Source organism: Danxiaibacter flavus (assembly GCF_041060425.1).
In the GTDB taxonomy this organism is placed as follows: Bacteria; Bacteroidota; Bacteroidia; order Chitinophagales; family Chitinophagaceae; genus Danxiaibacter; species Danxiaibacter flavus.
Genome location: NZ_JAULBC010000011.1, coordinates 141,780 through 199,450, shown reverse-complemented (window position 1 = coordinate 199,450; position 57,671 = coordinate 141,780). Strand labels below are relative to the sequence as shown.

The 57,671-nt window shown below is 40.4% G+C and carries 36 protein-coding genes (2 of these 36 cut by a window edge); 14 read left to right on the top strand and 22 right to left on the bottom strand.

What is annotated here, in order from left to right; translation table 11 throughout:
* Nucleotides 1–37, bottom strand: part of the annotated coding region (locus QTN47_RS26005) for a non-ribosomal peptide synthase/polyketide synthase (protein WP_369332381.1) (this coding region is incomplete at its 3' end). 20,958 nt of the annotated region lie to the left of the window's left edge; 37 of its 20,995 annotated nt are in view.
* 202 nt (nt 38–239) lie between these two features.
* Nucleotides 240–2,753 carry a penicillin acylase family protein gene (locus QTN47_RS26000; protein WP_369332380.1) on the bottom strand — a complete coding sequence of 838 codons (2,514 nt, stop codon included), beginning with the start codon at nt 2,751–2,753 and terminating at the stop codon, nt 240–242.
* 648 nt (nt 2,754–3,401) lie between these two features.
* On the opposite strand from QTN47_RS26000, the gene QTN47_RS25995 reads away from it, so the two are divergent.
* The gene (locus tag QTN47_RS25995; protein WP_369332379.1) at nt 3,402–5,213 is read left to right on the top strand and encodes an ABC transporter ATP-binding protein; all 1,812 of its coding nucleotides are present in this window, start codon (nt 3,402–3,404) and stop codon (nt 5,211–5,213) included.
* A gap of 122 nt (nt 5,214–5,335) precedes the next feature.
* Here the strand turns inward: QTN47_RS25995 and QTN47_RS25990 are convergent, their stop codons facing one another.
* From QTN47_RS25990 to QTN47_RS25975, 4 genes are all read right to left on the bottom strand, one after another.
* Nucleotides 5,336–6,445: a pyridoxal phosphate-dependent aminotransferase gene (locus tag QTN47_RS25990; protein ID WP_369332378.1), complete on the bottom strand. Its 1,110-nt coding sequence runs from the start codon at nt 6,443–6,445 to the stop codon at nt 5,336–5,338.
* A gap of 301 nt (nt 6,446–6,746) precedes the next feature.
* Entirely contained in the window at nt 6,747–9,443 is a 2,697-nt protein-coding gene (locus QTN47_RS25985) for a glycoside hydrolase family 38 N-terminal domain-containing protein (protein ID WP_369332377.1), read from the bottom strand.
* A 421-nt stretch (nt 9,444–9,864) separates the two neighbouring features.
* On the bottom strand, nt 9,865–11,025 hold the full coding sequence (locus QTN47_RS25980; RefSeq protein ID WP_369332376.1) for an AraC family transcriptional regulator: 1,161 nt from the start codon (nt 11,023–11,025) through the stop codon (nt 9,865–9,867).
* A gap of 196 nt (nt 11,026–11,221) precedes the next feature.
* Nucleotides 11,222–12,190, bottom strand: a complete 969-nt coding sequence (locus QTN47_RS25975; protein WP_369332375.1) for a phytanoyl-CoA dioxygenase family protein — start codon at nt 12,188–12,190, stop codon at nt 11,222–11,224.
* Nucleotides 12,191–12,853: 663 nt separating this feature from the next.
* Between QTN47_RS25975 and QTN47_RS25970 the strand changes: the two genes are divergently transcribed.
* The 5 genes from QTN47_RS25970 (at nt 12,854) to QTN47_RS25950 (ending at nt 20,989) form a co-directional block, all read left to right on the top strand.
* Nucleotides 12,854–14,710, top strand: a complete 1,857-nt coding sequence (locus QTN47_RS25970; RefSeq protein WP_369332374.1) for an O-antigen ligase family protein — start codon at nt 12,854–12,856, stop codon at nt 14,708–14,710.
* Nucleotides 14,711–15,371: 661 nt separating this feature from the next.
* The gene (locus QTN47_RS25965) at nt 15,372–16,433 is read left to right on the top strand and encodes a BF3164 family lipoprotein (protein ID WP_369332373.1); all 1,062 of its coding nucleotides are present in this window, start codon (nt 15,372–15,374) and stop codon (nt 16,431–16,433) included.
* Nucleotides 16,434–16,596: 163 nt separating this feature from the next.
* Entirely contained in the window at nt 16,597–17,151 is a 555-nt protein-coding gene (locus tag QTN47_RS25960; protein WP_369332372.1) for a hypothetical protein, read from the top strand.
* Nucleotides 17,152–17,385: 234 nt separating this feature from the next.
* Nucleotides 17,386–18,279: a GLPGLI family protein gene (locus QTN47_RS25955; protein ID WP_369332371.1), complete on the top strand. Its 894-nt coding sequence runs from the start codon at nt 17,386–17,388 to the stop codon at nt 18,277–18,279.
* Nucleotides 18,263–20,989 carry a hypothetical protein gene (locus tag QTN47_RS25950; protein WP_369332370.1) on the top strand — a complete coding sequence of 909 codons (2,727 nt, stop codon included), beginning with the start codon at nt 18,263–18,265 and terminating at the stop codon, nt 20,987–20,989. Before QTN47_RS25955 ends, QTN47_RS25950 begins: the two co-directional genes overlap by 17 nt.
* A gap of 354 nt (nt 20,990–21,343) precedes the next feature.
* On the opposite strand, the gene QTN47_RS25945 is transcribed toward QTN47_RS25950, so the two are convergent.
* Nucleotides 21,344–23,374 (bottom strand): discoidin domain-containing protein, encoded by a 2,031-nt coding sequence (locus QTN47_RS25945; protein ID WP_369332369.1) that lies wholly within the window; start codon nt 23,372–23,374, stop codon nt 21,344–21,346.
* Nucleotides 23,375–24,408: 1,034 nt separating this feature from the next.
* On the bottom strand, nt 24,409–26,607 hold the full coding sequence (locus tag QTN47_RS25940; RefSeq protein ID WP_369332368.1) for a hypothetical protein: 2,199 nt from the start codon (nt 26,605–26,607) through the stop codon (nt 24,409–24,411).
* 442 nt (nt 26,608–27,049) lie between these two features.
* On the opposite strand from QTN47_RS25940, the gene QTN47_RS25935 reads away from it, so the two are divergent.
* Nucleotides 27,050–27,670 carry a putative outer membrane beta-barrel protein gene (locus QTN47_RS25935; RefSeq protein ID WP_369332367.1) on the top strand — a complete coding sequence of 207 codons (621 nt, stop codon included), beginning with the start codon at nt 27,050–27,052 and terminating at the stop codon, nt 27,668–27,670.
* Nucleotides 27,671–28,582: 912 nt separating this feature from the next.
* Here QTN47_RS25935 and QTN47_RS25930 read toward each other — a convergent pair.
* A complete protein-coding gene (locus QTN47_RS25930) occupies nt 28,583–28,765 on the bottom strand; it encodes a hypothetical protein (RefSeq protein ID WP_369332366.1) in 183 nt (60 codons plus the stop codon).
* A 266-nt stretch (nt 28,766–29,031) separates the two neighbouring features.
* Between QTN47_RS25930 and QTN47_RS25925 the strand changes: the two genes are divergently transcribed.
* Nucleotides 29,032–29,865 carry an HpcH/HpaI aldolase family protein gene (locus QTN47_RS25925; RefSeq protein ID WP_369332365.1) on the top strand — a complete coding sequence of 278 codons (834 nt, stop codon included), beginning with the start codon at nt 29,032–29,034 and terminating at the stop codon, nt 29,863–29,865.
* 308 nt (nt 29,866–30,173) lie between these two features.
* On the top strand, nt 30,174–32,612 hold the full coding sequence (locus QTN47_RS25920) for a hypothetical protein (RefSeq protein ID WP_369332364.1): 2,439 nt from the start codon (nt 30,174–30,176) through the stop codon (nt 32,610–32,612).
* A 163-nt stretch (nt 32,613–32,775) separates the two neighbouring features.
* Here the strand turns inward: QTN47_RS25920 and QTN47_RS27995 are convergent, their stop codons facing one another.
* From QTN47_RS27995 to QTN47_RS25895, 5 genes are all read right to left on the bottom strand, one after another.
* Entirely contained in the window at nt 32,776–32,982 is a 207-nt protein-coding gene (locus tag QTN47_RS27995; RefSeq protein WP_439100199.1) for a hypothetical protein, read from the bottom strand.
* Between the two features lie 160 nt (nt 32,983–33,142).
* Nucleotides 33,143–34,975, bottom strand: coding sequence for an ABC transporter ATP-binding protein (locus tag QTN47_RS25910; RefSeq protein ID WP_369332363.1), 1,833 nt, complete (start codon nt 34,973–34,975; stop codon nt 33,143–33,145).
* Between the two features lie 216 nt (nt 34,976–35,191).
* Nucleotides 35,192–36,145 carry a TolB family protein gene (locus tag QTN47_RS25905; RefSeq protein ID WP_369332362.1) on the bottom strand — a complete coding sequence of 318 codons (954 nt, stop codon included), beginning with the start codon at nt 36,143–36,145 and terminating at the stop codon, nt 35,192–35,194.
* A gap of 393 nt (nt 36,146–36,538) precedes the next feature.
* Nucleotides 36,539–36,883 carry a hypothetical protein gene (locus QTN47_RS25900; RefSeq protein ID WP_369332361.1) on the bottom strand — a complete coding sequence of 115 codons (345 nt, stop codon included), beginning with the start codon at nt 36,881–36,883 and terminating at the stop codon, nt 36,539–36,541.
* A 588-nt stretch (nt 36,884–37,471) separates the two neighbouring features.
* On the bottom strand, nt 37,472–38,755 hold the full coding sequence (locus tag QTN47_RS25895) for a hypothetical protein (protein WP_369332360.1): 1,284 nt from the start codon (nt 38,753–38,755) through the stop codon (nt 37,472–37,474).
* 817 nt (nt 38,756–39,572) lie between these two features.
* Between QTN47_RS25895 and QTN47_RS25890 the strand changes: the two genes are divergently transcribed.
* Nucleotides 39,573–40,208: an endonuclease III domain-containing protein gene (locus QTN47_RS25890; RefSeq protein WP_369332359.1), complete on the top strand. Its 636-nt coding sequence runs from the start codon at nt 39,573–39,575 to the stop codon at nt 40,206–40,208.
* Nucleotides 40,209–40,555: 347 nt separating this feature from the next.
* Here QTN47_RS25890 and QTN47_RS25885 read toward each other — a convergent pair whose 3' ends face one another.
* Nucleotides 40,556–41,242: a hypothetical protein gene (locus tag QTN47_RS25885; protein WP_369332358.1), complete on the bottom strand. Its 687-nt coding sequence runs from the start codon at nt 41,240–41,242 to the stop codon at nt 40,556–40,558.
* Between the two features lie 241 nt (nt 41,243–41,483).
* Nucleotides 41,484–41,693 (bottom strand): hypothetical protein, encoded by a 210-nt coding sequence (locus tag QTN47_RS25880; protein ID WP_369332357.1) that lies wholly within the window; start codon nt 41,691–41,693, stop codon nt 41,484–41,486.
* Between the two features lie 636 nt (nt 41,694–42,329).
* Between QTN47_RS25880 and QTN47_RS25875 the strand changes: the two genes are divergently transcribed.
* Together QTN47_RS25875 and QTN47_RS25870 are read left to right on the top strand one after the other, a co-directional pair.
* Complete coding sequence (locus QTN47_RS25875; protein ID WP_369332356.1) at nt 42,330–43,103, top strand: hypothetical protein; 774 nt, start codon at nt 42,330–42,332, stop codon at nt 43,101–43,103.
* A gap of 2,367 nt (nt 43,104–45,470) precedes the next feature.
* Nucleotides 45,471–45,701: a hypothetical protein gene (locus tag QTN47_RS25870; protein ID WP_369332355.1), complete on the top strand. Its 231-nt coding sequence runs from the start codon at nt 45,471–45,473 to the stop codon at nt 45,699–45,701.
* Between the two features lie 130 nt (nt 45,702–45,831).
* On the opposite strand, the gene QTN47_RS25865 is transcribed toward QTN47_RS25870, so the two are convergent.
* The 4 genes from QTN47_RS25865 to QTN47_RS25850 all read right to left on the bottom strand — a co-directional run bounded on the left by QTN47_RS25865 (nt 45,832) and on the right by QTN47_RS25850 (nt 53,571).
* Entirely contained in the window at nt 45,832–47,988 is a 2,157-nt protein-coding gene (locus QTN47_RS25865; RefSeq protein WP_369332354.1) for an FN3 associated domain-containing protein, read from the bottom strand.
* 277 nt (nt 47,989–48,265) lie between these two features.
* Entirely contained in the window at nt 48,266–49,720 is a 1,455-nt protein-coding gene (locus tag QTN47_RS25860; protein ID WP_369332353.1) for a DUF1501 domain-containing protein, read from the bottom strand.
* 339 nt (nt 49,721–50,059) lie between these two features.
* Nucleotides 50,060–52,384 (bottom strand): PSD1 and planctomycete cytochrome C domain-containing protein, encoded by a 2,325-nt coding sequence (locus QTN47_RS25855; protein WP_369332352.1) that lies wholly within the window; start codon nt 52,382–52,384, stop codon nt 50,060–50,062.
* Between the two features lie 290 nt (nt 52,385–52,674).
* The gene (locus tag QTN47_RS25850) at nt 52,675–53,571 is read right to left on the bottom strand and encodes an AraC family transcriptional regulator (RefSeq protein ID WP_369332351.1); all 897 of its coding nucleotides are present in this window, start codon (nt 53,569–53,571) and stop codon (nt 52,675–52,677) included.
* A 447-nt stretch (nt 53,572–54,018) separates the two neighbouring features.
* On the opposite strand from QTN47_RS25850, the gene QTN47_RS25845 reads away from it, so the two are divergent.
* Complete coding sequence (locus tag QTN47_RS25845) at nt 54,019–54,450, top strand: transposase (RefSeq protein ID WP_369332350.1); 432 nt, start codon at nt 54,019–54,021, stop codon at nt 54,448–54,450.
* Nucleotides 54,451–54,812: 362 nt separating this feature from the next.
* Nucleotides 54,813–55,535 (top strand): hypothetical protein, encoded by a 723-nt coding sequence (locus QTN47_RS25840; protein ID WP_369332349.1) that lies wholly within the window; start codon nt 54,813–54,815, stop codon nt 55,533–55,535.
* 1,119 nt (nt 55,536–56,654) lie between these two features.
* On the opposite strand, the gene QTN47_RS25835 is transcribed toward QTN47_RS25840, so the two are convergent.
* Both QTN47_RS25835 and QTN47_RS25830 read right to left on the bottom strand, forming a co-directional pair.
* The gene (locus tag QTN47_RS25835; protein ID WP_369332348.1) at nt 56,655–57,290 is read right to left on the bottom strand and encodes a gluconate 2-dehydrogenase subunit 3 family protein; all 636 of its coding nucleotides are present in this window, start codon (nt 57,288–57,290) and stop codon (nt 56,655–56,657) included.
* 19 nt (nt 57,291–57,309) lie between these two features.
* On the bottom strand, nt 57,310–57,671 hold the 3' end of the coding sequence (locus QTN47_RS25830; RefSeq protein ID WP_369332347.1) for a GMC oxidoreductase. 1,378 nt of this gene lie beyond the right edge of the window; the window shows 362 of its 1,740 coding nt (coding positions 1,379–1,740); its start codon lies beyond the right edge, outside the window; the stop codon is at nt 57,310–57,312.

Genomic DNA, 57,671 nt, shown 5'->3' with positions numbered 1-57,671 from the left:
GCTGGGAAGGATGCAAAGGAAAATTCGCGTTTGTCATATCCCACTGGTTTTAAACAAAGAGTAGAAAATCTGGTTAATGGCCGGTAACTGATACTTTTTATTAACGGCAAATTCAATATCAGTTTCAGCCTTCATCTGAAATTTTAGCGCTTGTTTGTCAGAATCAACTTAGCGTTGTTATTCCTGTTCGGGTACTTTCCTTTCTATAATTGCTCAGTTTTAAACATCTGCGTCGTTCGTCAATTATCAAAATTCATTTTCCATTTTACGTGCTCATCATTTTGATCATTTTTCTGCATCAACCATAATTTGTAATATTTGCCAGCTATCCAGGTATCAATGAAATCGTCATAGAATTTACTGCCCGGGTTACCACTTTGCCCTCCCGGATATATTCCATATGCTTCAGTTTTTTTGGTAAGACTCACGATCATTTTCCAGCTTTGTCCAAAATTGGCCTGGCTAACGTTAATGCTGTTGCTATTCCCACCAACAGGAACAAATTTTCTTCCGAAGGATGGTAGCCCCATAAGATGCACTATCTGCGTGTTTTTAAATCTTCCCCATTCTATTTTTTTAGACTCGTTTAATTTCTTTATATCCGCAGCAGCTTTTTGAAAAGCAACGGTAACTTCTTCCGAAAGCGTTTCTTTTTTGTCTGTTGTAATATTATCAATGAATTTGTATGACGTATCTTTCAATACACCCTCAAGTAGAGAAATATCTTGCGGATGCATTATGCCTTTTGGCGCCCCCGCGTATTCATCGTCATAAATTGTAGTATAAAAATTATTCCAGAACACCTCAAAGACAGTTGCACCTTGTGACCTCACATCGTCCCGCAAATCCCAGTCCTCTAATGTCTTCAGGCATTTCTTTTCATCTTCATTCAATTTTCTACGCTGTATATTTTTTAAAAACAGTGGTCTTGCCATTGCAGCAAACAGATTGTAGGTGTCGGACTGCATATTCATCATATCCTCTGGTGTTATGTTATGTAGGGCCGCCAACTTCTGATTGATAATTTTTCCACGGCATAATGCAAAGTCTCTTCCCAAATAATAGGGATAAGAGATTTCATTCACCGGCTTTTGATTTGCGCTGCTAACATATCCTCTTTCCGGGTTGTATTGAAAAGGTGTTTCATCCTGTGGAATCATGTCTTCCCATTGATAGCTATTATCAAACCCCGGCATTATAAAATCACCCTGATATTTCCATTTAGCAGGCCATGCCCCCTGCGCATAAATCGCGATATCTCCATTTTTGCAAGCAAACACGCAGTTCTGACCCGGAGTGTGAAGATTAGCAATAGCCAGATTATAATCGCTATAATTTGCTGCATGATTCAGTCCGTTAAATGCTTTAAGTTCGTTACTGGGGTCATGCGCTGTCCAACGGACAGCATAACATTTTCCGCTGGTGCTTTTTCCTCCACCGAACGTTTCATCATACATTATCGGGCACCACGCATTTCCAAGTTGTACATAAGAAACAGAATCAATAATGTCATGCCGGCCTCTTATCTTTATTGTTTCCAGTCGTAACCTTGTTTTTTTCCAACTGTCATTAAACCAATATTCACTGTGGTTTTTATCTTTGCACCGTATCTCATAATAGTCTCTTACATCTCTTTCTCCATTTGTAAATCCAAAAGCACAGCTATCGTTAAAACCAATTATAATTCCAGGCAAACCAGGAAAGCTAACGCCATAAACATTCATTACCGGTGTAGTTATTTGCATCTCAAACCAGATTGATGGAAGACTTAATTGCAAATGCGGATCATTACAAAGAATAGGCGCGCCCGAACGAGTTCTTTTCCCGCTCACCGCCCAGTTATTGCTACCATTGTCTTTTGCTGGTTTTTGCAGCTCTTTTATTTCAACAGGGTCTTTCGAAGCCAGGTAAACAGACGCGTAATCTTTTGGTATAACCGGAAATACCTTTTGCGCTTTAAACTTTGTACCCGCTGGAATTACCGGATCCAAAGAGTCTTGCACAACAGGAAATAATCTATCTAAATCATCTTCCTGAAAAAAGTTCTTGGCTATAGTCATCTCAAAATCATTATCAGCGCCGGCAAGATCATAGCACATATATTTAAGAAACAATACGGTTTTAAGATTTGTCCATTTTTCCGGTTTATACCCGAGGATTTTATATTCAAGTGGAAAGTCTTTTTCTTTTAAAGTAGTTATATACGCATTTACCCCGGCAGTATATGCGTCAAGCTGAGCTTTGGAAGCTGGGTCACTATTCATTAAAGCCAACGAATTCTCGGCTGCATAAACCATTCCGAGCCTACGGAACTCTCTGTCATGCGCCAATGCTTTTTTACCTAATATCTCGCTTGCTCTTCCTGAAGCTATGTAAGTAATAAACTCCATTTGCCACAGCCGGAACATGGCGTGCAAATAGCCTTGCACCATATATGCATCATCTTCACGTTCAGAAAAAATATGAGGAACGAGCCGATCATCCAGATACACCTTTACCTTATTGGCAAGGCCATAAAGTTTTACATCTGTATTAAAACTGTAGTTTTCCGGTTCAGCATTTTGCCAAAAGCCGTATGAAGGACTAATAAGTTTACCAATTGAAGGAATGTAGTGCCCTCTGATTTCCCGATTACTATTTAAAATGAAAATACCAAGAACTGTAAAGAAAGTGGCCAGGACAAAACGCAGCCAATTTATCTTTTGTGATAAATAAAAGGCGATAGTTTTGTTTTTATTTTCGTCGTGCGACATTGATAATCGTTGTCTCTGAAACATACTAACTGAACCTTGCCAATTATTACTTTAGACAAAAGCTTTTCACGGGAAGCTTAAATCTATCGGCTTTATTCAAAGCTTGTTGCCTCTGCGGTTTAAAAGCTGCAGCGGAATTTAAGTGATTTCAAAAATGGCATTACATAAGAGATTGGGAACAAAGAACAGCAACGGCTGCAAGCAACCGATTACTTCATTTTGAGAATAAAATAACTTCAAATCTATATCCAGGAGGCTTTAAGAAAGATAGTAAGAAACATTATGAATTCAAAACAAACTGATGTGATTTTGCACAAAAATCCGGGTTAATCCGGCTTTTATTGCCATTGTAAAAACAATCATCAAACACAGATAATGTTGGTCTTTGTTCAGGTTCACCAGAAGCACATCGTTAGTTAGTATAATCCGTGATGTCTTCATTGAGAAAAACAGACTCAAATTGATGTTTTACAAGCAAAACTCCTGCATCCGGGAAGCCGTCTTTTCTATTGGCTTGTGAAGGATACAATGTTTATTTCCGGCCGTAGTTTTTAATATTAACCGCAAAATTGTATTTTTCGCTAAATCCTTTCTAAGATTGACCGAAATCAGGGTTATAAATGAGCGAATTATTAAAAAGGATATTTGATGAAACCGTTCCTTTTTTACCTCAAGCCTTATAAAGTTTACATTCTGACATCTCTGTTGTTGGGTGCCATATATCAGATTTTAGTTTTGCTCGACCCACATTTTATTGGGATCATTATAGACAAGTTTGCAGTACATCCGCATAGCTATGGTCATTACGATGACAAAAAAGAATTTGTAGCGCAAGGGTTAAGATCCAGGGAATATTTTATCAAAGGAATTTTATTGTATTTGGGCATTATAGCAGGAATAACTGTTGTTTCGCGAATCTCCAAAGCCTTTCAGGAATACATGATCAGTATTGTGGTACAAAAGGCAGGAGCTTCATTATTCGCCGATGGAATAAAAAATATTCTCAACCTTCCATACCAGGAATTTGAATATATAAGAAGTGGCGAAATTATCTCCCTCTTACAAAATGCAAAGGATAATTTTGAGACACTGCTTGGCGCTTGCCTGAATACATTGTATGGTACAATTATCTCCTTGTGCTTTGTCACTTTTTACTCCATTAATATTCACTGGTCCATTCTGCCTGTATTTTTTGGCGGTGTAGCCACTATAAGCTTCATTTCAAAAAAAGTGACAAGAGTAACAAGAAAACTATCTCAGCGAACGCTGGATCAACTCACCTCTTTAGCAGGCTCAACAACAGAGTCTTTAAGAAATATAGAATTCATAAAAAGCACAGGAATAAGCCAACAACAGGTAAAACAATTTCATGAAAATACAGATGCCATTCTAAAACTGAAAATACAAAAGATTAAACAGGTTAGAATGCTCAACTTTCTACAGGGAGCATCCATTAATCTGTTTCAGCAATCGCTTATGTTTATGTTGCTTGTTTTAATTTATGAAGGCGAATTAACTGTTGGTAAATTATTAACCATCTCACTATATTCAATTTATATTTTTGCCCCACTATATGATGTAGGAAAAATAGGCGTGTTTTACAGAGATGCTCAGACATCGAAAAGCAAACTGAGCCAAATGCTTGAACCCAAAAGCAAACCTGGCACCAACGATCTTTTACCTATGTCCGCCATCGAAGAATTAAGATTTTCCAGCGTATTTTTCAGACACGAAGGCGATTTATCTGACGCCTTAAGCGAAGTGAGTTTTGAAGTTAAAACCGGTGAAACTATTGCATTTGTAGGCCCTTCCGGATCAGGAAAAAGCACTTTAGCAAAGCTTTTAACAGGATTATACCGGCCAAGCAGCGGAAGTATTTTCTATAACAATGTTGATAGTAGAAACATAAACCTTGATTCAGTACAAAAACTTATCGGAGTTGTAAACCAACAATCGCAACTTTTCTCAGGCACGATCAAGGAAAATTTATTGCTGTTCTGCCCTACGGCAACTGATCAAATGATTCTGGATGTATTACATCTTGCAGCTTGCGACGAACTTTTGAAAAGAAGCGATAAAGGTATCGAAACTGTATTGGGAGAAGCAGGCGTCCGGATATCCGGGGGAGAGCGACAACGGATCTGTATTGCCCGGGCCCTGATTCGCGATCCGGATCTACTTCTGTTCGACGAAGCTACATCTTCGCTGGACTACTTAACAGAGGCAGAAATAAATTCAACTTTAAAATCTCTTTCAAAAGAACGCAGTATCATAACGATTATTATTGCTCACCGTCTTTCTACCATTACGCATGCAGACAGAGTTTATGTGCTCGAAAATGGCGCTATAGTTGAGAAAGGTGATCATTCCACATTAGTTAATCAAAAAGGGCTTTATTATGCTATGTGGCGCCAACAGGTTGGAGAATCAAAGGCAATGCATAATGGCTCAGGTATTTAAGTACAGTCAAGGGTCCGAATGCACGACCAATATCGGGGAGATTGCGACTGAAGACTCTAATGATCCAAAACCGGTTTTTATATTTGAAGATTGCAAATGGCAATAAAAAAGATCATACTTTATTAACGCAGCCTTGATTCCTCAATTGCGCTTAAAATATTCTGCAGTCCTTTTTGAAGCTTTTCAGTTTTGTCCCAGCTATAGCCAATTCGCATATATCGCGGGTCTTCCTCGAACCAATGTCCTTTGCCGATATAAGTTGAATATTTTTGCAGCAGAATATCATGAAATTTATTAGTGTCGATTGTTATTTCGCTTTTGATCCTTGGAAAGCAAACGCAACCACCGTCAGGTTGTACCCATTCCAACACATCCTGGTTGTTCATAAATGCTTTCAGAACGTTGAAGTTTTTTGATATGGTAGCCATTACAGGCGCAAACAATTCTTCTTTTCTTTGAAGATATTGAAAAGCTACTTCTTCGTCCAGTACTGAGTTTGTAATACATATTTGTTCTTTCGCAGCTAAAAATGTTTCCATCAATTGTTTGTTCTTCGATAATATCCAGCCAATACGTATGCCTGGAAGTCCATATGATTTTGACATAGATGAAATACTGATAACCCTGTCTGACAAAGTAGCCGCCACAGGCAATTTTTCTACAAAAGACATCTCCCTGTAGGTTTCATCAAGCAGCAAATAAGTATTTTTCTTTTCGATCAGTTGTACAATCCTCCTAAGTTTATTTTCGCTGATTGAAACACCTGTGGGATTGTGTGGATATGTCAGACTTACCAGCTTTGTATCGGTGGTGATCAGTTTTTCCAATGCATCTGGATCAAGATCGTAATTGTCTTCAAACTTTAAATGAATGTAAGAGATATTCGCGCCTATGGCCCGCGGCGTTTCTATATTGGTTGCATAATTTGATTTGGCGACAACCATATGATCATTTTTGTTCAGAAAAGAAGTTGCAATGATAAATAAGGCTGTAGCCGCCCCGGAGGTTATCAGTACATCATCAGCGGCAAGATTCAGATCACCGGCGATCAATTCGCGCAGTTCTCTTTTGCCTTTGTGATCACCATAAAAAAGCGTCAGGTCATCCAAATGAATACCAAGGTGGCTTAACTTCTGATCAGTAAAAGAACTTTCGGACAAATTGCAGTCGATATGTTCATATCCGAAACCTTCCGGCGCTTCTATTTCAATCGGCATTCTTTTGTAAATCATATCTTGTAAGTTTATTTAAGATAAATAAATCTGAATCTAACTTCTATTAACATGCTTCCACCGGCGCGTGTTCAGCTTCGCCGGCCTCTTGTGTCTATTCAGTTTACCCCCGATTGCATTGGAGTAGGTGACGTATAAAGTTGTTTAAAGTTATCATCTTTTATTGCTTTAAACTTTGGCTTTGATGATGCACTGGCGTGGATTAAGTCCCGGTGACCAGCAAACTTCCTTTCGGGGCATACACGAAAACGCCTGTAATCAAAATGATCACAGGCGTTTTCGTTTGAAAAGTATTTTGTTTTTATTCAAGAATAAAACTTGCCGGCCCGAAGCCTTTCATCTTACAGCTAAATTTTCCGTTTATGATAGATATTTCCTGGCCGGTTGTTTCATTGCGAAGATTTACAGGTCTTGCCTTGGTGAATTTATTGTGCACTGGAAGCATAATTGATACATCTCCTGATTCACCCGCTATTTCCCATAAGCGGAGCAATGTTCCTTTATTGCCGTCAGGATTTTCGCCGTATGCGGTTACTTCAATCCCCTTTCTGGAAAGCTCGATTCCGCGCTGTGTTGCAGGCAACTTGTTGTTGCTTTTTTCAGACGTTATTGCCAGAAGTGGATTACGCGCTTCGAGTACAGGTACGGACATCACTTCATCTGTCGGCGTGTTTTTATCGAATGTCCAGATACGCACACGGGAGCTCCAGCTTCCGGGATACCAATAGCGGTAATTCGTATTCCATTGATTGTTGTACAAATTGATATACACTACAGGTTTTTGAGGAACAAAATCAAGCGAAAACTTCCAGCACCCCATTGTATCAAGGCTGATGAGGGGATGATCGAGCGGTGCTACGGCTATACCGCGGCCGGTTGCATCGGACATTGTAACACCTTGTCCAACCGAATACAGGTTCTTATTAGCTCCTTTCATGATATCCGTAGCAGGATTCATTATTCCCAAAGGCCGGTACACTTTAAAAGCCGGGTTCTTAATATTGAATGGCAGAGCCAGCCAATCGGCTTCTGGCCAGTTGTCCTTTGCTTTGTCAAGAATGGTTATCTCCAGATCGATGAAAGGCTGGTCCTGGTACAGGGTTGCGGTCAGGCGCGAAGCAGGTAAGTGGTTCGCTTCATCACCAGGCATTTCAAGGATTGCAGTTTGTGCCAGGTTATTGGATCTAATACTTAATTTCCCCGACCCGGGAGATGCTTTACGATAGGGAACTATCTTTTCAGAGATCATTCCTGGTTTGTTAATACCCGGGTGCAGCCATTCACCGCTTGCGCCAAAAAGTTTCCATGCGCGATGCTGCTGGTATGCTTCCGTATAAGATGCTGCCTGTTCGTAGGTAAATCGTTCGTTTAAATATTGCCCTGTCTGATTACCTGAAATATTAGCTGCCCAATCATAGCCTGTACGCTTATCAATCAAGGACATAATTACACCCTTGCTGGCATCAAACTTTATTTTGTAAAACTGATTTTCAATGAAATCAATTGCCGGAGATTGCCATTCTGATTTGCCGGGAACTGGCACTGTAGTATAACCACCAGCAGGGATGTTCTTCACAAAAACGGGCTTTCCATTCACATCAATCGTGGCGCTTCGTTTCCAGGGTAGCGGGTTGTACACGATCAAATTGCCGGAATCACATTTAACGGATTTTGCAAGCCATTGCAGGTTTTCATTTTTCAGGCGATTTGAAATCGTCCATGCACGACGGATGTAATCCGTCTTATCTTCCCATGATGCTTCCAGATCCGCATATTTCGACGGCGGCAACTTTTTAAATGCATCACCATACACTTCAATAGATGCTGATCCGCCCCAGGTATGCTCTGCATACAATGCCATCGACTCATATGCCCTTGCCATTGAATCTGCGATGGAAGAAACCGGCAAGCCCCATTCTTTCAATTGAGTATTTAACAGTTCGTCAGCTGCCAATAACGGCGCAGATTCGCGTGACATTTTTGAACCGCCGGGATCGCTCATAAATCCATGAACCCAGGTATCAGGCATCTCTTGTTTAACAACTGGCAGCGTCGGGTTTTCGGCTAATATGATGTTGGCAAAATCATCCATTGTTCCTACCCGTATTTTTGCCCAGGGCATTTTTTTCTGCGCTTCTTCAAACAACGCTTTTACCTCTTCAGCCTTGGGAGGGCCGTTGTTATCAAGGGTTACAAAAATGGCCGGCCAGGCTTTATAGGGCCAGTCTGCCGGGGGCAGCAACCCATGGCCTGTAAAATGGTCGCTGCCTCCCCATGAATCGGGCCAGCCGAGGCCGGTTGCAGTACCGTAAGTACTTGAATAAAAAGTGAGTACTCTTGCGCCGTCCGGCCCTTCCCACCAGAAGAGGCCTGGTGTCTGCACAGAGCCGCTCGGCCAGTTGCATCCTATATGTAAGAACTTAACGCCTGCGTTGCCAAGTATTGTCGCCAGCTCTCCTGAATGAGAAGGCATATCAGTAACTTTTGCGGAACGTGGAAGTGGCAGGTGATACCCTTTTGAAAGTCTTGAAGCAAATCCGAGTCCACGTGTCAGCACTTCAGGTTCACACACATCTGTTTCAATCGTAAAGGGTAATGCGTGGGTTATAAATTTCCCGCTACCGAAAGCTTCATCTAGTTTTTTTCGTCGCTCAGCAGTTTGTCCTGGCCAGGGTTCCATCACTTTTGACATGACCCAACCCGGGCAAGTCCACTTAAACTGTTGGTCCGCGGGTACATTCTGTGATGCGTACATAACACTGAGCGCACGATCAATCATATCCGTGCGGTAATATTGTACTATATCGCTTACCCGGTGTGTATAACCGATGTCGAAATGCGTTTTAAACACTACAATGATCTCTTTTACTTGGGTGTTAGGCTTGTCATCCGGCTGCGGAGCTTGTCCCCAGGTACAACTGAAGGCTGCCATCAGCATCGAGAATACACCGGCCTTGCATTTATGCATGGTGATATGCATACATTTTGGTCTCTTCATAAAAGTATCATTAAATTAATTTCCGAAATTTCACTTTTTTACACCTTCTATTTGGTTGCTGAATTCGTATAACCAATATCAACATGCATCTTAAAAGGCAATCACAATATCTGAGATCTTACTATCTGAGTTACCATTTCCGGCGTCAATTGCACTAATTTGCGCGTTCAATAAAAGTGGAAAAGGGAGCAAAAGCGCGAACATCTTTTAATCATAAGGCATCTTTTTAATGACCGGATAATTTCCGGACACACTTAGAAATGATCCGAAACCATATTTTGGCATTAAAAATAAATAATTATGTTCATACATATGAACATACTTTTATTAAAAACAGAATAACCCTTAGCTGCAAAAGAAAAATAGCGGGAATGCGGCTAATAAAGCAACAAGAAGCAAAACATGGAAAGCAATAGAAACGCTAGTCTCGCCTGAATTGGTTTCGGTATTCCTTTGGATTGATACCCGTAAACTGCTTAAAATACCTGGTTATATTGTCAAAGTTTCTAAAATTTAGTTCACTGGCGATTTGCAAAATACTTAACTCAGAATATTCCAGCAGGTATTTTATTCGCTGAATTCTTGCCTTCTTTATTTCCTCTAATACTGAACTTTTAATAAGCCGCTGAAATCTTTTTTCAAGAATTCGCCTTGATAACGTAGTGACCTTTACAACGTCATCAACAGAAATATCTTCTGACGGCGCAACATTTGTAATATAATGCAAAGCGGTGCGAACCTGCTCGTCTTCAATTGCCATTATATTTGTAGAATTTCTTAAAACAATGGTACCCGGCTTACAAATAATATTGCAATCAGGCCTTTCGCCGTGTTCCATCCACCTGCTTAAAATCATAGCCGCCTGGAAACCATATTGCCATGCATTGTGATCTATGCTCGATAATGTTGGGTTAGTCGTCTCACAGATCAGGGCGTCATTATCTACCCCCATAATGGATAAATCATCAGGCACTTTTAATCCGGCATTTTTCGCAGCCTCCAGCAGAAGTATGTTTAGTTCATCAGTTGCAGAAAAAATCGCAGTCGGGTTCTTGAACACCTTCAACCAGTCAACAAGCTTCGTCGGCAGTTCCTCCCACAATAAATTTTTATTATCGAAATTGAAAGCATTTACACTATGTCCAAACTTACCCACATATTCAACAAACCCCTTTTCTCTTTCTACGGACCATTGAAAACCTTTAAAACCTAAAAAACCAAAACTTTTATAGCCCCTGTTAATAAAATACTCTGCGGACACCTGACCGATAAGATGATTGTCTCCCCATACATTTATTTCGTTTTTATACAAATTTGTATGCGGAAATATGATAAGGGGCACATTCAGTTTAAGCATTTGCTTAAATCCATCAACTTCTCTTGTCAATACACCATCCGGGCGCCATTTAACCAAACGCTTGATTATAGCGGCCTGGTTGTCATTATGCACGTACCTGGGAGAAAAGAAAAAGAAAACGAATTTGTCATGGATCTTGTTGAAATTGGTAATGCCTGTTAATACATCCCTATCGTAAGCCCTGGACACATCCATCAATACAGCTACTTTAAACCTTTTTTTCACCTGGCAATTTGCTTATGAAGAATTACAAAAAAATATTTACTAAGGTAAAACTCTTTTAGAGAGACTTTGCAAAGTTCAATTACAAATACCAACTGAAAAGCCGTTCTTTTTGAGCAGGTCAGAGCCTGGTATATGCGTGCTGATTCCAACCATAAACTTAACCCGTGGCATTACCAATCAACCTCTGGCATTTAAATTATTGCCCGTTGTATAACAATCCCGTGTTAACCTTTGGAACATTAAGCTTTCCAATTTCTTTGTCACCATCAAATAGCAGAGGAAAGAAACGCCCGTTCAGCACTTCATCCTGTTTCATTACCGGAAAGCTATTTAGTGCATCCAGCCTGTGATAATTTTCGGTGTTTCCAAGTGTATTAAAAGCCATTGCATTGAGTACTACAGCCCTTCTTGGTCTTTCTGAATAATTTGCATATGATCCGTGCATCATTAACGGGTGATGGAAACTGGCAAAACCTCTGGGCAATTCGTTGGTAACTTTTTTATCAAAAAGTTCTACCTGTTCTTTGTTTAAAACCTCCCGCACAGCATCCATATCACCGGTAAGACCTGTGATAGGAAGCAACCCCCATTTGTGGCTTTCCGGTACGTAATAGAGACAACCATTTTCTGTAGTCGAATCGTCTAACGCAATCCAACATGTAAGATGGTGCATTGGTTTGGTAAAGGTCCAATAGGAAAAATCCTGGTGCCATGCAACTACACCGCCATGTTTAGCCGGCTTACAAAAAAGCTGATCATGAAACAACCTGAAAGATTGCCCCAGTAACTGATATGCTGCCATGCGAAATGCGGGCGACCAGATAAGGTCATGAAACCCCGGAGCCACTCTCCATCCGCCAATTGCATGGAAAAGTGTTTTACTTACATCTACTGATTCATTACTTTCATAATAATAAAACAAATCACGCTTCTCTCCTCCTATCGATTGAAAGCTCTCCAGCTCGTTGTTTAATATATCAACCTGGTTATCTGTCAATACACGTATACCGGAAATAAATCCCTGTTCTTCAAAAGCTTTAACCTGTTCCTCTGTAAGCATATACTGTTCCCATTCCTCTGCGCATGAAGGTTGTTTAAAAAAATCTGAGATGGGATGGCCATGGGCTGCCAGATCAACTGATGTTGTAGATGATGATGTTTCCATATTTAGCAATTGTTTTAATTAAATCATTGTTTACTTAATGTTATCCCCCATGTCGACCGATGGTTCTGATAAAAATAAGAACATGATTACAGCAAGTTAAACCGGCCCCGACGCGAGTACAATTTCACTTTGCGAAAAAAAAACGTCATTTTGCGAACATCGTTGATTCGAATAATATCAAAACCTATTTAAACGCAGCACATTTTAAACTCAAAAGATAATGCAGGCAGGAAGCAAGCCGGGCAACGAAGCGTCGAGCGGTGTAAAATCCATTGAATAAAGTGAGACCGAAGAGCAATTTTTGTTAAAAGACCGCTATTTTCTAGGATGACAGTATTAAAACAGAACCTGAAATCCGATCGCAACCATGCATTTACGGTCTTTTCTTAATTTCAACTACATAGAAATCATCAAATTTAAAGGGCATAAATATGCACTAAGCGATATTGGCCGTACATACTGATGTGTATATCTTCATGCTTTCACTGCTCTTTTAAAGATATCCGCAAATCGAATTGAGGCATGTTATTCATGCAGTAAATTAATGTGAGCCAGACAAAAGGGATGCAGACAGATTTGCATACGTAAATGGTAAACAAGTGTGGTAATAAAGTTTAATGTCCACTTGTAAATTGAATCACCACTAAATAGCGTAAACCATAAATGAAAAAGACAAGGGAATTACTTGTGTTATTGTTTTTGTTTTCGATAGCTATATACTTTTTGTTCTACCACCAATATGCTTTTAATATTGAGCTTTATAATAATGCTCAATATTTTATAGCATTTGTTGCGTTGACTATTTGGTTTATATTTTTGATTTTATCTGGGATAGAATCCTTTTCTGGGAGGCCTGCGTTTGCGGGTAATCAGATGCGATTAGTTCTTATTACCAGTGTCTTTATCTGTATTATGCTTTTTAGCCAATACTACTCTTTTTCAAATGAATATTTTACATGCCTTGTGATACTTCTGATATTTTTTAGCATGTTCCCTTCCCTAAATATGCAGGCAATTCATCTCGGTATAGTTTTTTTTTCTGGAATGTTCTTTTGGGAATTGTATTTGGTATTTAGACAAATGGATTTTTTTTCATTTAAAATTGGGTTATTTAATGTGGAAGGAAGCTTTCAGAATTCTGGTATACTATGTTGTTACCTTGTATCGCAACTTCCATTTGTTTTCTATACTTTTTTTGAGATTAAGAAGCCTGTTTTTAAAGTCCCAAAGAAAATTTATCCAAAATGGGACGGCAAAATATTGCTGTCAATAAAAAAAACTTTATTTTCTGCATCAGTCTTATTCGTCTCCATGATCATATGGGGCTGTAAATCACGGACAGCTCTAATTGCATTTGTCTTACTTATTTGCGCATACATTTTTTCAAAATATGCAAGGATTCTTAAAGTACGTATTCTGACTTTACCACGAGTTCTTGTTGTATTTTGTTCATTTCTTTTTGCGATTGTGATTTGTTGTGGGGTCTATCATCTTTTCTTTTTAAAAAAGCTATCGACTTACGGACGAATGATGAAGCTGGAAATTGGATTTGATCATTTTTTCGATCATTTTTGGCTGGGGACTGGTATTGGGCGATTTACATGGTATTATCCACAATGGCAGATGTCCTATTTTAAGAACCACACTAATCCACCTACTGAATATTTTTTAAGTGCATCTGACAGCTTCATTCTTTTCAACGATTTTTTGCAACTTTTTGAAACGGTAGGAGCTTTGTTTTTTTTCGTTTTATTGTTATTTGTATACAGTTTTTTTAAAAAAACAACGCCTAAATGCAAAGCATTGTTGAATGCGTCCAAATTAACTGTGGTTGTGATTTTCACGTGTGGCTTTACGTCTTATCTGTTGCAGACAAATATATTATTGTTAATGCTGTTCTTCTGTTTTGGTCTTCCCACTATGCTCATGGAACTGAGCGGTTTAAACAACCAGATACTGAGAACACCCAAAAAACTAAACTTTAATTTACAGAGATTGGTAGTGGTTCTTTCCATGGTCATAGGGCTGGCTGCAATACAAGTTTCCTGGAGGCAATTGCAAGGCGTAAAACATTGGGAAAGGGCAAGGAATTACTCTTCAAGAAAAAATGCACAATTGGAATACCAAAGTCTCTATCCAGTATTGAAATTCAATGGAAAATTTTTATCTGAGTTTGGAATGCTCCTTACTGAAGATAGCGCAAACTATTACCAGGCCACGATAATTCTTAAAGAAGCTCAAAAATACTTTTTGGCAGAATCAAATATTGCGGCTCTTGGCATTTGCTATAAAAAGGTAAAAAATATTGATGCTGCTATTACAACCTATGTTGATCTCGTTAATTACATTCCATCAAAATTTAAAACAAGATTGGAATTGCTAAAACTGTATGTTGAAGCTAATGATACTTTTAATGTCAGGAAAGCTGCCGATATTATTCTGACTATGCCAGTTAAAATACCATCGATAGAAGTTAATTGGATCAAAGAAGAAGTTCACGGTATTAAGCGTTCTTCTTAAGTATTTATTAAAAAAATAAAATATGCATTTAATCAATGTATTGTTCAGCTTTTAGTAAATGTATAATTCAACTCAGTCAGGGCTTTAGCATTTTATCTGATAAATACCTTGCTTTTGGTTAAGCCATTCAGAATTAACAAGTAAGAATAATTGGCCAAAAATATCAAATATTTAATTCAAACGAGAGAGAATAACATTAAAAACTATTTGCATATAATTTAAAAATCAATTATGGTTGCTAAATGGGTTATCGCTTCAGCCTGTTAGCCTTTCAGTAAAAAAATAAAAATGAAGCATTAATTTTAAAATCTTAGTCAATGAAAAAAAGGTTTCAACTTGCCGCACTATTATTAACCATTACTTTGGTTTCTGTGTTTTCGTTAAAGAAAAGTACTGCACAATTAGAATATCGTGGCGGGTGCATATACATGGGATCCTACTCGTATGTTTGTGCTAGTGGTAATGCCTATGTGATTGGTTGTATGCCCTATATGGCCGCGGGCTGTTACACTGTCCCCTTTTAAACAAAGTTGCAATTAATCTTTTTATTGGCGTTTGTTCATTTAAGCAAAGGCTGATTTGAAGTGTTTTCTGCAAAATGATAATTAGCGCTTGCGTTTCAAGTGAGCGCTAACTTTTTAGCATCTTAATAGATCGAAATATGTATTTAAAATCTCCAATTATTGTATTCGGGTTAGTGATTTTTCTTTTAACGGGTTGCTTCGGACAACAAAAAAACAATCACCCAAAACAAAGTTTCCCTGATCAGCAAAATATTACGGAATCGCTATTTATTGATTGCGCAACAAATGCTCCGGATTACCTTGACATGTATAATGATTCGGTTCTAATGCTGGTTAATAGCATGCCTACTGGAAAAAGCAAGTATCATTTCTCTTTATATGATGCGGCTCACGGTAAATTATTATCTCAGAGAATTGAATTTGGCAGAAAATATGGACAAGCCATGGGGTTCCTTTCCTCTGGAGTGTTATCGGATGGTAACATTTGGGCTTATGATATTAATAAAAAGACTGTTGTATTCAATAAATTCAAAAATATCCTGGATACAAGTAGTGTCATTCTTGAAAAAAATCTTACAAGTGGTTTTTATCGTTCTCTAAAATTGCTTGATGACTCCACCGCTATAGGTAGTGGAAATTTCAATTCCGACAATAAAATTGATTTTCTTAATCTTAGTGCTGATGGAAAGCCGGAGTGTGGCATAGTTCCTTATGGGCATGATGCCAATACTCCTGCGTCTAATTACGATAAATCTGCCATGGAGAATTTCTTGTTCATAAAGCCTTCCCATGATCGGTGCGTTTTGGCATACCGATATACTGACAAAATTGAAATAGTTAATTTAAAAACAGGGGAATCTCGTATGGTCTATGGGCCTGATGGGTTTGATCCTCAAATGAACAAAATGACTGGCCCTGATGGTAAAGAAATAGCGATATGTGGTAACAACACTATTGTAGCATTTCTGACAGGTATGACGACGGAAAACTATATTTATCTTTTATTTTCAGGAAGAAAATTCTTCACTGAAAATTTCACTTATGGCAATAGCATTTACGTTTACAGTTGGGATGGAAACCCGGTAAAGAAGATTAACCTCTCAGAAGATATTCAGGCATTTGCTGTGTCAAGTGATGATGCATCAATTTACACTTATGATGCTGTGAAAAAGCAAATACGCATTGGTAAACTAAAATAGATAATTGACGTTACGCATTGTGATCCATTTTTTTTTGTGGATCACAATAATAGCGAGGTATTCACGAGAGAATGGAATCTATATAACTGTTCTCTGAAATATCCAAAAGCATTTGATTTTGTGGATAGAAGTGCGTAAAGTCAGTAAATAATTTACCTTCTGTATGAAAGCAATATTTCATTCATTGTTATTTGTTTTGTTGATGTTAAGTACCAACTGTAATTCAGACAGAACCAATAATATAGCTCAAACTTTGTTTGTGCCATCAGATGTCCAAGTATTTAATGCAAAAACGACAACGACAGGTTCCGAATACTTAAAGAGTGTAAATGTTTTGCCATTCAGGATTTATACTTTAGTGAACGCATATTGTAGCTGTTGTGTTGATGATATTAGAAAATGTAATCAATTAAGCCTGGAGTTAAAAGATTATAAAAGTGTAGCTGTTGTACCCGTGTGCTATTCGCATGATAATTTTGAGTTGCTAAAATTTTTATTTGAATCTGATACATTGAAAAATATTTTCATTCCTTTGATTCTTGATAATACAGATGCGTTCAGGAAAAAAAATGCCCCATTAATTGATAGTAAAGAGAAGTTCACAGTTTTGACAAATGGCGATAATAAAATTTTGGCAATCGGCAACCCTTACGATAATGAAGCCGATAAAAATAAGTTCTTAAACCTTATTAAAGAAGCAACAATATCCAAATTGTAATATAGACCCTATTTAGTTCTGTTTTTGAAATGCGTTTTGCAAAACCTTATCCCCTTACCCCGTCCATACCAACACGGGCAGGCCTCTTCAAAAGAGATGGGTTAAAATACAATCTTGCAAAGCATATTACAAGATTGTCTATTTTTTATCAGTCAACAATATCCATAAAAGAACTTAATAAGCGTCTGTTTAATAAGTATAATCTGGTATAAACCTGATGATATGAAATTTCGATTGAAAAGTGAACATCTAAAGTATTATTTAATTTTTTCCACTGTATTGTTTGTTAATATAGTAGCCGCTCAGGGAGAGTTTTCTCAGTTGAAGGTTGTTTATGAGTTTAAGCATGTTAGAGATTTAAGGCAAAAAAACAGTCCATATATCTCAGACATGGTCTTGTCCATCGGGAAAACGTCCAGCATTTATACTTCACAGTTTTTGTATTCTGTAAATCTGGAAAATAAAAATGATTCGTCTGGAAATGCGCGAAAGGGTGCAGGAGTTTCGGCAGGACGGCATGTAGAAAGAGAAATGGCCATTGGCCCAGCAATTGAAGTTACTAAATATGGCATCGCTGAAATTCAGGAAATATATAAGGATTTTTCAGATCAAAAGATGGAAATTAATGCGAATTTGGGAATTAAACTATTGTATGTAGAATCGCCAGTGCCCAAAATTAACTGGGAGTTTCAAAGTGATAAAAAGAAAATAGGTGAATATAATTGCCAAAAGGCAACTTGCCATTTCGGAGGCAGGAAATATGAAGCCTGGTTTACCCCGGAACTACCTTACAGGGATGGCCCCTGGAAACTAAACGGTTTGCCAGGACTTGTTTTAGAAGCATCGGATTCGACAAATGAGATTGCCTTTAAATTTAAAAACCTTGTACACAATAATTTAAAACAAGAATTTGTCAGGCCTTTCCTACATTCAGATTATGCGAATAAAATAAGCGTAAAGGATTACAATAAACTTACAGCAGCTTTCTTAAGTGATCCTGAAACATTTACACTAACGGGACTACCAGGAGGTGTAAAGATCTTCTTTGTAGATATTGAAGGTGGTACTTCTGTAGAAAATAATACTTATAAAATAAAAAAGTTCAACCCTCTTGAAAAAACTTTATAGAAGTGTCACCTATTTGATAGTAACTCTATTTCGATCTTATTTCAAATTTGCAATTTTTTTATTCTTGTTTTTTAGTATAGCCAAAAGCTATGCTCAGGATTTTATTATTACCGGCCAGGTAAAAGATAGTGCATCAAAATTTTTACCTTCGGCAAGTATTTCTCTGTTAACTGCGGATGAAACTATCGTAAAATTCTCCATCTCAGATGATAAGGGAAAATTTAAGTTTATTATACCCAACAAAGAAATTGCAGATCTAAAATGGATAGGGGTTAGTTATAGCGGATACAAAAGTCAAAGAAGCAAAATAATTAAGGCGATACAATTCTACCAATTTACACTTGAAGTAGATCACAATATGCTTCAGGAGGTTACTGTTAAAACCAAGCCGCCTATCTCCTCGCTTGGAGATACTATAAAGTATGATGTCGCAAGATTTGCTGATAAAACAGATAGAAGTATTGGGGATGTGCTGAAACGGATGCCCGGCATTTCAGTAAATGATGATGATGGGACCATATACTTTAATGGAAAGAAAATTAGTAATTTATATATCGACGGAGATGACCTTATGAGCGGCAAATACAAATTGGCTACGGATGGAATTAATAAGGATATGATACAGAGTGTCGATATTATAAAAAACCATCAACCTATTAATGTTCTGAGTGAAAAGATATTTTCGGATGCCACTGCCTTAAATCTGGTTTTAAAGAATCCCAACAGTGTTAAGGTTTCAGGGAATACAAATATAGGATTGGGCACCTCAAAGCAATATGACATTTCTGTCACTCCAATTATTTTAAATCGACGAATAAAAGCTGTCGATAATGTTTCAGTGAATAATGCAGGTATCAGTTATGACTATAACACAAAACCGATTGGCTCTGCTAATTTCATTTCAAATATCAGTAATGAACTTCCAAAGATGGATCTCTCGTTAGGAATCAAGGCTCCTTCTGAACTACCACAGCAAAGCTATTATTTTAACAACTCCGGAATAATCAATCTAAATAATATTGTAAAAACCATGAAGGACATGCAGTTTAAATTGAATCTCCAGGCTCTTATCGATCAGAATCATGGAAGCTTTTACGGGAATACAAGTAATTATACACCCAAGGATACTATTTTTTATGTTGAAAATCAGACCTTCGAAAAATCTCCAACCAAAATAAATGGAGCATTCAATCTGCTAATCAATAAGAAAAAATATTTCTTTTCAAATACAAGCGGCATAAACTTTACAAACGAAAAGCAATACGGCGGCATGAGATTTAATAACGCTGCCTTCAATCAGCAGGTTGATAAAAACATAGTAAACCTGTCTAATGACATAAACTGGATACCTTCTTTGGGAAGCAAGAATATAGGAGAACTAAGGTGGAATTTAAATTATAATAAAGATAACCAGCACTTGAATATTGATTCTGGATTTTATTCACAAATACCTGCGCAACCAGCCGATTATGATCGGGTAACGCAAAATATGCTCCTTCCTACATTGGCTTCGAATTTCTATATCAACTATAAGATTCCCGGAAAAATAGTAAATCAATTGTTTACTGCTGGATATATCTCAGAGTACCAACGATTAGATACTAAACTAATTTTTGCTAAGAATGACAATCTCATGCCATATGCTGGTGACAGGGGGAATAATCTACGTTGGTATAAAAACAACTTCTACGTTTCAATGAACTACCAGGTTCATTATAAAAAAATCAGATCTTTTATAAATTTGCCGGTTACATACCAAAATATTCACTATTACCAGGATGAATACAATGTAAATTCAAGGAATGAAAAAATTTTCTTTAGTCCGGACATAAATGTAGCATATAATTTAACTAATGAGCAGACGTTAAATAGTGTCTTTCGGATTGCCAATACTTTTGGAGATTTGGTTGGTGTTTATAGAGGTGGAATATTAGAGGATTACAGAAATTTTGTTTCAAATGAAGCTGCATTGCAAGAAGCGCGCAAACAAACCTTAGGAGTCATTTACAATTTTCAGAAAACAGTGAAGATGTTTTTTGCAAATGTTGGGATAGATTATAATATAAAAAAGGCAACCACGTTGTCCAATATCCAAACAACAGGTGATTTACAAACTACTTTAAATTTTCCATATGAAAATGATGTAAAAGAAATTGTTTTAAAAGGTGGCATTAGCAAATATTTATTTAAGCTTAGATCCAATTTTTCATTTCAGGCAAATTATATAAGGGCCAATTCTGTAAGTGCGATCAATGGAGCATTTTTTCCTTATACTAATGACGTTTGTTCTTTTAATGCTTCTTTGGGAAAAAAGTTTTTTGATAAAGTGACAATCACGTACGCTCCTATTTTAGCCTGGAATAATTCAAGGACCGAACAACAGAATAATAGAAATGGGTTTTCTGTAAATGGATTTCATATCGAACAGTTGTACGCTTTATCCTTAACACCGATGGCAAAATTGGATATTAAAATTGCAGCAAGGCAAAGCTACAGTAGTCTAACTGGAAGCTCGCCTGTTAATTATTTCTTTATGGATGCCGGAGGTGTTTATAAGGGAATAAAAAGATTCGATTTCGGCGTAAATGTTTATAATCTTTTCAATGTTAAAGAATTTGTTTTGTTCAATTCAAATTCTTACCAAACAGTTATAAATAGATTCAATTTGAGAGGGCGTGTAGGGATGATCCGACTGAATTACTATTTTTAGGAACCGTTGATTTCCTAGTTCACCAAAGGAGTAGCAATTCAACTTTCCGCAGGTATATGGTGAAGGCTGTTATGTAACATTGTTGTCCGACAAAGAATTAGGACGCGCCTATGGCCACCCCGTAATTCGTATTTTGGTTGTGAGTAACTCACAACCAAAATACGGATTAATCCAAGTACAAATTGTTTCGGATAGCACCTATTTTCTGATAGTAAATTTTGACAAATAAAAAGTGAGGTTTATCAACTTTATTTTTTTAAGAAAGGAACATGGAAGCTTATCGCAACAAAGGTCGGAGATGAATCCACAGAAATATCTTTTACAAATGTTCCGGCTAATGCTTTATGGCAAATATTACCACCAAATTTGCTTACCGTTTTTATATGTAAAAATTCGCTCTTCCATCCCTTTCGACAGATTTTTTAATAATAATAAAGAATTGCATGGCACATTGCGGTATTCCAAAACTTGTTTAGTTGCAATTTGTTTACCTAAAGAAACCCATCCATCAAAATCCCAATAAAAAAATTCGTATAATTGTCCAATAGCAATTGTGTTATCATCATTCCGAGGTAAGTAACGTATTCTATTTATTTTTCTAGGCTTTCCCAAATCTAGCCCAACCCAAGCCCCATTACGTTGATTTGCATCAACAAATGAAAGAACATTGCCATCAAATGCTTTGTCAATTGTACAAGATGGATCATTAAGATATGAACCTGGAGTTCCTATAATACAACCTTTCATGAGTTCAAGTTCCTTCCCTGATTGCCCCCAGAACTCAAGCTCTGCAATATTACAACGACTACTATCTGGAGATAAATATCTGACATATCGAAAAAATTTGGGAAAATTAACAGGTATATCTTGATAATAAAGAGGTGGGTGAGTTAAAATTGTATGTAATAATTCTGCATCCGAAAAATCAGAGCGATTAGCCCCTTCAAATCTCCCTCCCTTCATTCGCTTCGTATATTTAGCATCCATTAACAAGGGGTGTTTGCGAAAAAGTTTTACTAATTTTCTACTATGCATATCAGGAGAAAGAAAACTTAACCTTCCGTCGCTTGACAACAAAAGAGGGTAATTAGCCGGATAATATTTATTATTATAAAAAAAAGCAGGAAGATAAACTGCGCCCTTGCCAACGTTTTTAAAGAATACTGAGTTGTTTTCAATATTTGCAAACTGTATGGGTGTCCACTTTTGATTATCAAACACACATAGATAAGCAAGTGAAAGATTTGTTGGTGTATTTTTCAATTCTATTTTTAGATCTATTCCTTTAATGTATTCCGAAGTAACATCAATCCAACATTTGTTTTCAAATATTGAAGGAATATTTTCGCTAAGTTTCGTTAATTCTAATAATTCTGGTTGAATTTCAAATGTTCGTCTATACGCTTTAGCCATTATTTGTTCTGGCTTATGTGGTTCTCTGGGATTACTTTCAGTTGCTATAAAAGGAATATATCTACCATTTGTGTCTCTTACTGCATTCCACTCATGCCCCATACTACGATTTGGCCATTGGAGTGTAAAATCCTGAACCACTGGAATACCTAATCCTCGCATTGTAAAAATCCCCAAAGCAGTTCTCTGTTTACAAGTTCCTGTCAAAGCAGCCCTTAACATGCTATAATTCATTGATGGCAGTGTTGTTATAGAAAAAGAACTTTCCCACTCCTTAATAAGCTTTGTATTGACTATGATACATGCTTCTACTGCATCAATGTTTGGAATTTCTTTTATTGAATCAATTATTTTTCCATACTCACTAAGTATACTGTCACGCCAATATTCTAATGGTTCTGTATCTAATCGGTATGGCAATATTTCTTCACAGAATATATCAAATGGCAGATTCTTATTCCATGGCAAATCTTTTACTTCAAATGCCCTGTCAATATTATTGATGAGAAAATTTGCTTTGATGCATTTTAAATCCTCAAGATGTTTTTGGGGGTTAGTCAAATTATATAAATTAACTAATGAATCAAATTTTTGTTTTTTATCCGCAATTCCAATAGCTAATAAATTATTCCAGTTTTTAAATAATTCAAAATATTCTCCCCCCGCCCTATCATCTTCTGAATATTTTCCATCCATGTTTTTTATTAAGAAGATGGCAGCCCTCAACTTCAAGCTATCTTCCAACTTATTGTAATGAGACAATACTTGTTCTAATTGAGATCTATTTTTTCCAGCTTTCTTTAAAACAAAATTCAATTTTTCATCATGAAATGATTCTTTATTAGTAGAAACTAAATAAATCAAAATCAGTATGAAAAAAAGGGCAGAAAATATAAGCAGAACTTCTCTTTTTTTTATCAAAATCATTTTTGAGAACAGTTTTTGTTTTTCCTTTCCGTAAAAGCTGGTCATATAAATACAAGCTTTTACTTTATTGTAGATATAGAGAAACGATAAAATCCTGCGAACAGATTTGAACGTCTTTATCTACATTCATTTCAAATTCATCATTATATATTCAGAATATTCCAGATTAAATGTACCATCGCTATTTTTGATGGTCTTTACAAGCATCACTTAACATAGGAGTGTATTTCAGGAAGGCTAAACAAATTTATCAATGAGATAAACTTCGTAAGGTATTAATCTTGATTCGAATATAGGAAATAATTTTAATACAAAAATTTCAAAAATTATGCTCATACTAAATACGATGATGATTACATTACAGTCTGCCAGATTTATAGCCCTATTCCTTTTTTTTGCTCATTTTCCGGCGGGGTTTTAGCCCCTAATGGCCCCTTGTAATTTCCTGCACTTTTGTTTGATCCATTCAAAAGATATCTATGCCATCTACACATATTGACTTTCCCTTTTGTTTCGGATCATTTTGGATTTGCACTATAGAGCTTTCTATTTCAACATGCTGATGATGTTCAGGGGAATACAACCTGCCTGTAAAAGTTATTGGTTTGAAGCTGAGGATTTTTTGGGTTAACTCATCGCCAAACCCAACTGCTTTACAAATATTTTCCATCCGCAATAACTCACGTATATGCGGGAATTTCGCATGCAGATTTTAGTTCACGGCATAATTTATCAGTTATTTTTTCATGCTCAGCCTTGGTGTGGCGTATTTGTTCCTAAAGTTGCCCGCCGGTTTTATGGAGCTTCTCATTATTTGTTTCTAACTGGTCTATTTTCAGGCTCTGGCGCATCTGTTCCGAAGGATCACACGTGTCTACTAATTTCAAGCCGATTGCTCCGGTGATAGTGAGGCAACATATCCTAAAAAATCAATGGCTTCAATTACCAGGACACTTCTCTCCTAAATAAATTTTGCCTTCACCTGTCCCGATACAATCGGGAGTGAATTAATAGACACGAATGACCGGCGGAGCTCACCACTCGTGCCAGAAGCGCAATATATTTCAATCCTTAATTTTTTATTTCGGAAGCAAAAAACCCAATTCGAAGCTTGCTCTAATACCATGGAGTAGCGCTTTTAAAAAGTAAAAACTAACAATGCGTGTAGGATCCCGTTTATAATCAATCTTTCCGGTACGCTTTGCAACATCTAAACTCTTATCCTTGTTTTTTGGAATAATAAAATGTTTTAAAAAAAATGTCGGCACCCTGGCCACCTCTTTACTTTTTGGCTTCAACCTGTCTATTAACAAATCATGATATTCTCCTATGATCTCACCGGTCGCTTTTTCTTCTGTTGCAGTGAAATGAAATTCAAGGAAGTTGAGCATGCCTGATTCAATATGAAACCTGCCAAGATTTTCAGCCGAAGGATTTAGTTTGGGAAGATCCAGATTTTTGATGACGCCTTTTATGGAATAAGTATCTTCTCGTAATGGTGCGCGGATCGATGCTTCTATTAAGCCTGCATTCATTATTGAACCCTCTACATGCGTATCCGAATAACGGGGATCACTTTTATAAGGATGATTGAGCATGGGAGACATCGAAATATTTACCTTGTCTATTTTCAAATATCCAGCCTGGTCTCCGACCTTCGGAAATTCTTCCGACAGCACGGACGCATTATTTATTTTAAATGTGTTCACACGAACTTCCACAGGTATTTCCTTCAAATATCCGTTTGGCATTGGTTGTTCCTTTAATTGTCGGGGCAATCTCCTGTCCCTGAAAAAATAGAAGTTGCTGTTGTCAATTGCCATTTCGTCTGCTACAAGCTTTTTATTCAACAACTGTTTGAAGTTTAATTTCGAAATTTCTATACGGGGAATTACCGCTTCTATGTAATCAGCCTGACGTCCCAACTTTTTACCAAATTCAAACTTCGGATATTGTGTGGCAACCGTCAGGTGATCTATGTGCAGCAATTCTTTTTTGCTATCTGCGGTTACGCTTTTAATATGCACAGTGCGATAAGAACGGGGAATGGAATAATTAATGTCAGATAACCTGCATTCGATGGTTGAATAATTAAGTTTGTTGTTGATAGACTTTGTCAGGCTATCAACCGCTATTTTATCGATCGTAAATTGACCCGGGTTTGAATGCAGCTTGATATTTGATTCTGCAATTACCAAATGATTGATTGAAAAATTGGCGAGATTTGCCGAATCAAAAAACTTCTTAGCTGTTTTTACTTCATCTTTCGAAAGATCTCCACATTCAATGACAGCGTGTGCAACCGTAAAAGAATCTATTCTTATTTCAACGGGAAGTTGTCTCAAGTTTAAAACAGGAAACGTCGTATTTCCTGAATCCCTTTGATTTGCTTCTTCTTTAAAAATATTTACACGATTATCATTAATAACTATTTTGCCAGCGATCAATTTCTTATTGAATAATCCAATAACATCAAATTCGGAAATGTCTATGCGCCGAAAAAATGCTATGTTATTATGATCAGACGGGAGTTCTTTTTCTCCATGAGTAATTGCCAAAGAGTCTATTCGTAAAATGCTGCGCCTGCTATCGAGCAATAATTGTTTTATCTCGAGGGTTTGATGAGATTGGGGCGCTTCGTAATTAATATCCTCCAACGTGCATTGAACGGCCCCCAAATGAAACCCGTTCTCCGCAAACGATCCTTTTGAATTATCCTTCTCTATTTCGTCGCTAATTATCTTACCCTTCAGCAACAACTTGTTTTGCTCATTTGTTTTTAGCCACAGATTGCCTTCTGATATTTCAAAATGGTCAACTGATATATTTTTAAAAGGCATGCGAGCTGATAATTCATGTTGGAGCAAATTTGTTTTATCAAAAAGGGACGGGTCGAGTTTGATATCACCCTTTTCGAGTTGAAGTTTGTTTATGACCAGTTTTTTATTAAATACAACCTTTAAAAAATCTATTCCAGTAAAATCTGCTTTTGAAAAACTAAAAACATGTTGACGATAGTGGTCACCGGTATCAGGTTGAAGTCTTATTGACAGATTTTTTATAGAGAGTGTAGAAGAAAAAAAATCAGCTTCCAGAGACAAATAGCTGACGTTTGCAACGGGGAAAAGCTTTTGAAGATTTTCTTTCACCTTGCTTTCCACTATGGCATTTAAAACAGGTTGAGCGATGAGTAAAATAAAAGTTATGCCGGCAACAAAAAATATTACCATTCTCCACTTTCGCCATCCCGGCTTTTTATCCTTTACTTCATCTGACATGGTACAACCTGTGTCTCCAAAATCATTCCACTTCAGTTAACATGTCTTTGGAGCATTGCTGCAGTTATAACTCACTGTGTAAAATCCTACTCGATTGCTACAAATTATGCACAAAGCTATATTGCCAACTGCCGATAATCATGGCAGTGATAATTTTTACAATCTTGTGACAAGTTTTTTTCAGCCCGACACCTGCGATTCCGGGCTTGACAATACCAATCGGATTTTGTTTTCCTGTTATGGCTCTGCTGGTATAATAATTGGGCGACTAAAAGAAATATTAAACATCATTGTGCAGAATGGACCATTTTTAAACCCCGTGTGCGAGAAAGAAAAAGGCAGCGATCGAGCGCCAGATCATTATCCATTTTTGTGATTATTAAATCATTGGCATATAGTCGCTGGTCTTTCAATTTAATATTTCATAACGAAAATCTGAGCCATGAAAAAGTTAGTTTTTATAGCTGCTGTCACCGCTTTATCACTTTCGGTGAAAGCCCAGGATTCTTCAGGAACCCAAACAGAGCAGCTCGCCCACAGAAATTCACCTGATAACAGAACGTTTATTTGGAGCTTAGGTGTAGAACCTTCGATGCCCATAGGGCATTTTCATGATTATTCCAATTTTGGTCTTGGTGGTTCACTCCAGGGAGAATACAGACCGGGAAAAAGGGTAGGTATTACAGCCAATGCCGGCTACATCGATTATTTCGGGAAAACTGTTGACACAATCAGTTACGCAAATTTCAAATATTGGCCAGTAATGGGAGGACTTAAACTCTACATGTCTGACAGGTCTTATATTCACGGACAGGCTGGTGCTGGCTTCGGTGAAAAAGGATTGGGTACCAGTTTTTGGTATGGTGCCGGTATAGGATGCGGTATAGGCAAGGCTATAGATGTTGAACTCAGGTATATGGGATGGAAGCAGAATGAGATTCCTTCGAACCATGGAACTACTGGTGGATACTACGGAAATGGACCAGGAACCACCGGGGGAACCGGGGGCGGATATGGAGGTCATTATTCAACAATCGGGCTTCGCCTGGCCGTTAAATTCTGAGGTATAAATCTCCAATAGTTGTAATGAATTGCCTTCGTCGGATAACACATTTCGCGGGCAATTCATTTTTTATGTCGCCCATCTTTTAACTATTCTTTAAATGCACATGCACAGGCAAAAAAGTGATTCGCGGATTTATTGCAGCAAAAGTGTAACAGAATCAGCAGTGTTGATAACTATTTGTTGCGTATTTATGCTAACATACCTGTTTCAAAAAAAGAGTAGTGAGCTTTAAGCCTGACAACTTTCAATGAAGTCAGCTTTTTTTCTCCGCGAAGACTTTGTGAAGAAAAAACACCCGTTCATCTATATATACCACTTCCAAATCAAACATGATAAAAGGAAGAATATCGTCTGGCGCGTGTGTTCCGAAGGATCACACGTGTCTACTAATTCCAAGCCGATTGCGTCGGCGATAGGGAGACAACATATCATTAAAAAGCAATGATTTCAATTGCCGGGACATTTCTTTCCTGAATAAATTTTGCCTTCACCTGTCCCGATGCAATCGGGAGTGGATTGATAGACACGAGTGACCGGCGCAGCCGAACACTCGCGCCATAAGCGCAACACCTTATGAACAAGAATCACTAATTGCGAGGGTGACCGAAGCGAAGTTTTTTGAACCATATAAGACATGTAAGGGCGTACAAGAAGTTGCGACCGAGGATCGACGAGAACAGCATACAGTTACTCAACCAGTTTGAAACTTCACCATCCACTAGTCACATAAAAGCATATAAGGACATTTAAGAGATGCTTCGCATTGGGCGACGCCACTTCAATCATAGAAATTATTATCATCTCAGGCTCTGGCGCGTGTGTTCCGAAGGATCACACGTGTCTACTAATTCCAAGCCGATTGCATCGGCGATAGGGAGACAACATATCATTAAAAAGCAATGATTTCAATTACCGCGACATTTTTTTCCTGAATAAATTTGGCTTCACCTGTCCCGATGCAATCGGGCGTGGATTGATAGACACCAGGTGACCGGCAAAGCCGAACACTCGCGCCAGAAGCAAGGCTTTGCAGAAAAATTCGCGCCGCTGAGGCTGAGTGGAGAATGGAACAACATTTTCTTTTATCTTCATCGGGATAATTGCTTGTGTTCTCAAAAATCAGACAACAAAGAAGGATGGATTCCCGATCCGTTTAAGGTAGGAAGACCACGACTGACTTGCGAAGTTCGTAGCGAACCCTTCCATGTCACCATCTATTGTTTTGAAGATCACCAAACCAGAACAATACATCGCTTCACCTTCTGGATCCCTGAGCAACCAAGCTAATTTCAAGATCTAAACAAAACACCATTCTATAAAACGGAAGCGTTGTCTTCCCCAAAAAAAGGAGAAAAAAAATGATAGGCAATGAATTCAGAAACGCCCTTCGCTCAGGAAAAACAGTTTATGGAACCCTGATTTCATCGACTTCACCAAAGCTGTTTGATACAACGGTCAGCATGGGACTCGATTTTATTTTTCTTTGCAACGAGCACGTGCTTTACAACCAGGACTCTTTAGGTTGGATGTGCCGTGCGTACAAGGCTGCGGGACTCAATCCGGTGGTTCGTATCCTCAGTCCGGACCCATACCTGGCAACACAGGCACTTGATGCAGGGGCCGGCGCTATTCTGGTACCCTATGTTGAAGACATCGAAGATGTTTATGACCTGATTGGTGCAGTGAAATATCGTCCGTTAAAAGGGAAAAAGCTGAAAAAGTTGCTTTATGGTGAGGAAAAGCCAACGGACGAGCTGAAAGCTTATCTGAAAAACCATAACCGGAACAACACGCTCCTGATCAATATTGAAAGTCAGGCAGGGGCAGCTAACCTTGATGAATTTCTTGCCATACAGACCTTTGACGGGCCGGGCGTTGATGGCATTGTGCTGGGCCCGCACGATTTATCCGTGTCCTACGAAATGCCCGAAAAGTACCGTTCCGAAGAATTTCTCAAGCTAAGTTGCGAAATCATTACAAAAGCCAGGGCTCGTGGGGTGGCAGCAGGCGGCCACAACGGTGCGCGCGGAAATCTTGATCTTCTGGCAACATGGGCAAAGGCTGGTGCCAATATCATCCTGAACAGCTCTGACATGTTTCTTTTTGCCGATAGACTACAGGACGAAATGAACGTCATCCGGCAAATAAAAGGCGAAAAGGCAAGCTCGGCGCAAGAGAGCATTAGTATTTGACAAATCAATGTCGTTTAGTTAAGCAGGCATCTTCAACTTTGGGAGATGTCGCCTATCGTTGACATGACGATCCTGGCTTATCAGAAAAATTAATCAAAGCAGCATTAACAACGAGTATATAATAATTTGGAAGTCTGCAGCCGCATCGTCACCTCGACGACAGGAGAAGTCTCCCTAATATTGAACTGCTCGTGACATTTTATAAGCGCTTGATATCATTAACTGTTAACTAAACGACATTGATTTGACAAACATGCTTCCAATCTCAAGATGAATTTTTTGGTTTTGCAATTTTATACCCAACCAACATGAAAAAAACAATAACATTAGCCTTCCTTTTGTTTCTACTTTCGTCCTTGCATATAGCTTATGCCCAAAAAGCGGATTTGTCAAAAGCACAAATTATCTGCCCTGAAAAAAACGACCCGGTGGTTTTAAAAGCCGTGACTGTTCTCCGGGAAGAAATCAACAAAAGAACCCAGATTCAACTTCCTGTTTTACAAGCATGGCCGAAAAAGCCGGCCGCAACCAATATTATTATTGGCCTGGAAAACAACCTGCAATCTATCCCCGCCAAATATTTGTCAGAGTTGGCAACACTGGACGCTCCCGGGAAAGACGGGTTCAGGCTGCTGGCGTTCGATGGAAGCAACACTATTTTAGTAGCAGGACATGATTCGCGTGGTGTTTTATTTGGCATCGGGAAGTTGTTGAAAAGCATGGAAATGGAGCCTAACAAGCTATTGGTTTCTGCCGGCCTGCGAATGTCATCAACGCCCAAATATCCGATTCGCGGGCATCAGTTGGGATACCGGCCCAAAACAAACGCCTACGATGCCTGGACTGTGGCGCAATACGATAGCTATATCCGTGATCTGGCCATTTTCGGCGCCAACAGCATCGAGATTTTGCCTCCACGCACCGACGATGATTCCACCAGTGTTCACATGAAATTGCCTGCCATTAAAATGATTGCTGAGCAGTCCCGCATTTGTAAAGAATACGGGCTGGATGTTTGGATGTGGTACCCCAACATGGGAAGTAATTATACAGCACCTGATTCCATCAAAAAGGAACTGGATGAGCGCGAACAGGTTTTTAAAGTATTGCCAAAACTGGATGCTTTATTTGTTCCCGGTGGCGACCCGGGTGACCTCGACCCCGATACGCTTTTCAGTTGGCTTGAAAAAGAGGCTGTCGTTCTGAAAAAATATCATCCGAATGCAAAAATTTGGGTATCACCCCAGGTTTTCAAGCCATCGGCTGAGTGGTACGGTAAATTTTACAAACATGTGAACGACGGGTACGACTGGTTGGGCGGAATTGTATATGGCCCCTGGATCAGAACCCCGCTGCCGGAAGTTAAAAAGTTGATCAAACCGAATATTCCCATCCGCTTGTATCCGGACATTACGCACAGTCTCAGTTGTCAGTACCCGGTTCCGGATTGGGATATTGCCTATGCTATGACCCTTGGCCGCGAATGCATCAACCCTCGTCCCGAAGATGAAAAATACATCCATAATTTCTACGCAAACCTGGCGCAGGGAAGCATCAGTTATTCGGAAGGGACCAATGATGATGTCAACAAATTTGTATGGACTTCGCAGGATTGGGATCCCTCGGTGGCGGTTATCGACAATCTGAGAGATTATGCACGTTATTTTATCGGCCCTCAATATACCGAAGGCGTTGCGCAGGGTTTACTGGCATTAGAACGAAACTTACGGGGTCCGCTTTTAGCAAATGACCAGGTGCAGCGGACTTTACAACAGTGGCAGGAAATGGAGAGAAATGCTCCGGTATGGGTTATGAGCAATCCACGTTTCCAAAGCGGGCTTATCCGTGCTTATTTTGATGCTTATACCCAACGCCGGCTGATCTATGAAATAAGCCTGGAACGTGAGGCGCGCAACACGCTGGAAAATGCCAAAACACTGGGCGTTAAACAGACGATCAGCGAGGCCAGGAAAACGTTGAGCCTGGCGCACGAGAAACCGGTATCGCAGGAATTGAAAGCCCGTTGCTATGCACTGGCCGACTCGCTGTTCCGCAGCTTCGGGTCGCAACTAACAGTGGAAAAACACCACGCCATGCCGGGCCGCGGTAACTTTATCGACAACATCGACATACCCATCAATGATGCCCTGTGGATTTTCAGCCAACTTTCTAAAATTGAAAAACTTTCTACTGAAGATGAGCAACTGAAGGCAATTCACGACATGCTTCACCGTACCGATCCGGGCCCCGGCGGGTTTTACGATGACTTCGGTAGTCCTTCGGCATGGAAGCACATCAAGCCTCAGAAAACATGGGCAGAAGACCCGGGAAGCCTGGAATCTCCGCGCGTAAGCTTTGGCGTGGGACTGGTTGGCAAAGATTGGGTGCACGAAATTGTTGCAAAGGGCTTTGAAGGTGAAGCAACACCACTTGCCTGGATGAACCAGATTAATACCCTTTATGATACACCCCTGGTAATTGGCTATGATAACCTTGACAAGGATGCTGAATACACCCTGCGTATAGCCTACACGGGCCGGTTCCGCTCCAGTGTGAAACTGGAGGCCGACGGAGTGTTGATTCACAATTATACACGAATGGGAACCAGGCCGATGTATGAATTCCAACTGCCCAAAGAAGTAACCAAAGATGGCAAAGTTACCTTTAGCTGGGTCAGCGGGAAGGAAGACAGCGGCGAAGGGGAACGCGGTTCACAGGTGGCTGAAATATGGCTGATTAAGAAATAAGCCGCGTTGTGGAAGCAGTGAAACACGAACACTAACGACACGACGGGGCACGAAGGATTGCAGCGAATTAATTAAAAAGGGCGCTAATGCGCTAAAGAACACAAGGCCTTATTTTTTTGCAACCTTCTAAATTTATGGTCATGTATCCGATGGTTTGCAAGCCTTAAGCATGAAGCCCGTTTTTATCCAAAAAGAAGTCAGCTGAAATACTCGTATTGCCATCCTGTTGCAGGTCTTTTTTATTGCCGATATTTTTTGATTTTTTATTTTGTAGCAGGTTGAGGGCAATGCTGTTGATGACAGAAAAATTTTGGGCAGCATTGACGGCTATTTTACGACTGCAATCTTCATGGAGATTTACATCTGCCATCCAGTGCCGTTTATTTTCAATTCATAATAAAAGCAAAAACCGCTCGAACATATTTCAAACGGTTTTTGCTTTTATTGATTATCAGTTATTGTTGTCCGGGAAAGATAGGGTATCGTTTTTCTTTGACTAAAGTTGTCTTTGCAGAGGTTTATAAAGATTATCACTGATACCCCATTGCCTGCAGGCTGAACAACTCTGCATACCTGCCTCCCCTGGCTAAAAGTTCTTCATGACTACCAATCTCTGCGATTTGACCTCTATCCAGCACAATAATGCGATCCGCCATCCTTACGGTTGAAAAGCGGTGCGAAATAAGTACGGCCATCTTGCCTTTGGTTAAATCTGTAAAGCGTTCAAAAACCTGGAACTCAGCGCGCGCATCTAACGCTGAAGTTGGTTCATCTAGAATAATAAGTTGCGCATCGCGCATATACGCCCTTGCGATCGCTACCTTCTGCCATTCGCCACCGGACAACTCTACACCTTCCGCGAAACGTTTGCCCAGCATCTGTTTGTAGCCGCGCGGCAACTTTTGCGCCAGTTCGTCTGCCAGGCTTTGCCTTGCAGATGCTTTAATTTGCGCTTCATTATCCTGCTGATCAATATTGCCAGCGGCTATATTTTGCGAGAATGTCATTTGGTAACGCAAAAAATCCTGGAAAATAATGCCAATATGTTGGCGCAATTCTGTCAGATCGTATTCTTTCAGATCTACTCCATCCAATAATATGCGGCCTTCTGTTGGATCATACAAGCGTGCAAGCAATTTAACCAGTGTGCTTTTTCCTGCGCCGTTTTCACCTACCAGCGCCAGCTTCTCCGCCGGGTGCAGGGTAAAGCTTAAATGCCGGTTCGCCCATCGTTCGCTGTGCAGATATTTAAAACCAACGTTCTCAAATGTAAACCCTCGCAAAATGGGATTGGGAAAGGGACGAGGTTTATTTGTATTATGAATTTTTGGTTGTATATCGAAAAATTCAAAAAAATCGTTCAGGTAAATAGCTCCCTGCGATACCGTTGTAAATCTTGCCAATACCCCTTCCAGCAAGCTTTTTAGTTGTCTGAAAGAACCTGCCAAAAAAGTTAGTTCGCCAATCGTTAAAGCGCCTGTTATCGTACGTTCAATAATAAACACATACGCACCATAATAACCAAGGCTTCCCAGCAGCGCAAAGAATGTTCCCCAAATGGAACGCTTGACGGCAATACGTTTATTATCAATATAAAATTTCTCTGACAGCGTTTTAAAACGGTTAATGATAAAGCCCGACAGGCTAAACATCTTGATCTCCTTCGCCGTCTCATCGCTGGCGCCGATATAGCGCAGGTAATCTAACTCGCGCCTTTGCGGCGTTTGTCCACGGGAAAGCGCATAGGTTTGGTCGTTGAAATAAGACTCGCCAAGAAAGGCAGGCAAAATTGCTACAATAAGCAGCAATATCAGCCAGGGATTAAATACCAGCAGGCCGGCTGCTAAAAAGCCCATGGTGATTAAGTCTTGCACCTGGCTCATCACCTGGGACAGTAATACAGTTCTGCCAACGGTTTGCTGTCTCGCCCTTTCAAGTTTGTCATAAAACAGTGCATCTTCAAACTGGTCAAGATCCAGCGCAGCCGCATGCTGCATTATTCTAACTGAAGTGTGGTTAGAAAAAAGGTCGCCCATTAAGCTATCGAGTAGGGAGATAGCGCGCGTTAATCCGTCGGATAATAAAGCTAAACCAAATTCAATAGCCACCAGTACCCATAGATTATATTCCGCACCTCCATCATGTCGGCCGCTGATATGTACAACCTTATCAATGATCAATTTGCCTGTGTAGAGCAATAAAAACGGAATGGCTGCTTTTATAAAGCGCAGGGCAATATTGCCAGCCATCATAGCGGGGTTGGCTTGCCAGACAAGCTTAAAAAATGCCGGCAGGTTCTTTAACGCGCCGAGGCGCTCTTTGAAACTAATTTTTTGCTGGGCTCGTACTCGTTCTTTCTTCATTACGCTTTTAGTTGTGCTGCTGGCAACAAAGTTAGCTATAGCTGTAATTCAGAAACAATGAAATCCTTTGCTACAAAAGTTAGGATGTGGCGCAGGCTGGTAGCGCCCACAGGCCAAGAGACTCAATACTTGTAGGTAGAGTGTTACTTCATCATTTAAGAATCACAACTGTACAAATCCGACTCTTCAGTCATGCGTTTACAAATTCTTTTCTCTTTAATAATTATTGAATGTAAATTGTTTTTTGTGGTTGCCATTTTCGTCCATAAACATTATTACTCCGTGAGATCTGTCAATATTTTGGCTGTCAAATAAAACAAAAGCAATTGTTCCGTCTTTAGAAATCGAATATCCCAGAAACGAGTAATGGACTAACTCTTTAAGATTGGAACCATCGAGATTACATGACCAAACGCCATCATCTTCATAATAGATCTTGTTGTTGTAGTAGTTAGGATGATAGATACCTGTGATTACACTAACATTTTTAGTGAGTTTTCTAACCTTATCACCGTTGGCATTCATTGCATATACATGATCTGAAATGGTGTCGCCACGAACGTGAAGGACGAGGTCCGGATTAATGAAACAGGGTTCGCGACTATAGAGCGTGTCAATGCCTTTATTGCCAATTAATTTTCTGGCGGTTCCATCAGCAGCCATTTTGCAAATCTTAAGGAAGCCGGATGGACCGAATTCGCTTGATTCATAATAAATAGAATCACCTGTGTCATTCCAGGAAGGTTTATAGTTCCCAAATCCATTATTTGTTAACTGTACTATGTGGGACGTATCAAAGTTTTGCCCGTCAAAAGCGATTTTGAAAATATTGGCACCATAATTATAGGCCAGCCATTTACCGTCAGGCGACCATGAAGCATTCTCCAACGCATATGGCAGTGCCCGTTTTAAATTGGTGCCATCTTTATTAATACGCCAAAATCCCAACGAGTCTATGTTGTAGGTATACTCAACGTCTTTGCAATAGCCACGAGGCTTGTGCCTGTTTATCAATGGTACCCAGTTAAAAAACAGAACATTTCCATCAGGATGCCAAACTGGTGAAGAATACGGGGATAAGTATTCCGGCATTGTGCTTATACAATCATTGCAACTTATGCAAGCGGACATTATGGTTAATAAAAAAACGGGTGCAAATAAGTTTTTCAAAAGTTAGCTTTTAAGGATGACCGGCGTTATGAAATATCAACTAAAAATACGCTCCTTGTTGCAAGACTATTTCTTAATTAAAATTGCTTTAACAAAAGGGCTTGCTTTTTATCCCCAAAGTCAACACCAGAGCCCTGCTGTGCAGGCATTGGGACTTTGCGTTTAGGAAAACAAATAAATTCGTTAGGCATCACACGATAATCTAACAGCTATCCCGTTAGATTAAGATACTGCAACTCTATATAATAGGCTACTGCGTATTACATGCACTTGCGAAAGTGACTCTTCTCCTATCTCGCAAAGTCCCGGCATTGCGGAAAAGTTCTTGCCACGAAGACTTTGCGGAGAACCAAGATATGATCTTAAATTATTCATTTAGAATTCGCTAATAATTTATTCCTGCGGACGATCAAAATCAATTTGATTGATTTTAGGGTTTCTCGTTGAATATATTACAGTATATTTTTCTCCAATATGACTGGTGTCAAATTGTGAGTCTCCAAATTTCTTTAACATTGAAAAATCTTTGTACTTTTTTCCATCAACCAAATAATAATAATCCACGTGAGAATGCCCTTTTGCATCCGATCCATATTTATAAATAATCCCAATTGTCTCTCCAGGATATTTTTTTAATTCTTCCTTCTCATCATTTCCTGCTTTATATGTACATATAGACAAGATGATCGCTGCAGTTACTAATAATGGAATGGTCCAATTACTTTGTTTAGATTTCACTATTTATCTTTTTTTCGATCCGGATAATTTTTTTCTCCGAAAAGTCTTCGAAATTAAATCTTATTTACAGGAGTTTCTGCGCAAAGTCTCTATCAAGGGCATTGTGTGTATGCATGGTAGGGGAACACATAAATTCGTTAGGCGTCACCCGATAACATAAAGGTTATACAGTTAAATTAACATCTTCCAACTCTATATAATTGGCTACTGCATATTAGATGTACTTGCGAAAGTGAGTATCCTCCTATCTCGCAAAGTCCCTACCCAACGCACAGGGCCCGGAATGAGATATGCGAAAAAAGTTTTGGCTGTGGAGACTTTGTACTGAAGCGAAGCTCATTAGCCATCAGACAAATGACGCTGCGAATTCGTTTACCGCCAAGGTCTAAAAAATAATCTGTGGGATTGTATAATGAAGCCGACTATGAAGGAAAATGACGGGTAGAGAAAAGTTGATTGAACTTATCTAAAAGAGATTCGAATGAATGCATCTGCCGAAGATGACGTGAAAACTAATTGATCGGCAATATTAAACCGTATACTCCATCTTTTCAACTCTTCGGCAGAAACATTCTATTTTATATAACATTAATTTGCGTCATCGGCAGCAGGATTTGCATTTACAAGGTCTAACGCTTCTTTCATATAAATCTCAGCAGTTTGCTCACCGAGGCTTGTTCTGCTAACATATTCATACCTCTTAAAACTATCAAAATCAACTTTGGAAAGCATATATCCGAAAGCATCATTAGTAAGACCAAACAAAAATGGTTGTTTTGTATGCATGTGACGCTTAACATAGTATCCAACGTTTGGCAATGCTTCTCCTGGAATTGTTAGAACTTGTGCAGTTCCAATATTCAGCAGATTAATACGTGTAGAAACTGCATCCGTTTTCATATCTGGTGATTTAAGCGGTGTGCTCGCCAGAATGTATTGCATTAATTTTGATTCTACCGGGAATGTAACTTTTTTAGAAAAACATGAAAGGGTTGGATTTGTTTGTTCTTTCGCATCGCTTACAATTCTCAACGCCTCATCCGCAAGCAATTCTCCAATACGCTTGCATTCTGCATAATCACTTTTCTCCTGCCCATTGTCACTGCGGTTATCGGCGGTAACCATTCCTCCCTGTGCGCTATTCATAAATATTGCAACTCCTCCAACTTTAGATTCGATACGATCGTATAATGGACCGCATAAATCCGGACTAAGAATTCCTCTTTTTGATCCAATAATTTCCGGATGAACTGCGTAATTTACTAACGTAGCTAATACTTTACCTTTTGATTTGCCGGTAATTCCAATAGCCTGAATAACACCGCAACGTGGGTCGTATAATTGTTCAGCGTAATAATTAAATGCAATCTTGCCCTGGGCTTCGCCAACTGCCGTTTTCAACGTAGCAGGTGTCAATTTACTAACGGCTTCATTTACAGCATCGGCAATTTGCTTTGTACACCAGTCGAGCCATTTCAAATCCGCTAAATGTTTGCCATTTTCATCTGCAAATGCATACGCATCAGGAGCGCTATGCGTATGAGTTGCTCCGATCAATACATTTTCAGGAGGAATGCCCTTTATCAATGCTCTGGAGCGGTCGCCGAGAACTGATGTCCAACCAAGATTATCGATACCAACGATGGCAACCCGTACGCCTCCTTTTTCAAGTACCATAGCCCGAACAAACAAATCGCCTTGTTTTTGGGTTACAGGTTTGGGGATTCCAACACCACCAGAAACCGGTAATAAAGGTGATGGTGTAATAACTCTAAAAGCGGCACCGGCTTTAAGTTGCTGTGCACTCAATTGTGCAGCACTGAATGCAATTAATGTGATGAAAAATAAAATGCGGCGAGTAACTTTTGACATAGAAAAGCTGTTTATATGTTTAGAGCCTATAATAGAAAAATGATACTCAAATATAACAGTTTAGGCCTTAGAACATCTTTTCAATTTATGGCATAATGGTCAAAAAATGTTTGGCAAATTCTCTCCTAGTTCTTTCTGGCAAAGGGTTGTAAGAAGGCTTAGTGAAAGTGGTTTTATTAAATTTTTTTTCTCAGCGAAATCTTCGAAATTAAATCTTATTACAGGAATTTCTGCGTAAAGTTTCCATAAAGGGACTTGTGTATATGCCTGGGACTTTGCGTTTAGGAGAACAAAATAAATTCGCTGGGCGTCACTCGATAATATAAGGATTATACTGTTAGATTAACATCCCCCAACTCCATATAATTAGTTACAGCATATTAGATACACCTTACGAAAGTGAGTCTCCTCCTATCAAGCAAAGTCCCTACCCAACGCACAAGGCTCGGGAAGGAGATATTGCGGAAAGGCTTTTGGCGCGAAGACCTTGCGGACTACAAAAAACTGGAATGAAGGTGTAGGCCACTATTCTAGTTACATTCTTTGTTGTTGGTGTGCCAGCTCTCATGGCCAACCCGACACACGCAACAAAGGCGGACAGCGTAAATGTGCAACATCAAGGGCGGCAGAAACCTGGACTTTACAGAGAACCAAAAAAAATTATATGAAATTCCTCTAAAAGCTGTCAAAGTATTTATTTTTCCGGCTTTTTGTTTTCGGCTAAATCAAATTAGTTGAAATGATTTCAAATTTCTGGCGAGCTGAGTGTTGAACAAAATATTCCAAATAACCGTACTTTTAACTCCATTAAACACTTATGAAACAGCAAAACATCGACTGGGCGGCTGCGGTAAAGCCGTTAATAAAAAAATATAAAGACACACCTCATCCACTGGAAGCTAAGAATTTGTATGAAATGATGGTGATGGTCGTTCTTTCAGCAAGAAGCAATGACAAGCTGATCAATAGCGTAGCACCGGATTTATTCAAAGAATTCCCAACTATGGCAAGGCTTTCCCAGGCAACACCGGCGGCAATTATACCACATATAACGAAGGTCATCAATCACGGAAACAAGGCTGAATGGCTTAGTAAAATTGCTAAGGCAGTAAAAACAGACAAGGCCATACCATTGACGATGGAAGAATTAGTGAAACTGCCTGGCATTGGCCGTAAATCCGCGAATGTAATAAAGCGTTATGCGGGGGTTGAAGCTGAGGGCATTATGGTTGATCTTCATACGGTGCGTGTATCCAACCGGCTGGGTATTGCTAATTCAGAAGACCCGGTTGTTATTGAAAAACAAATGATGGAAGTATTGCCTAAGAATGAATGGGATGCAGGTATGGCGATGTCGTTCTTAGGTCGTGATATATGCCGGCCTAAGCCTGAATGCCCAGTTTGTTTGATGAAAAAGGATTGCAAATTTTACCAGGAAAATTTTAATAATTAGTCACTCAACGAACTTTTCGCAGGCAACAATAAAACTGGATAACTAGAAATCTGCATTGTTTATTCCTCTAGCATAATAGATACACCTTTGAAAGTGATTCTCCTCCTATCTTACAAAGTCCCTGCCCAACGTAGAAGGCTCGTGAGGAGATATTGGGGAAAATCTTTTGACGCGAAGACCTTGCGGAGTACCCAAAAAATTAAAATGAAGGTGTAGGCCACTATTTTATACTTACATTCTTTGTTGTTGGTGTGCCAGCGCTCATCGCCAACCCGACACACGCAACAACGGCGGACAGCGTAAATTTGCAATACCAACGGCTGAGGAAACATGTCGAACAAGGCAGATCATAATGCTTCAAAAGCTTCTTTGGGAGATGAAAAAAGAGGTTGTATTTGAGGAAGTAATTTTAATAATTTTTCATATTCAATCATATATTCTGAACTATTAAAAGATATAAGTCGTCGATAATGCACTTTGATTATATCATTTAAATCGGGTCGATTGATCAACTTAGCTAAAATTATTCCACGCAAATCCCTTTCAGTTTCAATTCGGCAATGAATACTACTCTTTACTTGATTAATGCTATTGTTGAGAATATTATCTAAGGCAAGCCAATTTGCATATTTCTCATAATAGGGCAACGCGACATCTTCAAAATATTTTATTAGCAATGTAGAACTCTCACTAGCGTCATCCTCAGCAAAACTCCAAATCGTTAATCTGTTGTTACGAAATTTTAACTCATCGGTTGGATTTTCTTTAATGTCCGCTGTGTATCCGCCTATTGTTTGCAAATCATGCAGCTTGGCGCCAATCCGTTGAGTGATCTTTAAGTATTCCTTCTCGATCGGCCCATTAAATATGTCTATAAATGATTCAATTGTCAAACCTGACTTGTTGCTTTTCATATCAAACCTGTCAAAAGGAACCAAAGTATATACTAGTTTAAAATGTTTGACTTTGTCTCTCGTAAACCATTGTGACGAATACGATTTTTCAAACCCAAGCAGATTCATTTTGGGTTCCATTAAATCCATTACTTTTCTTAAAAAGGATCGTTTATTTATCATTATATATATGATGTGAGTGATAATTTTTAGGCTATACGGTTCCAGATATAAACTAACTTAAATTTATTTATCTTCAACACAAAGTCTCCATGGACTTCGCGTTTGTGAGAGCAAACAACTTCGTTAGTTGTCATACGGAAAATACAAAAAGCCTACAAAATGCAGGCTTTTGAAAGATTAAAAATATGCTTGACCAGCTTTACAGTTTCATTTGTTCAGGAGAAACAAGCATTGCTTCCAATAATTCCAGGCCGTGATAAATTTCTGAACCGTCACCTTGGCCATAATCATTAGAAACATAATTCTTCAACAAGTTGATCAAACTTAATTGCATTTCGTAATAGTCGGCGTAGATAGTCGTCTTGCTTAATTCAATTGACATGCCGTCTTTGCCAAATGTTAATGCCATAATGTAAGAATTTTAGGGAATGCAAAGCCCGTGCTTTAGGTGTCCTACGCATTCTTACATGCGCTGGGGGCTTTCGCCACTCCACACCATAGCACGGGCTTTGCAGAAAATTAGTTGTGACTAGCATTATGTAAGAAATTTTAGGAAACGCAAAGCTAAGGATTTGTCAAGGTATGTCAATAAAAAAGCTAGTTAGATGCACTTGCGAAAGCGAGTCCCTCCTATCCCGCAAAGCCCCTACCCAATGAACAGCTCGGGAAGAGATGTTGCTGAAAAGTTCTTGCCGCGAAGGCTTTAAGGAGAGCCGAAAGCTCCAGCGGAGCTTCCTGTTTATAGAAAATCAGGATTTTAGTATCATCAGACTCCAGCGGAGTCTCCGGTAATGATTTACAGGTGGCTCCTAACTTAGCTTAGGCGACCCATTTTTTTTCCATTCTACAAACAGGATACTCCCCTGGAGCAATACAGGCACAGTGTCCTTAATTAAATGGCATTAAGCTGAATTTACTTGTCATAATTGAGCACTGAATTCAATAGTCGCATGATAGCTTCAATCGCCAGGCTGATTGTCGTGTAAGGAAGAAGCGGAGCTAATGATAAGTTTATATATCTTCGTTTAATACCATCATGATTCATATGAAAATAGCTGCAATATTACTGGCCTTATCCTTTGCTATCACGGCCCGTTCGCAAAATACCATCAATAGTTACAGGTACGTATTGGTACCTCAAAAATTTGATTTTTTGAGATCAGATGATCAGTATGGAGTGAACACCTACACTAAATTATTGCTCCAGGGAGTAGGATTTAATGCTTTCCTGACCAATGAGGTGTTGCCACCGGAAGTTGCCGCCAATAAATGCAATGCACTAAAAGCAGAAATCGTTGAGAAGAAGAAGTTTTTAACTACCGTTTTAACGCTGCTGTTGAAAGATTGTCAGGGCAATGTTATCTTTAAAAGTGGCGAAGGAAAAAGTTCAGCAAAAGAATGGGCGGTTGCGTACTCAGAGGCATTACAAAATGCATTTGCCTCACTGAAAGCAGCACAGTATAAATACGATAGCACTAAGGCCATTCAGCCTATGGAAACAGCTGCAAGCGCTGTGCCTCCTGCAAGTGTAGCGGCTACAGCGAGCCCAGTGCCTTCTGCAGGTGTAGTTGCCGGCACCGCGGCTGTGACCGTTGAAAGTAATAATGTCTTATATGCGCAACTTAGCCCCAACGGCTACCAACTGGTAGACACCACCCCTAAAAAAGTAATGACATTGCTAAAAACCTCACAGCAGGATATTTTTATTGCTGATGATGGCGTGTTGAAAGGTATTGTGTTCCGGAAAAACAACGAATGGTTCTTCGAATACTACAAAAACGATAAACTGGAATCCCTAAAACTAAATATCAAGTTTTAATCATCAACCCGGAATTTCTATGATTTTCTGGACAGCTATAGGCATGAATAAGTGCTGCTTAAATTTACTACACTATGAAACCTGATCGTCATGTCGACTGAGGTAATTTGATTAACCACAATCAAAAAGGTAATGACAGTATACCTGGCGTCAATAGCCCGTAGGGCTTATAGCTCAATAGAAAAGCAAATAATTTATGCTCCTCTTGTCCGTAGGACATTAACCCTTTCATAGATTAAAGCCCTAACGGGCTATGAGGTCCTCGATTCGATCATTTCTATTAAGCTTAATTCCCTACGGGAAAGACTGTTACTGTTATAAAATCTGTCATTGGCATTGAGGAATTTGGTTTGCCACAATCAAAAATAGAATGACAGTACTCTTGCACAATTACGCCGATCGCCGTTGTTGGTATGCAGCAATGCAAATGAGCGTTGCATACCAACAACATAATTATCAACTCGAACTTTTTATGATTTTCGGATAGCCTCACATGTCATTGGTGCCCTTACTCACCTGCCCACGCTGCACACCAACGACAGTCACTGAAATATCAAACGCTCATAAAATATCATCATCAGGTCTATATTCGGGAGACCTCTCCTGCCGTCGAGGTGACGATGCGGTTGCAGGCTTGCTGATTATTATATACTTGTTATCGGTGCTGTTGTGATTATTTTTTCTGATAAGCCAGGATTGTCATATCCACTATAGAATTTGATTTGCCACAATCAAAAAGAGATGACAGTTCATCTTTCGTTAATAGTCCGTAGGACTTTAAGCTCAATAGACACTGAAACATACAAGTGCTGCCTTGTCCATAGGACATTAACCCCTTTTATTTAATTATCGGCTTCGCCGTTGTTGGTATGCAGCAATGCAAATGAGCGTTGCGTACCAACAACATAATTATCGACTCGAACTTTCTAAGATTTTTGGATAACCTCACTTGTTGTTGGTGCCCTTACTCACCAGCCCGCGCTACACACCAACAACGGCGGTCATGCTTTTGTGCGAGAGGCAGTTACATGTTACCAGCTATAGTAAACATCTCAAGCCTGGATTGATGCACCTTCGGGATGATCGCCGTTGTTGGTATGCAGCAATGCCAATGAGCGTTGCGTACCAACAACATAATTATCAACTCGAACTTTCTATGATTTTCGGATAGCCTCACATGTCATTGATTCCCTTACTCACCTGCCCACGCTGCACACCAACGACGGTCACTGAAATATCAAACGCTCATAAAATATCATCACCAGGTCTATATTCGGGAGACCTCTCCTGCCGTCGAGGTGACGATGCGGTTGCAGGCTTGCTGATTATTATAAACTTGTTATCGGTGCTGTTGTGATTATTTTTTCTGATAAGCCAGGATCGTCATATCGACTATAGAATTTGATTTGCCACAATCAAAAAGAGATGACAGTTCATCTTTCGTTAATAGTCCGTAGGACTTTAAGCTCAATAGACACTGAAACATACAAGTGCGGCCTTGTCCATAGGACATTAACCCCTTTTATTTAATTATCGGCTTAAGTGCGTAGTTGCACTTTAAATATCAACTCGAACTTTTTATGATTTTCGGATAGCCTCACATGTCATTGGTGCCCTTACTCACCTGCCCATGCTGCGCACCAACGACAGTCACTGAAATATCAAACGCTCATAAAATATCATCATCAGGTCTATATTCGGGAGACCTCTCCTGCCGTCGAGGTGACGATGCGGTTGCAGGCTTGCTGGTTATTATATACTTGTTATCGGTGCTGTTGTGATTATTTTTTCTGATAAGCCAGGATTGTCATATCGACTATAGAATTTGATTTGCCACAATCAAAAAGAGATGACAGTTCATCTTTCGTTAATAGTCCGTAGGACTTTAAGCTCAATAGACACTGAAACATACAAGTGCGGCCTTGTCCATAGGACATTAACCCCTTTTATTTAATTATCGGCTTAAGTGCGTAGTTGCACTTTAAATATCAACTCGAACTTTTTATGATTTTCGGATAGCCTCACATGTCATTGATGCCCTTACTCACCTGCCCACGCTGCGCACCAACGACAGTCACTGAAATATCAAACGCTCATAAAATATCATCATCAGGTCTATATTCGGGAGACCTCTCCTGCCGTCGAGGTGACGATGCGGTTGCAGGCTTGCTGATTATTATATACTTGTTATCGGTGCTGTTGTGATTATCTTTTCCTCATATCGACTATAGAATTTGGTTTGCCACAATCAAAAATAGAATGACAGTAATCTTGCACAATCACGCCGATCGCCGTTGTTGGTATGCGGCTTAGCAGAGTGCCAGGCGTACCAACAACACAAGTGCGTAGTCGCAATTTCTCTTCTAGATGGCAAACTGTGTTGTTGGTGTGCCATACACATTTCCGCCCTACACACGCAACAACGGCGATCAGCGTAAAGTGCAAGAGAAAAACGGCAATAGTAATGCCCGCCGTTGTTGGTATGCAGCAATGCCAATGAGCGTTGCGTATCAACAACATAATCATCAACCCGGAATTTCTATGATTTTCGGATGGCATCACTTGAATTCATTGCCGTCTGCTTCAGCTGACGGATAAGTGGTTGAGCTTTAAATTGGGCTTTAGCCCTAAAAATAGAAACAGCGGATTGTGTGGCTAAAGCCATATCAATGAGCTTCATTTTCCGTCAGCTGAAGCAGACGGCAATGATACGATTGCCTAAAGCTCCTTAATTCAGCATCATTTCATCAACAAGTAATAACTTCTTGTCTTTTTCATGTGGGGTGGCAATTATTTTAAGACAGGAAACTGTAACGGGTTTCCAACTGCTTTGCATGATCCTGATGGTTGGTTTTTCTTTCTTCGCAGGCAGGGGTGCTTTATTAAAAGTGGTAAGGAGTTTTAAGTGTTGTTCATCTGCACCGCCCCATACCTGTACGGTTCCCGGAGGAAGGATGCCTGTTTCTTCTTCCACCATATAATGAAGGCCAAGTGAGCTGACAGTTACGGGTTTGTTAAATAGGGCAACAAGTCCCATATCTGAATGCTTGACGCCTGCCCAATTGTTGGCCCATGCGGGATTATTGGCGCCGATCACACCCAGCCTTGTATCAAAAAATGTGTTTGCGCCTTCAGCCTGGTGTACACTGTTTAGTTTATATAGTAACCGCAAACTATCCGGCTTGATGGTACTTTTCAAAAAAGAAAAATTCACCACATCACTTGCAAACCACCCGGTTTTATAAGCTTTTGCCTTCACCACCGTATTTTCTTTCACCGTAACCGCGCTACTGAATACAGGAGATTTGATGTTGTCAGGTTCCGTGCCATCCAGCGTATATCGTATTTCTACGCCTTTTACCGGGTGACTTAGCAATACGGGTGACGATTGTGCGAAAACCATTGATGCATTTTCAACATGCGGCGGATTGAGTTTTAGCTTATCGCTGCCATCATCTACAAAGCCTTCTATAAACTGAATATGTTTGTTAGCTGTTTGCAGTTGCTTTATTTCTGCCCCGGACAACGGCGTGTTCCATACCGCTATCGTCTTAAGATTTTTAAAACCAGGCAGTACAGCAATAAGATCCTTATAATTGATTTTTGTTCCCGAAACGGCAAGGGATTGCAAGTGCTGTAAAGGCAATAACTCTTTCAAACCGGTAGTGGTAATATCCGTAAAGTTCAGGTAAAGGTGCCGGAGGTTTTCAAACTGGCTGATACTTTTAAGGTCCGCGTCAGACACAGGAAGTTTATTAAGATCCAATGAAACAACCTGTTTTTTGATCCCATCAAGTTCCTGTAATTGTTTGACTGAATATACATCCCCATTGTAAAGATTTACAGCAAGCGCCGGTGATTCCTTTGCAAGCGGAAGTATGGTGCGATAATCTGTATTCAGCTTTGCGACAGCTTTTTCATCCGCTGCGTCAAAATCATACACTTCAGCAACGTTACCTGGCGGCTGTAATACAGTTGCAGCAACCATCCGCAGCGAATCGCGTTCGGGCAATTCAGCCACCTTCCCGGAGAAGTAAATTTTGTTGGATTGGATCCATCTGGTAAGGAGCATTGCTTCAATATCGGTAAGCTGTGGCCTGCCAGCCGGTGGCATGTGTTTTTTTTCGTTCTCCGGCAGATGAATGCGTTGCAGTAACAGGCTTAGTTCCGGTGCTTCATGATTGAACAATTTACCGGATTTTCCACCTTTCATGATGGATGCAGAATCGGTTAAGATCAACTCTCCTTTCAGTTTGTCAGGATTATGGCAGCCCGCACATTTCTTTACAAGTACCGGTTTAATTACATCATTAAAAACCACCGCCTGCTCAAATGGCACCTGTGGCTCCGGGTAATAAACTGCCAAAGGCTGGGAGATAAAATTATCACCATGTGTTATAGCTGCGCCGAAATGTCCGCTTACAACAATTACAAGTACCGTAACAACGGCCCCGGCTTTCGCAAATGCGGATCTGTACCAGCTGCTATTCCTGACGAAATAAATGATAGAGGCGATAAAAAATATTGCAACGCCTGTCCATTTATGCCATTGTAAAGTATCCCCTGCATAACCTTCTTCATGCGAAAGAATAAGCCCCATAAACACGGTGATACCAGCCAGTAATGTGCCTGACAACAGCAGGTAGTAAGTCAGCTTTTTATAAAAAGCATTGGAAGCAATATCTTTCCTGAAACGGAAGAACTCCAGCAGCATCGCCATGATTAAAATAACGATGGGAAAATGCAGCAACAGCGGATGCACACGCCCTATAGACTGAAGCCATGCAGGTATGTGAAGCTTGCCTTCAAACAACAATAAAAAAACAATAAAAATATCCAGTACAAGCAATAGCTGCGCGCCGAGAATGCTGAATCTTATCTTCATTAGAACAAGGACAGTTAAAGTTGAATTAAGGAAAGAACTTTTAATACAAGTACGAAGTACGATTTACGAAGCCCGCCCGTAGCGAACACCCGTTCGGACGGGTACTTAAATTTGAACAGAACTACTGTTTGAGTCTTACCAATTCAACGACATTGAATCGTTATGTTTTGTATCTGGTATCTTGTCAACTGTAAATTGTAGTAAGTTAGTTTCAAAAACAAGCAACATCACTGCATTAAAGCGTTTTGAATTTTTACTTTTTACTTTTGACTTAACACTATGTAATGATATCCCTGATCACTTTACCCGAAACATCTGTAAGGCGGTACCTGCGGCCCAGGTGTTTGAATATGAGCTTCTCATGATCAAGTCCCATCTGGTTTAAGATCGTCGCCTGGAAATCGTGTACATGAACAGGATCTTTGACGATATTATATCCAAACTCATCTGTTTCACCATACACAATACCGGGCTTAATTCCGCCACCGGCCATCCAGATAGTAAAGCATCTTGGGTGATGATCCCTCCCATAATTATCTTTCGTAAGCTTGCCCTGCGTATAACTCGTGCGGCCAAATTCGCCTCCCCATATCACCAGTGTTTCATCCAGCAGACCACGCTGTTTTAGATCCATTACCAGCGCTGCTGATGCCTGGTCCACATCCTTTGCCTGTTTGGCTATTTCATAAGGCAGGTTACCATGTTGGTCCCAGCCCTGGTGGTATAGCTGCACAAAGCGAACGCCATTCTCAGATAATTTTCTTGCAAGCAGGCAATTGGCCGCAAACGTGCCGGGGACAAGACAATCAGGACCATACATCTTTACGATATGATCTGGTTCTTTGGATAGATCCATTACCTGTGGCACGGCCGTCTGCATCCGGTAGGCCATTTCATATTGCCTGATCTTTGCGTGAATTTCCGGGTCGCCCATTTCTTTGTAGGAAATTTCATTCAGCTCAGAAAGATTGTCAAGCATTTCACGGCGTGCCTTCCTGTCCATACCAGCGGGGTCACGCAGGTAAAGTACCGGGTCCTCCCCTTTGCTGAACTGAACGCCCTGGTGTATAGAATCAAGAAACCCATTGGACCATAATTTTGAATAAACACCTTGTCCATTGCCAATGCCCCTGGAAAGCAATACGGTGAAGTTGGGCAGATTTTTATTTTCATTGCCAAGGCCGTAGCTCAGCCATGAGCCCATGCTTGGCCTGTTGCCCTGCTGCGATCCGGTTTGTATAAAAGTAAGTGCAGGGTCATGGTTAATGGCCTCCGTATGCATTGATCTGACGATACATATATCGTCCACCACTTTTGCAGTATAAGGCATCAGGTCACTGATCCAGGCACGCGAGTTACCGTATTGTTTAAAATCAACGAAAGAGCCTACCAGCGGCAGGGACGATTGCCCCGAAGTCATACCGGTAAGCCGCTGTGTACCGCGAACAGAAGAAGGAATCTCCGTGCCGGTCATTTCCCTCAGCTTTGGTTTATAGTCAAACAGTTCCTGTTGTGCAGGCGCGCCATTCTGGAAAAGATAAATGATCCGCTTAGCCTTCGGAGCAAAATGAGGAAGGCCGGCTTTTATGGCTTCTTCATCTGCACCGCCGCTGCTAAAGAGTTCGGGCATTAACAGGGAACCCAATGCCATGCTTCCTATGCCGAGACTCATAGCAGAAAGGAAACGGCGTCGATTCCAGGTAAAGCCGTGTTCTAAAATTTCATTATCCATATCAACAAGTTTTTTGTTAAGCTATCAGCTATCAGCGATAAGGTGTCAGGTTTCAGGTTTCAGGAACGCCACTATCCATTTGCCATCACATAATCAAAGTTTTTGTTTTATTAACCTTTAGCACCAAAACTCATCAGACATCAGCGATCAGACATCAGCGATCAGGTATCAGGTTTCAGGGAAGCCTCTACCCATTTGCCATCACATAATCAAAGTTTTTGTTTTATTAACCTTTAGCACCAAAACACATCAGACATCAGACATCAGCGATCAGGTTTCAGTTTTTGTTTTATTGAGCTTTAACACCAAAACACATCAGACATCAGCGATCAGCTATCCTTAGGATTTCATGATTGTTTCTTCCAGATTGTATATCGTGGAAATTGTACGCATCATAGATGCCAGTGCTTTTTTGTCTACATCTCCCGCGATCGGATATTCTCCTTCAGCCAACATTTTATTTGCAGTAGCCGCATCTATTGAATGCAATTGTTTGTCATAATACCTGCTTAAGATCTCCAGCTCTTTTTCCTTTGGCTTTCTACAGACAATAAGCCTGAATGCTTTCGTGATCTTGCTTTTTGTGTCTGATTTTTCTTCGAGTAATCTTTGCGCCAGCACGCGCGAAGCCTCAAGCACAGCCGGATCGTTCATCATAACCAATGCCTGAAGCGGTGTGTTGGTTTTTAATCGGCGCACTTCACAGATATCCCTGCTGCTTGCATCGAAGATGACCATTGTTGGCGGCGGTACCGTACGTTTAAAGAGCGTGTACATACCTCTGCGATAAAGTTTAGCGCCGTGGTCCTGTACATACATAGACAACAATCCCCGGCCAGAGGTAGCGCCTTCCCATAAACCAGCGGGCTGGTATGGTTTTACACTTGGGCCGCCAATCATGGGGTTGAGCAGGCCGCTGCTTGCCAGCACCATGTCCCTGATCACCTCCGCCTCTACATGATAGCGCGAGCTCCTTGCCAGCAAAACATTTTCAGGGTCTGCAGCAAGCTTTTGCGGAGATACAACGGCCGATTGTCGATAGGTTGCCGAGGTTACCATTTGTTTCACCAGCCGTTTAATATCCCAGTTATGCTCCATGAAGTCCACCGCCAGCCAGTCAAGCAATGCCGGGTTCGATGGCAATTCCCCTTGCATACCAAAATCGCCGGAAGTTTTTACGATGCCTCTTCCAAAAAATTCCTGCCACAAAAGATTTACATATACTCTTGATGTAAGCGGGTTGTTTTTATCAAACAACCATTCAGCCAGGCCTAACCTGTTTTGAGGATAGCTGCTGTTAAAGGGAAGGATTGATGACGGTGTGCCTACCTGCACTTCATCACCAGGTGCATCATATGCACCACGGTGAAGAATATGTGTTTTGCGAAGGGTATCCTGGTCGCCCATTACAGAAACAATCAGTCTGTCAGTATCCTGCTTGTTGATAAAAGTGAGCGTTTTCCTCACGTCCTCATTGCTGATCTCAAGCATGGGTTTCTTCGCGTAGGTCTCGGGCCCGCCAATAACAGACTCAATGCCGACTTCTTTAATATTGTTGAAGAAAGCGGACATCTGGTAGTAATCTTTTTGAGAAAAGGGATCGTACTTATGATCGTGGCAGCGCGCACATTCCAACGTTACCCCCAGCAATCCTTTTCCCAAAAGGTCGGTCCGGTCCATAACATACATTGTTCTGTATTCTTCCGGAATTACGCCACCCTCCTCTGTTATTTTATGGTTGCGGTTGAAGCCGGTTGCCAGCAGTTGTTCTTTTGTAGCATCAGGCAGCAGATCGCCCGCCAGTTGCCATGTAACGAAATCATTGTAATGCATGTTTTCGTTAAACGCATGTATCACCCAATCGCGCCATGGCCACTGTGTGCGGTAACCGTCATCCTGGTAGCCGTGCGAATCCGCATAACGTGCAAGATCAAGCCAGTGTATGGACATTTTTTCTCCGTATGCCGGGCTTTGAAGCAGTTGATCAACCATTTTATCATAAGCACCCGCACTACTGTCAGCGAGAAAATCATCCATCATCTTAAGCGTTGGAGGAAGACCTGTAATGTCAAAACAGATCCGTTTCAATAAACGTTCTTTATCCGCTTCGTCATTCGGCTTCAGCCCCTTTTGTTCCTGTTTCTGCAGTACAAAATAATCGATCTCATTTTTGGGCCAGTTCTTCATCTCCACTTTAGGCAGTGGAGCTTTTTTAGGAGGAACAAATGCCCAGTGTTTTTCGTACTTCGCTCCCTGCTTTATCCATTTTTCAATCAGGCCTATTTCACGAGGCGTTAATTTCAAATTAGACGATGGCGGTGGCATCAGTTCTGCAGTATCTGTAGAAGTTATACGCAGATAAGCTTCTGAAAGCTGCGGCATGCCGGCCACCAGTGCGTGAGCGCCGGGGTGTTCCTTTAATGCCGCGAATGCGCTTTTCGCATCATCCATTCTTAGCCCTGCCTGTCGCTTGTTGGCATCGGGACCATGACAGGCCAGGCACTTATCTGAAAGTATCGGGCGTATATCGAAATTATAACTTACAACGTCGGGAAGTTTATTCTCTGATCCGGAAGAACCTGTTTCATTTTTACAGCCAACAGGAGCAACTGCTACAATGACAGCAATGCATAGCAGGCAAATAACTTGTGTGCGAATCTTCATATGGCCAGTAAGGCTTTGGTTATTTTGATCAAACGACGAATTTCTGACTTATGTGCAGCCACCTGAAATCTTTTGCAATCGTTAGTACCTGTGCAGGATATTAGTCATCTTCCTACCGGGGTAAATTTTCATGGCAGCATACGCTGCTAAAGTTAGCAGTATAAAAAACAAACAAGCTGAACAAAATGAGATATATTTTACACTTTTTGATATTTTTTACGGGTAACAGTACGCTCGCATTTGACGGACATCGACGCTCTTACAATTAACAGGATAAACGCACAACGAGGTCATTTGCCTGTTTTCATCCGCTGCCGGAATTCGCCCGGTGACAATCCGGTCCTGGATTTAAAAAACTGGACAAAATAACTCAAAGAATCAAAGTTCAGGTAGGACGCAATTTCATTGATTGTCATAGCTGTTCCTGATAACAGTTCTTTTGATTTTTGAAACTTGATTTCAAGTTGGTATTGTCTTGGTGAAAATCCCGTATACTGCTTAAACACTTTTCTGAAGGAAGAATAACCAAGATTCAGGGTTTGGGCTATTGATTCCGGAGTAACATCAACGTCGGTTGATTCACGCATGATCAGCTTTGCCTGGTTAATTTTTGAAATGACTTCACTATCCCTGAACGAATTGTTTTTTTCCGAATAAAATACCAATCCTAACAACATGCTGATAATTCCGGCAAGCACCTGCTGATGAGCTGTTTTTTGGTAAGCAGCGACTTCAATTCCCTGGTTAAATAAGGCTACCATTTGTTCATTAAAGCCAACATCATATACCGGTTTTTTCTGCGAAAAGAAAAGAGGATTGTCTAACTGCTTCATATAACTGCCAGTGAAGCCCAACCAGTATTCGTTCCAGCCCATTTCCTTTGCGGGTCTGTAAGTATGCCATTGCCCCGGAAAAAGAAACAGGACGTTGCCCGCTGAAATTTTTGTTGCGCTGCTTTTTTCTAATTCAAACCATCCCTCTCCTTTTGTAATGTAAAGGAGGATATACTCTTGTAATACACGGCCGGAATCCGGGCTGAATGAATAAGCAGGAGGATGTCCCCTGGGGGGATATTCCATATTTGGAAGTATATGCTGGCATCCAATCGTTGTGGCATACAGCCCCCAATTTTCATCGGTTTCATTTGCCACCAGGTAATTGGCTGTTTGATGGTGTTGTTTTTTCATACGTGCGCAACAGTTAACAAGTTAATCAATTTATCAGCATACTATTTACCCGGGTCCGCATCGGGGAAATTGATATTCAATTGTTCAATTTATCAACATTTTGATTGTTAGGTGCAATACCCAACATGTTTTACTGACTATGGAGAAGTACTTTTCTGGCGCGAGTGTTCCGGAGGATCACTCGTGTCTACCAGTTTCAAGCCGATTGTATCGGCGGACGGTTAAAACTATTGATAATAAGTTTTATCTCTTACAGTCTGGATATTTCTCGTAGCGAAGTCAAATGCAATGTATCTATTCCGCTTTTTCTGGCGCGAGTGTTCCGGAGGATCACTCGTGTCTACGAATTTCCAGCCGATTGCATCGGCGTTTTTAACAATACATCACATATCACTTATTCAAAAACAAAAAAGCCATACTTTAACGCGAAACACAACCCCAAACCCTATGTCTTCAAAATTTAAAGTAGGCGAAGATGCTATTCCGCATTTTGTGACATTTACCGTCGTCGGATGGATCGATATATTCACCAGGGAATGCTACAAGCAAATTATCATTGATAGCTTAAAATACTGCCAACAAAATAGAGGACTGATTTTACAGGCCTGGGTAATTATGACAAACCATGTCCACTTAATTATGAGCAGCAATACCACCAGGATCGAATATTTGGTCCGTGATATTAAAAAGTTTAGCAGCAAACAAATTATCAAAGCCATTGAAAACAATCCTGAAGAAAGCCGAAAGGAATGGATGTTGAATTTATTTGGTTATGCGGGTAAAGGTAATAGTCATAATAAAGACTTTCAATTTTGGAGACATGACTATCATCCGATAGAACTAAACACAAGTGAAAAATTTTCGCAAAGACTAAATTAGCTGCACAACAATCCGGTAAGATCGGGTTTAGTTTGGGAGCCGTGGAACTATAAATATAGTAGCGCGACAGATTATTGCACTAATGGCCGTGGGTTGTTGAAAATTGACGGTCAATCGTATTAAGACGCCGATGCAATCGGCTGGAAATTAGTAGACACGAGTGACCGTGCGGAACACTCGCACCAGAAAGGGTTCAGAAGGCTTGCTCTGACGTCTGCATTAGCCTGACCATCATCTAGAAAATCGCCATGACACTCTAGCACATATTGATATAATGCTTTTTAATCATTGCTATCTTACATAAATGGTTCTAAATTTGGCACAATGCCGATATTGGCAGTAAGAGAGTACGGCTGTTGCCTATGATCGAGCATCCCAACGACGCCGCAAGCTCCTCTCCGATAAGCCGTTTCTTCCGGGAGCGCAGCAACGCCTTAGCGACAGTCATTGTCGTCTCGCTCATCATTTCTTTATCGCAAGGAGCTATTTCATATTCCGTCCTGCTCGGAGCCCTGCGAGACCGCTTCAATATTAGCGACCGGCTGCTCGCCAGCCTGCAGTGGCTAGTTCGCGGAGGCCTTCTGATCCTGGCGGGAGTACTTTGGATGTTGAAGCGAAAACGTGTCCTGTTCCGCGTCATCATCATCGCCAACGTATTCTTCACGGCTATCCTGCTCAGCGACGTCGCCTTTCTTCTTTCGCTCCTGAGCGGGTCGACTTCGCGCGCCGCTGCGACGCTACTTGTTGATGTTGCGATGGTCGCAACGTCGAACATCCTGATCTTCTCGATCTGGTACTGGATCATTGACCCACCAGGAGTGATCGAAGGCGAGGAGGCGCATGAACCCTGGGCATTCCTCTTTCCGCAGCGAAGCACCCTCCTGCCACACTACGAATCGTGGAAGCCCCATTACATGGACTATCTTTTCATTGCCTTCATGACCAGTTTTGCGTTCAGCCCGACGGATACTTTACCGCTGACGCGAACTGCAAAGATGCTGATGATGGTTCAGTCTGCCATTTCAGTCGTCACGCTGACCGGAATCGCAGGTGCTGCGATAAATATCCTGGCCGGGCATAACTGACCAACAGTCGCGATGAAACAAAACATGCATTCAACCGGAGATCCTCGGGCACGACGCTCAAAGAATATGTTAGGCGCAAAGGCGCAAAGAAGCACAAAGGGATTGAACCACGGAGCCACTCACGGCACGAAGAAACATGAAGGTTTGGCAGCCCTGGGCAGTATGAAATAACGGAAATGTTGAGTAACGCAATTCCGTGTAGCTACATAGCGGATCAGGTGTACAAGTGAGTGACACAACAGCGGATGCCATAAAAAACAAAAGCCGGCAACAAAAAATACACTAACGTGTTTGTAATTTTTATTTTCCAACAGGCCATTAGTTACCGGGCGAGTGTGCAAGTCCTGCTTTGGAAAAGGGTATTATCTTCTTTTTTCTGGCGCGAGTGTTCCGGAGAATCACTCGTGTCTACCAGTTTCAAGCCGATTGTATCGGCGGATGGTTAAAACTATTGATAATAAGTTTTATCTCTTACAGTCCGGATATTTCTCGTCCCCTATTCAAATCTTACGCAATTTATTTTCAAAACCCACTTTAACCAACCGGCGCCAGGATGTACAATAGCATTAAACAATAATTTATCTTAGGAACGCCGATGCAATCGGCTGGAAATTAGTAGACACGAGTGATCCTGCGGAACACTCGCGCCAGAAGTTAATAAGTTTTATCTCTTACAGTCCGGATATTTCTCGTCCCCTATTCAAATATTAGGCGATTTATTTTCAAAACCCACTTCAACTAACCGGCGCCAGGACATACAATAGCATTAAACAATAATTCATCTTATGAACGCCGATGCAATCGGCTGGAATTAGTAGACACGAGTGATCCTGCGGAACACTCGCGCCAGAAGTAAAGATGCACGTTGCTAATTTATACTTACACGCTTGGTTGTTGGTGTGCCAGCTCTCATCGCCCGCACGACACACAGAACAACGGCGGACAACGTAGATGTGTAACACCAATGCTTGTAAAAAGTCTCTGACCATCGCACAGGGGCCCAAAGGAGATATTGCGAAGAACCTCGCACTATTGAGACTATTCAGGAAAAGAAAAAAGGTTCAGGATTTCATTTTGAAGTTCCTGAACCTTTTTTCTATGAGGATTTAAAACCCGGGGTTACCCGAATTTCGCATCTTCCAAACCATACTTTTTAATATCATCTTCTGGCACACCTTCCCATCTATTCGGACGATTGCCCATATAGCCTACATCTTCCATACCCATTTTGCTGCTGAAAAAGCCACTGGCTGTGAGACTTCTCATCCTGTTGAAGAAGGCAACACCCTGCTGCATTTCGGGCTTTGCCAGCGTAGGATATGCGATCTCATCGATCAGTTGCAGTTGCTGCTGTTTTGAACAGTCAACAAAGGCCTTTCCATAGCGGTTCAGGCAAGTAACATCCGTCCAACGGAGTCCACCGCGCATAGGAACCTGGTGCTCGGGCATGTCCTTTACAATGAACTCAATGAATTCCGGTACGCCCGCATCTGATGCACTGCCTGATTTTTCATCTTTGGGAATAATAATATCAGCAAGTACAGTGATAGTTGCCATTTCCGCTTTGGTAAAAAATTTCTCTTTTTCCAGTGCATTTTCGCGTTCAATCTCATTGGGTAAACGGTCTGGCCCGCCGGTTAACGCACCGGTGGTAGTCGTTTCTTTGGACTCTGCTTTGCTTTTGCAGGCTTCCACCAGTACCGCGGCTGACAGACTGGTAATACCTAGTGCTCTTAACGATTCGCGTCTGTTCATATAATGTCTTTAAGATTGATCAAATGTTTTGTTTTTTACTTTCTTCCAGGATATACTCAGCAGTTCTCATAGATAAAGCGAGGATAGTCCAGGTAGCGTTTTTGTCAGATTGTTGCACCTGGTTTGCACCATCCACAACAAACACATTTTTGCAATCATGCGCCTGGCACCATTTGTTGAGGACTGATTTTTTGGGGTCACTACCCATCCTGGCCGTTCCCACTTCGTGGATGATCCGTCCCGGAGCTTCAAGTCCCCACATATCTTCAGGACCGTGTTGCTTACCGGTTCTTATTGCACCCATTTCGTGAATGATCCGGTCAAAGGTTTCCTGCATGTGCTTTGCCTGGTTGATCTCATCACTGGTCCATTTATAATGGA

Coding starts and splice junctions, on each gene's coding strand:
- QTN47_RS26000 (WP_369332380.1), bottom strand. CDS start 2,753: ATGTCGCACGACGAAAATAAAAACAAAACTATCGCCTTTTATTTATCA.
- QTN47_RS25995 (WP_369332379.1), top strand. CDS start 3,402: ATGAAACCGTTCCTTTTTTACCTCAAGCCTTATAAAGTTTACATTCTG.
- QTN47_RS25990 (WP_369332378.1), bottom strand. CDS start 6,445: ATGATTTACAAAAGAATGCCGATTGAAATAGAAGCGCCGGAAGGTTTC.
- QTN47_RS25985 (WP_369332377.1), bottom strand. CDS start 9,443: ATGAAGAGACCAAAATGTATGCATATCACCATGCATAAATGCAAGGCC.
- QTN47_RS25975 (WP_369332375.1), bottom strand. CDS start 12,190: ATGGAAACATCATCATCTACAACATCAGTTGATCTGGCAGCCCATGGC.
- QTN47_RS25970 (WP_369332374.1), top strand. CDS start 12,854: ATGAAAAAGACAAGGGAATTACTTGTGTTATTGTTTTTGTTTTCGATA.
- QTN47_RS25965 (WP_369332373.1), top strand. CDS start 15,372: ATGTATTTAAAATCTCCAATTATTGTATTCGGGTTAGTGATTTTTCTT.
- QTN47_RS25960 (WP_369332372.1), top strand. CDS start 16,597: ATGAAAGCAATATTTCATTCATTGTTATTTGTTTTGTTGATGTTAAGT.
- QTN47_RS25945 (WP_369332369.1), bottom strand. CDS start 23,374: ATGACCAGCTTTTACGGAAAGGAAAAACAAAAACTGTTCTCAAAAATG.
- QTN47_RS25940 (WP_369332368.1), bottom strand. CDS start 26,607: ATGTCAGATGAAGTAAAGGATAAAAAGCCGGGATGGCGAAAGTGGAGA.
- QTN47_RS25935 (WP_369332367.1), top strand. CDS start 27,050: ATGAAAAAGTTAGTTTTTATAGCTGCTGTCACCGCTTTATCACTTTCG.
- QTN47_RS25930 (WP_369332366.1), bottom strand. CDS start 28,765: ATGAAGATAAAAGAAAATGTTGTTCCATTCTCCACTCAGCCTCAGCGG.
- QTN47_RS25925 (WP_369332365.1), top strand. CDS start 29,032: ATGATAGGCAATGAATTCAGAAACGCCCTTCGCTCAGGAAAAACAGTT.
- QTN47_RS25920 (WP_369332364.1), top strand. CDS start 30,174: ATGAAAAAAACAATAACATTAGCCTTCCTTTTGTTTCTACTTTCGTCC.
- QTN47_RS27995 (WP_439100199.1), bottom strand. CDS start 32,982: ATGGCAGATGTAAATCTCCATGAAGATTGCAGTCGTAAAATAGCCGTC.
- QTN47_RS25910 (WP_369332363.1), bottom strand. CDS start 34,975: ATGAAGAAAGAACGAGTACGAGCCCAGCAAAAAATTAGTTTCAAAGAG.
- QTN47_RS25895 (WP_369332360.1), bottom strand. CDS start 38,755: ATGTCAAAAGTTACTCGCCGCATTTTATTTTTCATCACATTAATTGCA.
- QTN47_RS25890 (WP_369332359.1), top strand. CDS start 39,573: ATGAAACAGCAAAACATCGACTGGGCGGCTGCGGTAAAGCCGTTAATA.
- QTN47_RS25885 (WP_369332358.1), bottom strand. CDS start 41,242: ATGGAACCCAAAATGAATCTGCTTGGGTTTGAAAAATCGTATTCGTCA.
- QTN47_RS25880 (WP_369332357.1), bottom strand. CDS start 41,693: ATGGCATTAACATTTGGCAAAGACGGCATGTCAATTGAATTAAGCAAG.
- QTN47_RS25875 (WP_369332356.1), top strand. CDS start 42,330: ATGAAAATAGCTGCAATATTACTGGCCTTATCCTTTGCTATCACGGCC.
- QTN47_RS25870 (WP_369332355.1), top strand. CDS start 45,471: ATGGCAAACTGTGTTGTTGGTGTGCCATACACATTTCCGCCCTACACA.
- QTN47_RS25865 (WP_369332354.1), bottom strand. CDS start 47,988: ATGAAGATAAGATTCAGCATTCTCGGCGCGCAGCTATTGCTTGTACTG.
- QTN47_RS25860 (WP_369332353.1), bottom strand. CDS start 49,720: ATGGATAATGAAATTTTAGAACACGGCTTTACCTGGAATCGACGCCGT.
- QTN47_RS25855 (WP_369332352.1), bottom strand. CDS start 52,384: ATGAAGATTCGCACACAAGTTATTTGCCTGCTATGCATTGCTGTCATT.
- QTN47_RS25850 (WP_369332351.1), bottom strand. CDS start 53,571: ATGAAAAAACAACACCATCAAACAGCCAATTACCTGGTGGCAAATGAA.
- QTN47_RS25845 (WP_369332350.1), top strand. CDS start 54,019: ATGTCTTCAAAATTTAAAGTAGGCGAAGATGCTATTCCGCATTTTGTG.
- QTN47_RS25840 (WP_369332349.1), top strand. CDS start 54,813: ATGATCGAGCATCCCAACGACGCCGCAAGCTCCTCTCCGATAAGCCGT.
- QTN47_RS25835 (WP_369332348.1), bottom strand. CDS start 57,290: ATGAACAGACGCGAATCGTTAAGAGCACTAGGTATTACCAGTCTGTCA.